The organism is Klebsiella sp. 141162 (genome assembly GCF_050600755.1).
Taxonomy (GTDB): Bacteria; Pseudomonadota; Gammaproteobacteria; order Enterobacterales; family Enterobacteriaceae; genus Klebsiella; species Klebsiella aerogenes.
The window spans coordinates 1036905-1093996 of the sequence record NZ_JAQIRI010000001.1 but is presented as its reverse complement, the minus strand read 5'-3'; the positions used below and the strand labels follow the sequence as shown (position 1 = coordinate 1093996).

Below are 57092 nucleotides of genomic sequence, written 5' to 3'. Positions count from 1 at the left end.
CGCGCTCCCCGCTTTATTACTCCCTCTCGTCGCCAACGTGCACGCCAGCACCAACGACGAACAAACCATGGTCGTCACGGCAACGCCTACCGCGGTTTCCGAACTGGATACCCCTGCCGCCGTCAGCGTTGTGAATGGCGATGATATGCGTCAGGCCGCCCCGCGAATTAACCTCTCGGAATCGCTCGGCGCGGTACCCGGTTTGCAGGTACAAAACCGGCAAAACTATGCTCAGGATTTGCAGTTGTCGATTCGTGGTTTCGGTTCCCGCTCCACCTACGGCGTCCGTGGCCTGCGGCTATATGTTGACGGTATCCCTGCCACCATGCCCGATGGCCAGGGGCAGACATCGAATATCGATATCGGCAGCATCGATAGCCTGGAAGTGTTACGCGGACCTTTTTCCGCGCTCTATGGCAACTCTTCCGGCGGCGTAATTAACGTCAATACCCAAACCGGCAGCCAGCCGCCGACCATCGAGGCCAGCAGCTACTACGGCAGCTTCGGTACCTGGCATTACGGAGTGAAAGCTACCGGCGCCGTCGGCGACGGTAGCCAGGCAGGCGATGTCGACTACACGGTGTCGACCAACCGTTTCACCACTCATGGTTCTCGCGATCACAGCGGCGCGCGTAAAAATCTCGCCAACGCCAAATTAGGCGTGCGGATTAACGACGTCAGTAAATTAACATTGCTATTCAATAGTGTGGATATCAAAGCTAATGACCCGGGCGGATTGAGCTACGAGGAGTGGCAGAATAATCCGCGCCAATCGCCGCGCGGCGATCAATACAACACGCGTAAAACGGTGAAACAGACCCAGGCCGGGTTACGCTACGAACGCCAGCTTAGCCAGCAGGACGATCTGAGCGTGATGATGTACGCCGGCGAGCGCGAAACCACTCAGTACCAATCAATCCCGATGGCGCCACAGCTGAAGCCCTCGCATTCCGGGGGCGTCATCGATTTAACTCGCCATTATCAGGGGATCGACACCCGCTGGACCCACCGCGGTGAATTACTGGTGCCGGTGACCTTTACCACCGGTCTTGATTACGAAAACATGAGCGAACGACGTAAGGGCTATGAAAACTACGTTCTGGTGAACGGCGCGCCGCAATACGGCGAACAGGGCGACCTGCGCCGTAATGAACGCAATCTGATGTGGAACCTGGATCCGTACCTGCAAACCCAGTGGCAGTTGACGCAGAAGCTTACCCTAGATGCTGGCGTCCGCTACAGTTCGGTGTGGTTTGACTCTAACGACTATTACGTCACTCCGGGTAACGGCGACGATAGCGGCGATGCCAGCTATCACAAATGGCTGCCAGCCGGTTCATTGAAATATGCCGTCACGGATGCCTGGAATATCTATCTTTCCGCCGGGCGCGGTTTTGAAACGCCGACAATCAATGAACTCTCGTATCGTTCCGGCAATCAGAGCGGATTAAACTTCGATCTCAAACCCTCCACAAATGAGACCGTGGAAATTGGCAGCAAAACGCGGATAGGCAACGGACTGTTCACCGCCGCGCTGTTCCAGACCGATACCGACAATGAGATTGTGGTCGACTCCAGCAGCGGCGGCCGCACAAGCTATAAAAACGCCGGTAAAACCCGTCGTCAGGGAATGGAACTTGGCCTCGACCAGCAGTTTGGCGACAGCTGGAAATTAAAAGCGGCATGGACCTGGCTCGATGCCACCTATCGCACGAACGTTTGCGGTTCGTCAGACTGCAACGGAAATCGCATTCCGGGCATCGCCCGCAATATGGGCTATGCCTCTTTCGGCTACCAGCCGGAACAGGGTTGGTACGCGGGGAGCGATATCCGTTATATGGGCGACATTATGGCCAACGACGCCAACACCGCCAAAGCGCCATCGTGGACCGTGGTTGGCCTGACCACCGGCTATAAGTGGAGCTACGGGAAAATGGATATGGATCTGTTCGGCCGGGTCGATAACCTGTTTGACCGTAATTACGCGGGCTCAGTGATTGTCAACGAATCCAATGGTCGTTATTACGAACCAGCGCCGGGCCGTAACTTCGGCATCGGTATGAATCTCGCCTGGCGTTTCGAGTAACTACGCCCGCCGATGGGTGATGATAAAAAAGGGATCCCAATTGGGATCCCTTTTTGATTCCGCCGCAGTCTGTTAGAACGCGCTTCTCAAGGACAATTCGAAAATAATTTTTTCCGCCTGGCAGGAGAAATTCACCGCCGCGTCCAGTTTCGCCTCATTACCCACCGGCTCAATCGTGTAATCTACGGACGGCGTTTCGCTGGCGGCGGCAACGGCGCGTTCGCGAATGGCCGCTACCGCGGACTCCGCCTCTTCACGGGTAGGGAAAAGTTTCTCGACCCGGTAAACGCAGTCTTCGTTATCGATAATGGTGCCAACATCAATGGCGCAGCCTTTGGTACTGCATTTATCAACTACATCTTTCATCGCATTAACCTCTTAAGTTTCCTTAAGGATAAAAAGCCGCTCACGGAAAAGCAAACCATTAATAAAAGTATGGATTAGTCATTTTGTTGGTTAAAGGCGGCGAAAGCGCCCCCGCACGCGTCTTCGGGGGCGTTAGAGAAGGCGGTGACGTTACTCGTCCGCTGCGACGTTAATCACCACTTTGCCGAAGTTTTCTCCCTTCAGCAGACCAATCAGCGCCTGCGGCGCCTGCGCCAGGCCATCAATCTGCTGCTCGCGATATTTGATTTTACCTTCCTGTACCCAGCGCCCCATTTGCTGCTGGAACTCGGCAATGCGATGGCCGTAATCCTGGCCGATGATAAAGCCCTGCATACGAATACGTTTTTTAAGGATTGTCGCCATCAGCAGCGGCAGCCGATCCGGTCCATCCGGCAGCGAGGTGGCGTTGTAGCCGCTAACCAATCCGCACACGGGAACCCGCGCCGCGGTATTCAGCAACGGCAGAACCGCATCAAAGACTTTACCGCCGACGTTCTCATAATAGACATCGATTCCCTGCGGACACGCCTGCGCCAGCTGCTGGCTGAAATCCGCAGCGCGGTGATCAAGACAAACATCGAAGCCTAAAGTCTCTACCGCATAACGACATTTCTCGGCGCCGCCGGCAATGCCGACGGTGCGGCAGCCTTTAAGTTTGCCAATCTGCCCGACGGTGGCCCCCACCGGGCCGGTTGCCGCCGCTACCACCAGCGTTTCGCCCGCTTTCGGCTGGCCGATGTCCAGCAGCCCCATATAAGCGGTAAATCCCGGCATACCTAACACCCCCAGCGCCCAGGAAGGGTGTTCAGGATTGTCGCCGAGCTTAACTAAATCGCTACCATCGGAAAGCGCATAATCCTGCCAGCCACTATAGCCAAGCACCCACTCACCGGGTTTAAAATCAGGGTGATTAGAGCTCACCACACGGCTTACCGTCCCCCCGACCATCACCGCGCCAATGTCCACCGGTGGCGAATAAGAAGGCGCATCGCTCATCCGTCCGCGCATATAAGGGTCGAGTGACAAATAAATAGTCCGCAGCAGGAGCTGGTTCGCCCCCGGCGTCGGCAGATCGCCCTCTTCCAGTCTGAAATTTTCGGCGGTAGGTTCACCGTGCGGGCGTGAAGCCAATATCCAGCGGTGATGGCGTTGTGGACTAGCGGTCATAGCAAACTCCTCTTATTAACGGCCTGTACTGAGGCTAGCCGTTTTATGCTTAACGCGCTTTAACATTATGAGCCGGATTGATTCAGGCGTACCACCAGATAGACGCACGTCTCGCTGGACTCATTGATAAACCGGCAATCGTTGGGCGGCCCCAGTTCCAGACAATCCCCCGCCTGCATCTGATGGCGAGTATTCCCTTCAACAAAAACTAACTCACCCTGCTGTAGCCAGATGAGCTGTCGCGCCAGCGCGTACGAAGAAGCGGGCATCGGTACATCGCTGCCGGCCGGCAACTCTATTTGCACCAGGTCGATCGGCAGATCGCTACGCGGCGAGACGTGCCGGCGCAAATAGTGGCTTTGCGGATCGCGCCACACCGGCTGGTTGGCAAAGCGCAAAAGCTTGCCCTCCTGCATCTCTGCACGCGCAATTAACGTCGACATACTGATGCCAAACGCGCCAGAGAGACGGCCCAGCATCGCCGCGGTGGGGCTACTCTCGCCACGTTCAATTTTATGCACCATTGCCCGCGAGGCCCCGGCGCGTTCAGCCAAATCGCTCAACGACCAGCCGCGGGACTCGCGTTCGATACGAATGCGTGCGCTAATGCGCTGGTTGAGGTTGTCTTCTATAGTATTCATGGCGTAACAATATAGTGCGCACTACCGTATTACACAACTGTCCGCTATCCCCGACACTGCGCGTTCTGTGTAAAATTTATTGCTAAAACTGATGACAGCCTGCCGTTCATTATTGTAATAATAACGTACTACTATAGTGTACAGACTTTGAGGCTTGCTATGTCCATCCGCCATGCCAGTAAAGACGATTGCGCGGCGATCGCCGAAATCTATAATCACGCCGTACTGCATACCGCTGCCATCTGGAATGACAAAACCGTCGATACCGATAACCGTATTGCCTGGTTTGAAGCCCGGCAGATTGCCGGTTATCCGGTGCTGGTGAGTGAAGAAAACGGCGTCATTACCGGGTATTCCTCGTTCGGCGACTGGCGCGCATTTGACGGTTTCCGCCATACCGTTGAACATTCGGTGTATGTCCATCCCGATCATCAGGGTAAGGGGATCGGCCGCAAGTTGTTAGTCGCGCTTATCGCTGAAGCGCGACGCCTGCGTAAACATGTGATGGTAGCCGGAATTGAATCCCGCAATAACGCTTCGTTGCATCTGCATGAAACCCTGGGATTTATCACCAGTGGGCAGATGCCGCAGGTGGGGACTAAATTCGGCCGCTGGCTGGATCTGACCTTTATGCAGCTACAGCTCGACGATCGCCTGGATCCGGACGGCGAGGCATGAATCAGTCGCTCACCCTTGCCTGCCTGATAGCGGCGGGTGTCGGTCTGGTGTTGCAAAACACCCTGATGGTCCGCATTACCCAATCCGCCTCGACGATTCTTATCGCCATGTTGCTCAATTCGCTGGTGGGAATTGTTATTTTTGTGACTATTTTGCTATTGCGCCACGGCGCGGCAGGTTTTCAGGAACTGGCGCTGAATATCAAATGGTGGACCCTCATCCCCGGCCTGCTGGGTTCGTTTTTCGTCTTCGCCAGCATCAGCGGCTATCAAAACGTAGGGGCGGCGACGACCATTGCGGTACTGGTGGCCAGTCAGCTGGTAGGCGGATTGATTATTGATTTGATTCGCGCCCACGGCGTGCCGATTAGGGCGTTAATCGGGCCAGTATGCGGGGCGGCGATGCTGGTGGTTGGCGCCTGGCTGGTCGCCAGACGCCAGTTTTGACGTCACCCTTAAAGGATCTCGCCGCCTTTGGTTAACTGTTCGCGGCGTGCTTCCTGATCTTCATGATGTTGACGCCCGTGATGGGCTATCGCCGTGCGCAGGCGCTGCTGCTGGGTATAGCGTTCTTCACGGCCCAGTTCAGCATCATCGCTTAACGCAATCAGTAGCTCGTTCATATGGCTAATCACGCCCCCGGCAATGGTCTCATCGACCCTGGCAATGACATCGTCCAGATGGGCCATCCTGCTCTCCTTTTTGATCAATTCAGCTTCGCTTTGGAAAAATCGCTTCCCATCAGACTCACGCTATAGCCGCTGACGTTGCTGCGGGTGGCGTAGAAAGTTTTACCCGTCGCCAGCGTGATCCACGGCGCCTGCTGATAGAAGATTTCCTGAGCCTGTTGGTAAAGTTTAGCGCGCGCCTGCGGATCGCTTAGCAGAAGCGCTTTTTTCACCAGCGCATCATAGGACTTATCGCACCAGCGCGCCACGTTAGAGCCAGTTTTGATATTATCACAGCTCAGCAGCGTGCCGGCGAAGTTGTCCGGGTCGCCGTTATCGGACATCCAGCCAAACAGCGCGCTATCATGCTCGCCCTTGCGCATCCCGGAAAGGTATTCGCCCCACTCATAGCTAACGATTTTCGCTTTAATGCCGACTTTGCTCCAGTCGTTCTGAATCATTTCAGCGACCCGCTTCGAGTTCGGGTTATACGGACGCTGTACCGGCATCGACCATAGGGTCACTTCTGCGCCCTGCTCCAATCCCGCCTGCTTAAGCAGCTCTTTCGCCTTCTGCGGATTGTAGTCGTAATCCGGTAAATCCTTCTTGTAACCGAGCATATTGGCCGGGATCGGCGATTTCGCCACGTTGCCGGAATCAAGGAAGACCGCTTTCACAATCGCCTGCTTATCGGTGGCGTAGTTCAGCGCCTGACGTACCAGCACGTTATCAAACGGTTTCTTTTCAGTATTAAATGCCAGATACCCCACGTTCAACGCTTCCACCGCGTGTAGCGCCAGATCTTTATTCCCTTTAATCACCGGGAACTGTACCGGCGATGGTGCGGGAATAATCTGGCATTCATTGGTCTGCAGCTTAGCCAGACGAGTCTCAACGTTCGGCGTAATCGAGAAGATCAGATGTTTAGTCGGCACCTCGCCTTCCCAATAGTGCGGGTTGGCAATATAGCGGATTTGTGAATCCACTTTATACTGCTGGAGCGCGTACGGGCCGGTGCCAATCGGCCAGCTATCGACGTATTCCGGCGTTCCTTTTTTCAACATCGCATCGGCATATTCCGCAGAAAGAATCGAAGCGAAATCCATCCCCCAGTCGGCGAGAAACGCCGCGTTGGGCTCGCTCAGCACAAACTGAACGTGATAATCATCAATCTTCTTCACTTCTTTAATCAGCTTATCAAGACCGACGTCGTGGAAATATTCATAATTTCCCTGCGACACGTTGTGATAAGGATGCTGCGGATCCTGCTGGCGCAGCACCGAGAACAGCACATCATCCGCATTGAAATCGCGGGTCGGCTTAAAGTATTTATTGCTGTTGAACTGCACGCCTTTACGCAGCGTAAAGGTCCAGGTTTTACCATCCGGAGACACTTTCCATTCGGTCGCCAGCGACGGAATCGGCGTGTTTTTAAGCGGGTCGAAGGTAATCAGGCGGTTATAGAGCACCTGTGAGCTGGCAACGAATGAAGGACCAGAGCTGGCGATTTGCGGGTTAAAGGATTCCGGCGAGGCTTCCGAGCAGTAGACAAGCGTGTCGTTGGATGCCGCCCACGCGGCGCCGGCCGGTAACAGCGCGCTTAGGGCCAGCGCAAGTAGTGATTTCCCTGTAGACATGGTTATAAACCTTATAAATTTGTTATATGCCTACTAATAACAGCACAGCGGAATACAACCAGCAAATAATGAATCGCTATTAGATTCACACTTTAACTCATAAGGTTAGCGCTGTTTGCTTTGCTTAACGTCACTATCATCAGCGACTCCCGCACCGGTACGACAAAATGATTATTTACGACTAAGATCCAATCGCGTGCCGCATTGTCCCATTTCAGTCAAAGGAGCGTTACATGACGAATTCGATTTATCAGCCTATCACCCTCAACGATCCGCGGTTGTTGCAATTTGCCGAAGAGTTGAATCCTGGCGCCAGTCCAATCTATCTCCCGGTTATTGATAAACCGGGGCCCGAGGGAAACGCCTACTGGAACGTCAGCGCGGCGATCGAACAGGTCGGTGGAAAAATGCTGCTGGGCTGGGAGATAAACTACTGGCCGGGCTGTTTTCTGGTCGCAACGCATCACGCCGCCTTACAGGCCGACGATGGAGGGATTTATGATGTAACCCGACGTTCGCCAGCGGCGGCAGTACCCACCGTTAATATATTCGTTCCCGACGACTCAATTGCTATTGATCTTGATAAAACGCCGGCCGTGAAATCACGATTTTATATATTACATTCCGCCGCGCAAATTACGGACTATCTCAGGGCTTATGACAATCTCAACGCTTTTGAGAAAAAGCTAAGCGATAGTCTTTATGAGATCGGCTATCGCTGTGAAACAAATAAAGCGTTGGCGAGCGGCGTCGTCGGCACAACGCCTGCCTTCGTGGAAGGCAGTTCGGTCGATATTGACGAAATAAAAATGAATATTTCCGAGTTAAGCTGGATTTTAAAAGATAAAATTAAAAGACTAAAACAATATTCTGACGCGCTACAGGAACAGCCATTACATTAACTATCCTCTGTGGGCTGTGGCGAATAGATTGTGTTTGCTGCGGCCCATGTTCGCCGTTCTCATTATTGTACTAAGTTGTGACCCGCTGAGAAATCTGCAAAAAAATTGTGCGATAACCGCCCTTTCGCCGCTGCGCAATGAGGTAAGGCGGTAGACTCGACGCTCCGCAGACCAATGAGGTTACGCTAATGACAATAACCTGCAGCTTATATAGCGGCGGCCGCTGGCACGATGCCGAAGGTCACGCCACTTTCACTCGCCGTTATCCGCAACATAGCGAGATAGCCTCTACCGCCGCAGCGGCGAGCATCAACGACGCTCGTCGCTGTGCAGAAGCAGCCGCCGCCGCATTCCCCTCATGGCGCGACACCATCCCCTCCGAACGTCGCCGGCTGTTGTTGGAAGCCGCCGAGCAAATGCAGCGTAGAGAGGCGAAATTTATCGCTACTATGGCGGCGGAGACCGGCGCGACAGCGCACTGGGCCGGATTCAACGTACACCTGGCGGCAGATATTTTGCGTGAAGCCGCGGCCTTAACCACGCAAATCGAAGGTCAAATTATTCCCTCCAACGTGGCCGGCAATCTGGCGATGGGCGTACGTCAGGGGGCCGGCGTGGTGCTGGCTATGGCGCCGTGGAATGCGCCGCTCATTCTGGCGACCCGTGCCATCGCCACGCCGCTGGCCTGTGGCAATACGGTTATCCTTAAGGGCTCGGAACTCTCACCGGCGACGCAAAGCTTAATCGTCGATGCCCTCGCGGCGGCGGGATTTCCCGATGGAGTAGTGAATTATCTTACCTGCTCGCCAGCCGATGCGCCTGCGCTGGTGGAGACGCTGATTGCTCACCCAGCCATACGACGGGTCAATTTTACTGGTTCAACGCCAGTGGGGCGCATTATTGCCCGCACCTGCGGAGAGCATCTGAAACCTGCGATACTTGAACTGGGTGGCAAAGCGCCGCTGTTAGTCCTGGATGACGCAGATTTACAACAAGCCGCGGCGGGCGCGATTTTCGGCGCTTTTGCCAACGCCGGACAGATTTGTATGTCGACCGAACGCATTATTGTCGATGAGAGCATCGCGGATGAGTTCGTCGCATTAATCAGCCAACGCGCTTCCGCACTACCTTCTACGCTTCTCGGCCCGGTGGTCGATTTGAAAACGGTACAACGCTGCAACGCGTTGATTGATGATGCGCTAAGTAAAGGCGCACATTTACTCTGCGGCGGAAAGGCCGAGTCGACGCAGATGCGCGCCACCCTGCTGGATGGCGTGACGCGTGAAATGCGCATATGGCATGAGGAATCTTTTGGCCCGGTCAAATCGGTGATTCGGGTTAACGGCGAGGAAGAGGCTCTGGCCGTCGCGAACGATAGCGAATACGGCCTGGCGGCAGCGGTTTATAGCCGCGATAGCGCCCGCGCCTGGAATGTGGCGCAAAACCTGCAAACCGGTATTTGCCATATTAACGGCCCTACCGTACATGATGAAGCCCAGATGCCGTTCGGCGGCTGTAAATCGTCCGGCTATGGCCGCTTTGGCGGGCGCGCCGGGATCGCTGAATTCACCGAGCTTCGCTGGATAACCATGCAAACTCGCCCGCGCGAATTACCGTTCTGATTTACCGCGATGCTTTCAGACCAGCCCGGCAATCGCGCGCGCCAGCGCGGCCGGGTTTTCCCATGCCATCGAATGCCCCGCCTGTGGTATGACAGCCAATGCGATACCCGCAGTTTCGACGTCTTCCGCTTCCTGTGAGGGTAGCGATAAACTACCGTAGATAAGCGTCTTACGGCATTGCAGGTGAATAAAACGCTCAAACCACGAGGGAGAAGCGCCTACTACCAGGCTGGTAGCTCCCCGCCATAACGCCCACGGTGCGCTATTTTGTAGGCAACCTTTCCATGGGGACGTTTCTGCCGCCAGCATCGACTGATAGCCGTTGGCGATAAAATCATCTTCCGTCTGCCCGGCGATTTTACAGCTATAGAATCCCCCACCGGCATAGAGATTGGGCTCGGCGACAATTAAAGCCTCAACGCGTTTGCCCAGCCGCTGCGCTGCCTCAATAGCCACACTGCCCCCCATACTATGGCCGTAGAGAATGCAGCGGCTGACCTGCAATTTGTTCAGCCACTCCACAACGACCGCAGCCTGGTCAGCAATTCGGTAGCCAAACTGAAGCGGTTTATCGCTGTAACCATAGCCTGGAAGATCAATTAGTAAGGCCCGGCGCCCATTCAATATAGGGTTAGAAACCACTGGCGGGTAATCGTATGAAGAGGCGCAACCTAACCCATGAATGAACACAATAGGGTCCCCCTGGCCTTGGAAATCAAACCAACGGACCGTTGCGCCGGCTAAATGCGAATAGAAGCTGTTCATCAGATGGCATCCTTATTATTTTTAACTGTATTTATATACAGCCATCAAGATAATTAGGCCAGCCATTTCTGTTGTTCAGAAAAGTGAAACCAGCAGTGCCATAGGGAAGCTGAACGGCCATGTCGCACCAATCAACAGCGCTGCCAGCAGCCGAATGCAGCGGCTTTCCTTAGTTAAAAACCAGCTTATCAACGCACAAATACAGCCCATTACGGCATAAAAAACCAGCATCTTCTGGTATAAAGTCATTTTTTCCTTCCCTGTCAGACATCGCGCAACACGCGTTATCCTGTCCCGCACCACTTAGTACGTCAGAGATCAATACTTCACAAAACAAGCAACTGCAAAGACCATGGAAAAACGGTTGATTCAGTGTTGTCCGATAGCGCAACTCTACGCCACCGACTATAAATGTAGGGGCTTACTCATAAAGGTGGCGTTATGGATGTTTCCAGCAAAACCGTAATTCTGATTAATGTCGGCGCAGCGCTTGCGCTTATTAGCCTGTTATCCGTTCGTTTTGGTTGGTTTTAGTAATTTTTCAGCAACTAAACCTAAAAAAGCAGCCTCAGCGGCTGCTTTTTTTATGATTTAATTGTCGCGCGTTTCCCGTCGGCTTTCTGTTGAAGCACTACAATAGTCTTAAGACTTTCCGGGTTATATGACGGCAAGAAATTAAGCTTTTCGGTATCCCACTCGACCGCTGCACAAACCCCCTCTGTTGCCCCCAGGCTTTCACAGCCGCGAATTCGCTGGGCAGGGAGATTGTCGTAAAGCATTGCGCTTACGCCGATGAGTAACAGGATAAATGCTAGCTTTTTCAAAACCAATTCAACGTCAGAATAACAAATTATGTAAAATTTTCTCATGAGCGAGGCGAAAAAGTCAAATCGCCTACACGCTAACAACTGTCCCGTGGCGATCTCATCCAGAATTTAACATTATGGCTACAATCATTCCCTTCCTGGAGAGCATTTCTGAGGAGTGCGATCCGTTATGTCCCCCTTCTGCTAGCGAGAGGATATTTATTTCATTGGAAATAACAAAATGATCTGGCAATCCGCATACCGGATTATGGATAGCTAACTATACTTGGCTTTTATAAGGTGAGAATTTTCTTAAATTAGCGACTACTGATAATCAGCAATCGACTGCTCAGCCTTATGGTTAATGCGGACTGTAGATTTCCAGGTGTTATTTTGTGCTCTATATTCCGGTAATTGAAAGAAATTATTATTTGCAAACTCACGAACTTCCGCATAGGTTCATTACTATTAGTTATAACGTTTTTGCTTTTCCTGTTACTTATTTTTGAGGTCGCTTATGTCAGGAATACTTGCCCTGCTAATGGCTTTAGTCTTATTGGTGATCGCAATCTACAGTCTTATCTCTTATATTCGTGAGCGCCGCCACTCGGGCCTGCCATCAAAAAAAGACAAACATTGATTATTAAATCGGCATAAAAAGTCGATACGCAAAAAAAATCCCCGCATCATCCTGCAGGGATCAACAATTAATAGCATGCTTAGTTGTTTACTCCCCATCCGGCGCTTATCTCCGGCACTCACAATGGCTTAGCTCTTGAAGGGGTATAAGAATACTCTCATATTACCCCTTATCTTTTTTAACATTTATTGCTATTGCAACTATTAGCGTGGTAATGCTGCCGGCACGTTAATATTCAATGTTTCACCATTACATGACGAACCACCGTGTAGTCCTCCAGGCCATACATCGACATGTCCTTGCCGTAACCAGATAGCTTCTGTCCGCCGTGCGGCATTTCGCTAACCAGCATGAAATGGGTATTCACCCAGGTGCAACCGTACTGCAAACGCGCGCTCAGGCGATGGGCGCGGCCCACGTCCTGCGTCCACACCGAGGAGGCAAGCCCATATTGCGAATCATTAGCCCAGGTTAATACTTGTTCCTCATCGCTAAACGGCGTCACGCTAACTACCGGGCCAAAAACTTCGCGTTGTACGATAGCGTCATCCTGCTGTGCGCCAGCCAACAACGTGGGCTGGAAATAGTAACCACTCCCCGCCGCGCGGCTGCCGCCGGTTACCACTTTAATATGCGGTAAGGCGCGCGCGGCGTTGACAGCCGCCGTCACCCGTTCAAGATGCGCAAGCGAACTGACCGGCCCCAGTTCCGTGGATGGATCGTCCGGTTGCCCCATTTTCAGGCTGGCCACGGCCGCGCCTAGTTTTTCAACCAGCCGATCGTAGACGCCTTGTTGCGCGTAAATACGGCAAGCGGCAGTACAGTCCTGACCGGCGTTATAAAAACCGAAAGTACGAATGCCCTCGACGACGGCATCGATATCGGCATCATCGAAAACAATGACCGGCGCTTTACCGCCCAGCTCCATATGGGTGCGTTTAATCGAATTCGCCGTGTGACCAATAATATGGGCGCCGGTGGCAATCGAACCAGTCAACGAAACCATACGCACTTTACTATGGCCGGTGAGCGGGTCGCCAACAGTTGGGCCCCGGCCGAAAAGCACGTTGATAACGCCGGCCGGGAAAATGTCTTTTGCAAGTTCCGCCAGCTTCAAGGCCGTCAGTGGGGTGATTTCCGAAGGTTTAATCACCACGCAGTTACCGGCCGCCAGCGCGGGCGCCAGCTTCCACGCCGCCATCATTAGCGGATAGTTCCACGGCGCAATCGAGGCCACTACGCCGACCGGGTCGCGGCGGATCATTGAGGTGTGCCCCTCAAGGTACTCCCCAGCAGCCATTCCCGGCAGGCAACGCGCGGCGCCGGCGAAGAAGCGAAATACATCGGCAATCGCCGGCATTTCATCATTGATAACGCAATGTAGCGGTTTACCGCAGTTTAAAGACTCCAGTTTGGCGAGCGTTTCTGCATGTTCAGTAATCACATCCGCCATTTTCAGCAAACATTCGGCGCGGGTTTTCGGCGTTGTCTGGCTCCAGCTGACAAACGCACGATCTGCAGCATTGACGGCGGCATCAACCTGCGCCTCGGTCGCCTCCGCAATCTCAATAATCGTTTCGCCATTGGCAGGATTGAATACCGGCAGCACCTCGCCTTCTCCCGCCACTAATTGACCGTTTATCAAAAGGTTATGTTGCATAGCATGATCCTGTAAAGTGTATTATTTTCCGCTTTCGGCGTTATTCTCACCGTCACGGGTTAGCCACCAGGCCCCCAGGATGGGTACAGTCGTCACTAACATCACCAACAGCGCGACCACGTTGGTGACCGGTACATCGCGCGGGCGCCCCAGTTGATTTAACAACCACAACGGTAACGTCCGCTCATGTCCGGCGGTAAAGGTAGTGACGATAATTTCATCAAAGGACAGAGCGAATGCCAGCATCCCGCCCGCCAGCAGTGCCGAACCCAAATTGGGCAGCACCACGTAACGGAAGGTTTGCCAGCCTGTAGCGCCAAGATCCATCGATGCTTCCACCAGACTCCATGATGTCCGGCGAAATCGGGCAATGACGTTGTTAAACACCACCACCACGCAGAAGGTCGCGTGACCCACCACGATGGTTAGCAAGCCAGGCTCAAGATTGACGGCTTTAAATGCCGTCAGCAGCGCCAGGCCGGTAATGATGCCGGGAAGTGCAATAGGTAATAGCAACAGCAGCGACACGGCATTCTTACCAAAAAACGAACTCCGCCACAGCGCGCCGGCAGCGAGAGTGCCCAACACCAGCGCAATCCCCGTGGATAAAGCGGCGATTTTAAGTGACAACGTCACTGATTCAATGATATCTGCGCGAGCGGCAGCCTCGCTGAACCAGCGGAGCGTCAGCCCTTTCGGCGGGAAGCTGAAAGCGGCATCCTCTGTATTAAAGGCGTACAAGGCGATAATCAGCAGTGGAAAATGGAGAAATACCACTCCGCCCCAGGTGGCGATTTTGAGAAACAACGGTGCGCGTTCAGAGTGCATCAAACGCTCCCAGGCGCTTAACAAACGCCAGATACAGTGCAATAAGAACAATCGGCACCAACGTGAACGCCGCCGCCATCGGCATATTGCCAATCGCGCCTTGCTGCGAATAAACCATGTTGCCGATAAAGAAACCGGGCGGTCCCACCAGTTGCGGCACAATAAAATCGCCAAGAGTGAGGGAAAAGGTAAAGATAGAACCTGCCGCGATACCCGGTATGGCTAAAGGCAGTACCACGTAGCGGAAGGTTTGTTGCGGTCGAGCGCCTAAATCGGCGGAGGCCTGCAGCAGCGACGGCGGCAGGCGTTCCAGCGCCGCCTGTACCGGCAGGATCATGAACGGCAGCCAGATATAGACGAACACCATGAATCGCCCGAGCCCGGAGGTCGATAAGGTATTGCCGCCGACCGCCGGGATGGTCAACACCATATTTAACACGCTCTCCAGACCAAGGTGGCCGAGAAACCATTGCGCCACGCCATCTTTCGCCAGCAATAGCGTCCAGGCGTACGCCTTAACGATATAGCTGGCCCACATCGGCAACATCACCGCGATATAAAAGAAGGCTTTCATCTTGCCGCGGGTATAACGCGCCATATACCACGCCATCGGCAACGCCAGGATTGCGCTGGCAATAGTCACGCAGATGGCCATCACCAGGGTACGGACAATGATGTCGTAGTTGGCGGGATTAAACAGCGCCTTCAGGTTAGCGAGCGTCAAATCCGTGGTGACCGACATCGTAAAGTCATCAAAGGTATAGAAGCTTTGCCACAACAGCGTCAGGAGCGATCCCAGATAGACAATCCCAAACCACATCAACGGGCCCAGCAGCAGTAAAAACAGGCCCAATGACGGTTTTCGCCAGAACAGCCCTGACATCCTCCCGGTCGTTGGTTGTACAAGCGCCATCGTCATCTCAGCCTCCGCTTTCCAGGGAGACCATCGCCGAACGCGACCAGCCGGCCAATACCTGTTGCCCCAACCGCGGCGCGCTCAACGCCGCCCCGCCATCAACGTTGGCCTGGCTGACTAGCAGCTTTTCGCCCGCTGCAAGTTTCAGTTCAATACGCGTTGATGCCCCCTGAAACTGCACCGCCTGCACGGTCCCCTGAACCTGAATATCACCGCCGCCATTCAGTCGAATATGTTCAGGACGGAGTGACCATGCGCCAGCCACCCCGCATAGGCGCTGCGAAACTTCTGGGGTAAAAACGTTAGCGGTGCCGACAAATCCGGCGACAAAGGCGGTTTTAGGCTGTAAATAGAGCGAGTGCGGCGAATCGACCTGCTCAATACGGCCATTGTTAAACACCGCCACGCGATCGGACATCGACAGCGCCTCACCCTGATCGTGAGTAACAAAAATGAAAGTAATACCCAGCGACTGCTGAAGTTTTTTTAGCTCTACCTGCATCTGTTCGCGCAGTTTTAAATCCAGCGCGCCAAGCGGTTCATCTAATAACAGCACACGAGGTTGGTTGACCAGCGCGCGGGCAATGGCGACCCGTTGCCGTTGACCGCCGGATAGCTGCGAAGGCTTGCGAGCGTGCACAAACCCAAGCGCCACTTTTTCTAAGGCTTCCTGGGCGCGAAGCTGACGTTCTTTTTTGCCCACGCCTTTCACCATCAGCCCATAGGCGACGTTGTCGATGATCGACATATGCGGAAATAGCGCGTAATCCTGAAAAACCGTATTGACGTCACGCTGCCAGGGCGGTAATTCGCTGGCCTGCTGACCAAAAATACGAATCGAACCGCCGGATAGCTGTTCGAAGCCCGCGATTAAGCGCAGGCAGGTGGTTTTGCCGGAGCCTGACGGCCCCAGCATGGAAAAAAACTCGCCATCGCGAATGGCGATACTCACGCCATCCACCGCGCGTACGTCACCATACAAACGCGAAACGTCATCAAACTCTACCGCGTACGTCATGTTCAGTCTCCAGGCGCTTAGCGGCCACCCATAATCGCGATATAGTCCTGGGTCCAACGGCTATAAGGAACATACTTTCCGCCTTCGGCAATCGGCGTTTTCCAGAACGCAATCTTGTCGAATTGGTTGTAACCGTTGGTTTCACAGCCTTTGTCTCCCAATAGCGTACTGGCTTTACAGCCCTGCGGCACCACGGGCAGCGACCCAAACCAGGCGGCGACATCGCCCTGTACTTTCGGCGTCAGCGACCAGTTCATCCACTTATAAGCGCATACCGGATGCTTTGCCTCACTATGCAACATCGTCGTATCGGACCACCCGGTCACGCCTTCTTTTGGGAAGACGGTAGCGATGGGCTGACCTTCACCTTTCAGACCATTGGCCTGATACGGCCAGGAGCCCGAGGCAACCACACCTTCATTTTTAAAGTCGCTCATCTGAACGGTTGCATCGTGCCAGTAACGGTGAACCAGCGGATGCTGATCCTGCAGAACCTTCAACACCGCCTGATACTGCGCTTCGGTGAGTTCATAGGGATCGTTAATTCCTAACTGCGGCTGTGTTGCTTTGACAAATAGCGCTGCATCAGCGATATAAATCGGACCATCATAGGCCTGAACTCGTCCCTGGTTGCTTTTTCCGTCCGGTAGATCTTGTTTGACGAAAACCACTTTCCAGCTATCAGGCGGCGTCGGGAAGGTTTTAGTGTTGTACATCAGCAGGTTCGGCCCCCATTGATAGGGCGTGCCGTACACTTTATCGCCGACGTTAAACCACGCGCCTTTGGCAACTCGCGGGTCAAGCGTTTTCCAGTTTGGGATCAGCGCGGTATTAATCGCCTGTACACGCTTGCCCATGATAAGGCGCAACGAGGCGTCGCCGGAGGCGGTCACCAGGTCGTAACCGCCCTTCGCCATCAGGCTGACCATTTCGTCTGAAGTGGCGGCAGTCTTCACATTAACCTGGCAGCCGCTCTCTTTTTCGAATTGGCTTACCCAGTCATAATTCTTATCCGTCTGACCGCGTTCGATATAACCCGGCCAGGCAATAATATCGAGCCGCCCTTCTCCTTTATCCAGCGAAGACGGCGGTTCAGCGGCTTGCGCTGTCAGCACAACCATACTCAGCGCGCACAGGCTGCCACGGGCAAATTTTTTGCTCATTTGAACTTACTCCTGTCAGAATAAAAGTAGCGGCAGCCGTGCCGTAAAAATATCTCCCTTAATAAGGGTAGACGGCGGCCTGCGGGGCTCTGGGGAAATTTCCTCAGGTTGTGACCAGGTGCGCATTCCGCAAAAATCGCCACCACGATTCGATAATATGGATTATAGACAAGGAGTTATGGCAGGAGGATGAGTATGCATATTCCCTATGACGACCCGGTGCTGGTGGATATTTTAAACTGATTAATGAATACAAGAATGAAGTGGATAAATTGCCGGAAAAATAAAAACCGGCAATTAAAAAAAGCGATGAATAAGCTAAGACAAAAGTTGACGTATAAGTTCGCCGAGCCGTTTGACTCCCTGCTCTTCTTTTTCTCCCCAGCCCCAGGCGGTATTAAAACGGAAAAATGAGGTCCAATTAGCGGTGGTAGAAAACATTTTACCCGGCGCAATACTGATGTTATCCCGTAACGCCAGAGCGCTGAGTTCGCCAGCATCGACGCCAGCGGGCAGCTCCAGCCACAGGAAATAACCGCTGTCGCTATGATGAATTTTGACCTCGGCGGGTAAAAAACGCAGTAGCGCTTGCCAGGCCAGCTGTTTCCGCTCGGCAAGCTGTCGCCGCAACCGGCGTAAATGCGCGTCGTAACGTTTGGTCGAGAGATAATCGACCAGCGCCAACTGCATCGGCGAACTGGTAGATAGCGTACTCATAAGCTGTAACTGCTGAATACGGCGGGCATGCCTGCCAGCGGCAACCCAGCCGATACGAAACCCCGGGACAAGGCATTTTGAAAATGAGCTACAGTGCAGCGTCATCTCATCACGATCCCAGTACTTTGCGGGTAGCGGTTTTTCCCGACCAAAGTACAACTCACTGTAAACGTCATCTTCAATCAACATGACGTTGTAGCGTGTCAATAGCGCCACCAGTTGCGCTTTTTTGTCTGCCGTCAGCGTAAATCCGAGCGGGTTCTGGCTATTGGTCATCAGCCAGCAGGCTTTGACCGGGTAGCTCTGCAATGCCTGTTCCAGCGCCGCTAAATCGATCCCCTCTTTCACATCGCTGGCCACCGATAGCGCCTTAAGTCGCAACCGTTCGAGCGCCTGCAGCGCGCCGTAAAAACAAGGATTTTCGACGACGACCCAATCGCCGGGCTCAGTCACCGCCTGCAGGCTGAGGTTCAACGCCTCCAGCGCACCGGCGGTAATGACTATCTCATCCGGCGATACGTTCATTCCCTGCAACGCATAACGCCGGGCAATCGCATGACGAAGCTCATCGTTGCCCGGCGGCAGGTTCTCGATCACGCTCATGGCGGTGGCGGTTTTACTCACTTGAGCCAGCGAACGATTTAGCTGCTGCAAGGGAAACAGACGCGGGTCGGGAAAAGCGGAAGCAAAAGGCAGCATCGACGCCTGGCGGCTCGCCTGCAGGACGTCGAAAATATAGGTGTTGATATCAACCGACTCATTGCGCGTCACTTGCGCGGGAGGCTCAGGCTGGCGCTGCTTCACCGGCTGCGGCGCCACATAATAACCGGATTGTGGACGAGCGATAATCCGTCCCTGGCTTTCCAGTAACTGGTAGGCATGGCTGACGGTCATAAAACTCATTCCGCTGCTGACAACCTGTTCGCGTAAGGAGGGTAGCCGATCGCCGGGTTGCCAAACGCCAAGCGCGATCTGTTCAGTTAACTGTCGCGCAAGCTGCTGATACTTTTTCATTACCGCATCCATTTCATCAACGGGATGCCGTATCTTATAACAGATGGTCAAAAATGGCAGGTTTTAAAAACTGATATACCTGACAGATGCCACTGAGCGAGTATCTCATAGCACGGCAAGTGGTGATCTTGCCGCTGAAAGAACATGAAATTGTATTATCAATGATGAATTATTCGCATTTGAGGATAGCAATAAAGTATCAGGCAAGTCCGCAAGTTAGAAAAAATATGAATGATGCGCACGACGTATCGATGCCAACTCTAATCGTTTGAACATAGATACGCTTTATTTCTCATGTTGTGAATCAGCGATTAAATCAGCCCGACCGATAAATTCATCACGCATCTAAAAATGAAGTAATTTCATGCCGGGATACTAGTAGCTCAAATAAGCAGATAGACTCCGCCGCCCACGGCAAGCCAAAAAATGCTCATGAAAAACAATGAGATAAGTAAACTTCGCAGGCCTTTCTTTGACAAACCCTCTCCCTTTCTTTATCAATTAATATATTAAAAAATAATGGATATCAAATTCACATAATGAATACGGATATTTAAGAGGTAAACTTGACGGCAAAACATAACGCCATCACAGGCTAGCAGAATAATTAACAAAAAACAGCGCAAGTCATAAGGAAAATCGTAAATAAAAGTGTGAAGTATAACTGATATAAATTCACAATACGAAATTGATTATTTATGATGACATGAAAATTAACTTCACAAATATGAAACATCAAGAGAAAGAATAACAATCCGCAACTGTTATCATAAAAAAGCGCTTTTCTGCGTCTGCTATCACGCCTCTCCCCCCTCTAAAATTGCGCAGAATCAATTTTGTTGTGGAGCCTTGCATGTTCGGTCTTGATGCATTTCATCTGGCGCGGATCCAATTCGCCTTTACCGTCTCATTTCATATCATCTTTCCAGCAATCACCATCGGTCTTGCCAGTTACCTGGCGGTACTTGAGGGATTGTGGTTAAAAACAAAAAATCCTGTCTGGCGCTCGCTGTATCATTTCTGGTCGAAAATCTTTGCCGTCAACTTTGGTATGGGAGTGGTCTCAGGGCTGGTTATGGCCTACCAGTTCGGCACAAACTGGAGCGGTTTTTCTCAGTTCGCCGGCAGCATTACCGGCCCATTGCTAACGTATGAAGTCCTTACCGCGTTCTTCCTGGAGGCCGGTTTCCTTGGCGTGATGTTATTTGGCTGGAACCGTGTCGGCCCCGGCCTGCATTTTTTCGCCACCTGTATGGTGGCGCTGGGCACCATCATTTCCACGTTCTGGATCCTGGCCTCAAACAGCTGGATGCAAACGCCGCAAGGTTTTGAAATCGTTAACGGCCAGGTCGTACCCGTAGACTGGTTCGCCGTTATCTTTAACCCTTCTTTCCCTTACCGCTTATTCCATATGTCCGTTGCTGCGTTTCTTAGCAGCGCGTTATTCGTGGGCGCATCCGCCGCATGGCATTTGCTGCGCGGCAACCAAACCCATGCCATCCGCGCCATGTTCTCAATGGCGCTATGGATGACGCTGATTGTCGCCCCCATCCAGGCATTAATCGGCGATATGCATGGGCTTAATACCCTGAAACACCAACCGGCGAAGATTGCCGCCATCGAAGGCCACTGGGAAAATCCGCCCGGCGAACCGACGCCGCTGCTGCTGTTCGGCTGGCCGGACATGCAACAAGAGCGCACCCGCTACGGGTTGGAGATCCCCGCCCTCGGCAGTCTGATTCTTACCCATAGCCTCGATAAGCAGGTACCGGCGCTGAAGGAATTCGCCCCGCAAGATCGCCCTAACTCAACCATTGTCTTCTGGTCATTTCGTCTGATGGCCGGTCTGGGAATGCTGATGATATTGCTTGGCGCCATTGCGCTGTGGCTGCGCTATCGCCAGCGTCTGTATACCTCAAAACCTTTCCTGCGCTTCGCGTTATGGATGGGGCCTTCCGGACTGATTGCGATTCTTGCTGGGTGGGTGACCACCGAAGTTGGCCGCCAGCCATGGGTCGTCTACGGCGTACAGCGCACCTCCGAGGCCGTATCAGCTCACGGCGATCTGCATATGACCATTAGCCTGCTGGCCTTTATTGCCGTCTACAGTTCGGTGTTCGGCGTCGGTTATAGCTACATGCTGCGCCTGATCCGCAAAGGACCGCAGGAGCAGACACCGGCGCCAACAGGTACGCCCGCGCGTCCGCTTTCTGCCGTTATGGATGGTTTTCAGCATAAGGAGTCCCGCTAATGGGTATTGATTTATCGGTTATTTGGTTTGTTATCATCGTGTTCGCCACGCTGATGTACATCGTCATGGACGGTTTCGACTTAGGGATTGGGATTCTGTTTGTTACCGTACGCGGCGATGAAGAGCGCGACGTGATGGTCAACAGCGTCGCCCCGGTATGGGATGGCAATGAAACCTGGCTGGTGCTTGGCGGCGCAGGTCTTTTCGGTGCCTTCCCGTTGGCCTATGCGGTGATTATCGACGCGCTGTCGGTACCCTTAACCCTGATGCTGATCGGCCTTATTTTTCGCGGCGTGGCCTTCGAGTTTCGCTTCAAAGCTACCCCTACGCACCGCCCTTTCTGGGATAAAGCTTTTCTTGGCGGATCGCTACTGGCGACATTCACCCAGGGCATGGTCGTTGGCGCGGTCATTCATGGTTTTCCGGTTAGCGGTCGCAGCTTTAGCGGCGGTATGTGGGATTGGTTCACGCCATTTACCCTTTTCTGCGGCCTCGGCCTCACCGTTGCTTACGCGTTGTTGGGCGCCAGTTGGTTGGTGATGAAAAGCGAGAATCCGTTGCAGAATAGCATGCGCAGAATTTCACGCTTTCTTCTGCTGGCCTTACTGGTGGCGATAGCCGCGATTAGTCTGTGGACGCCGCTCTCTCTGCCGGCTATCGCCGAGCGCTGGTTTAGCCTGCCGAATCTGTTTTACCTGCTGCCGGTGCCGCTACTGGTTATCGCCATCAGCGCCTGGTTATGGCGCACGCTTGGGAAACGCGACGCTCACGTCCTGCCGTTTATATTGACGCTGGGATTAGTCTTTCTTGGCTTTAGCGGGCTTGGGATCAGCATTTGGCCGAATATTATCCCGCCGGGGATTACGTTGTGGCAGGCCGCGGCGCCGCCGCAAAGCCAGGGCTTTATGCTGGTTGGCGCGCTACTGATTATTCCCGTCATTCTTGGTTATACCTTCTGGAGCTACTACGTATTCCGCGGCAAAGTTCAACCTGGCGAGGGATATCACTGATGGAGAGATCATGGATAAAACGTTTGCTATGGCTGGTGGCCATATGGGGGGCTAGCGTGCTGGCGCTGGGCGCCGTCAGCATGATTTTCCGCCTGCTGATGAACGCCGCCGGGCTTCGCGCCTGATAAAAGAAACTGTTTCTTAGCCTGGCGCTTGACGCGTCAGGCTTTTTTTTCATCATTCTTCAGCCGCGCCTGACAAAGCCTTGCGCTTCTTTGATAACCAGGCAAAAAAGCCGATATTAAATCAACCATATTACTCATGCGTTATCTATTGATATGGAAAATGATATGTGGCGAAAATTTTTGACAGCGGTTGTGTTGATGTGCGGGTTATTGTCCGGCCATGTGTTAGCCCAGCGTCAGGGGCATGAATATTTCCCGGTGCAAAGCCTCGAACAGCAGTTACTGCACGAGGCTGATTGCGATGAGCTACGCAGCCAGGCTGAGGAGACCGCCAGCTCGCTGCGCGAGCATCATCACCGGCAGTATGCGCGCAAAGCAAAGGCGCATAACGGCCCGCTGTGAGAACGGCCCTTACGCGCCTTTACGCTTGGGCAACGTTTTCATCAGCTCGTCCGGGCTAACGGAGGCGACGATGCTGCCCGGATGCGGCATCTTGAGGATATGATTTTTGATTTTACCCACCACGTGCATTTCGCACGGGCGACAATCAAATTTCAGCGTCAGGACTTCATCACCGTGGATCAGCTGCATCGGCGTCGCCTTCCAGCTTTTAATCGAGCCTTTAGCCTGCTTCGGACATAGGTTGAAGGCAAAACGCAGGCAGTGCTTGGTGATCATCACCGGTACGTCGCCCTTCTCTTCATGAGCTTCATACGCCGCATCAATCAGCTGTACGCCGTAACGCTGATAAAAAGCGCGCGCTTTGTGGTTATAAACGTTCGCCAGGAACGACAAATGCGTTTCCGGATACACAGGCGGAGGTACGGAGACCGGTTTACGCGTACCGCGCTGCCAGGCATCGAGGCGCGCCTGATCGAGCATCTCTGCCGTTTCGCGACGAAGTTGGTTGAGCATACTGTTCGGTACAAACAGAGCCGGCAGATTAATCTGCACATCACGCGGGTAGTAAATAGTCTGCCCGAGCTTCGCCACGCCATCACGCAGATTAGCCAGCGCTTTTTCCGCCTGGGTCGCTTCGGCAAATTCGCCATCCAGCGTATGCGTGACGCTGATGCCGTCTTCACAGGTCATGGTCAGCACCAATTGTTCCTGCCAACCGCTCAGCGCGATATCAACCGCAATGCGACGCTCGCTGGAAGTTTTCAGTAGCGCCTGCTGCCAGTTATGGTCGAGATTACGATTAAGCGCCTCATGCGGACGTACTTTATGCAGGTCTGCCGGCATCTCGTTTGGCCAGACGCGATAACGGTTTTCCCCCGTTTTCTCCACCGTATTGGCACGGAAGCCGACAACTTCACGTTTGATCATGACATTCAGACCATCGCCGTTAGTCAACGCGTCAGTCACTTCGACATCGAGATAATCTTTTCCGACTTTTAATACTTCGCCTACCGGCAGACCGATAAATTTCGGCGAATCAAACGCGCCGATATCGCCCTTACGCGCGTTAACAAAATAGTCGGTGCTGCCGCGATGGAACGTTTTATCGGTAGACGGTACGAAAAAGTGCTCGGTGCGCCCGGCGGAAGAACGCGCGAGATCGCCGCGGTCTTCAATAATACGATCCAGCATCTGACGATAGTGAGCGGTGATATTTTTCACATAACTCATATCTTTATAGCGCCCTTCAATCTTAAAGGAGCGCACGCCGGCGTCGATCAATGCCGCCAGGTTGGCAGTTTGATCGTTATCTTTCATCGACAATAAATGTTTTTCATAAGCCACGACGCGCCCCTGATCGTCTTTCAGGGTGTAAGGCAGGCGGCAAGCCTGAGAGCAGTCGCCGCGGTTGGCGCTACGTCCGGTTTGCGCGTGAGAAATATAGCACTGGCCGGAATAGGCAACGCACAGGGCGCCGTGAATAAAGAACTCGATAGTCGCGTCGGTATTGTCGTAGATCGCTTTAATTTGATCGAGGTTGAGTTCGCGAGCCAGAACAATCTGGCTGAAGCCTGCATCAGAGAGAAACTTCGCCTTCTCGACGCTGCGAATATCGCACTGGGTGCTCGCATGCAGCTCGATTGGCGGCAGATCCAGCTCCATTATCCCCATATCCTGCACGATCAGCGCATCGACGCCGGTCTCGTACAGATCGGTAATCAGACGTTGCGCGGGTTCCAGTTCATCATCATGAAGAATGGTATTCAGCGTCACAAACACCTTAGCGCCAAAGCGATGCGCAAACGGCACCAGGTTGGCGATATCGCTCAGGCTATTACTGGCATTATGCCGCGCGCCGAAGCCCGGCCCGCCGATATAGACCGCATCGGCGCCGTGTAAAATCGCTTCACGGGCGATCCCGGCATCGCGGGCGGGACTAAGAAGTTCAAGATGATGGTTTTGCAGGCGCATACGCTCGTCGTTATCCGTTATAGGGGGTCGAAATGGCGGCTATTGTAGTCAGAACTGAGCGCAGACGAAAACATTTTCCGCCGCGCCCGCACAGCGAATTTGCAGAAATCGGCAAAGCATTGAAGAAAAAGCTATTTCTCATGAAAACCCGGCAAGGTTACAGTGGCTGCGTATTCCGGATTTTCCTCGTCACGTTGTGAATTTTAGTCTCAGTCATCTTGATTGGCCGCGGATTAGTCCGCGGCTTTTTCTTTTGGATAATGAATCAGCGAATGAAAGTGCGCCGTCTGCGCGCCGCTATTGCGGTAAGCGTGCGTCAGGTCACCGGCAAAGCGCCGCCCTTCTCCCGCCTGCAATGAATGCCACTGCCCCTGCAGACATAAATCCAGCGTACCGCTAATGACCACCACATGTTCAATGACGCCGGTCTCATGCGGCGTCGATTCGCTCAGCGCGCCGGGGGCGAGGGTAATCGAAAAATGGTCAAAACGCAGTTCGGGATCCCATGGGAAGATGGGCGTCACCACCATCGCCTGCTGCTGCGGGTCGAAGGCGGCGGGCGCTGCGGACTCATCAGCGACAATAAAAGTCGAAAACGCCACATTGAGGCCGGTGGCTATCTTCCACAATGTCGCAACCGTTGGGCTCGATTCATTACGTTCGATTTGCCCGAGCATCGCCTTTGATACTCCGGTTTCTTCCGCCAGCCGCGACAAACTCCAGCCGCGCTGCTGACGCAGGCTTTTCAGCGTCAATGCCAGATGTTGGGCAATATTCATTGGTGCTCCTCGTCATTTTCTTGATATTACCAGTTGTACGCTATAACGCACAATGCTACCTTCGTCGTATGTTATAACGCACAAGAGGTGTTCATGCGCTCCTTTACCCTTCCCATCCCCACGCTGCTCGCGGGATTTGTCGCCGTGCTGGTAGGCTACGCCAGCTCCGCCGCCATCATTTGGCAAGCGGCCGCCGCCGCTGGCGCCGACGCCGGGCAAATAGCCGGTTGGATGACCGCCCTTGGCCTGGCGATGGGCGTCAGCACGCTGGTATTAACGTTATGGCGGAAAGTCCCCATCCTCACCGCATGGTCAACCCCAGGCGCGGCTTTACTGGTCAGTGGATTACAGGGAGCGACGCTGGCACAGGCGGTGGGAATATTTGTTTTCGCCAACGCGCTGATCCTGCTATGTGGCGTGACGGGACTGTTTGCCCGCCTCATGAAAATCATTCCGCATTCGCTGGCGGCGGCAATGCTGGCGGGGATCCTGCTACGCTTTGGTCTGCAGGCATTTGGCAGTTTGCAGGATAATCTCCTGCTATGCGGCGGGATGTTCGCCGCCTGGCTGTTATGCAAAGCGCTTTATCCACGTTTTGCGGTGGTCGCGGCATTAGCGGCAGGTGGGGTCATCGCCCTGCTAACCGGCGCGCTGTCACCAGTGGCAAACGATATGGTTTTTGTTGCTCCGCAGTGGATTACCCCGCAGTTCACTCCTTCGCTGTTACTCAGCGTCGGTGTACCGTTTTTTCTTGTCACCATGGCTTCGCAGAATGCGCCGGGGCTGGCGACTATTCAGGCATCAGGCTATCGGGTTCCGGTCTCGCCGCTTATCGTATTTACCGGCGCGCTGGCGCTGCTATTTTCACCATTTGGCGTCTATTCCGTATGCATCGCCGCCATTACCGCCGCGATCTGTCAAAGTCCGGATGCGCATCCGGATGCGGATAAGCGCTGGCTCGCCGCAGCGGCGGCCGGTTTTTTTTATCTGTTAGCGGGTCTATTTGGCGGTTCGATAACCGCGCTAATGGCGGCGCTGCCGCCGGTGTGGATCCAGATGCTGGCGGGGCTGGCATTGTTGGGAACCATTAGCGGCAGTCTCTATCAGGCGCTGGGGCATGAGAGCGAACGCGATGCCGCAGTCGTAACATTTTTGGTCACCGCCAGCGGCGTTACCCTTGCAGGAGTCGGCTCGGCCTTTTGGGGGCTGGTCCTCGGCGGTATCAGCTATGCGCTATTAACCGCGCTGCGCCACGCGTAGCTGGCTTGGCGTAAGACCCGTGGCGCTTTTTACCCGATGACTAAAATGGCTGGCGGAGCTAAAGCCACAGGCTAACGCTATCTCGGTCAACGGCTGCTGAGTATGGCAAATCAGATGTTGCGCCTTGAGCATCCGCCGCTGCATCACATACTGGTGCGGCGCCATATTCATTGACTGGCGGAACATCCGTGCAAAATGGTATTCGCTAAGCGACGCCTGGGCGGCCAGATCGGCGAGCGTTAGCGGCTGCTCGAGGTGCTCCTCAATCCACGCCAACAGATTACGCAACAGATGCGGCGCCAGGCCGCCGGTAACGGTCGGCAACCGCCACTGGACGTTCGAATAGTTTTGGATCAGATGCGTCAACAGCAGCGTACTGGCCGAGCTTAACAGCAGTTGATTAGCCTGCTGGCGCCAGTCGTTGTCGAGCAGAAACTGACGATAGACCGCCGTAATTTTGTCATCGCTGGCAAAGGTCTTTTCCTGCAAGGTGAAAGAAGCAGGACTGCGATCCCAAATTTGCTCGCCGACGCGGCGCAGGTGTTCATCGGTGCAATAGAGATGAACGAACGAAAGATCGCCGCGAATATCCCAGGTGCTTTCATCGCCCTTCGGCATCAGACAAAAACGATCCGGCCCGCCGCCGTTCTTCCAGCCGTAGGGCGTTTTTTGGTAGCTTTCGTAACCATCGGCGACATACAGGCTCAACGTGTGGTGGTCGCTGCGCACCGTGATTCGATCGAGGTCGTTGTACCACGCGGCAAGCTGGATCCCGGAATTGAGTTCTACGGTCCCCCGCAGCACCGCATTTTGTTGTTGTAATGTTTCGAACGTCCCGTATGCCATAGCCTTCACATCGTTTTTAATCCGCAGACCTCTAGTCTATAAATTGTCCTCTCCGCTTACCAGCATTGACCATGAGCTTGTGAAAAATAAGCGCAAGATTTTGCAAGTCGGCAACAAAAAGGTGACAGCGCTTTGCCCGGAAAAACCGCACACTCACGCCAGGCATATTAACAGGAGAGACATTTTGAACGCATTACTCTACGGGCTGGTGGTGGTTATCTGGGGTACCACATGGATTGCTATCTTTTTACAACAGGGGCCCGTTGCCGCGCCGGTGTCAATTTTCTGGCGTTTTGCCGTCGCCAGCGTCACCATGCTGACAATTTTGCTGATTACCCGCCGTCTGCGCCCGCTGGCAATGCGCGATCATCTGTTTTGCATGCTGCAAGGCTGCTGCGTCTTTTGCTTTAACTTCTGGTGTTTTTATACCGCCGCGGCGCATATCAATACCGGCCTTGAGTCGGTGATCTTTTCGATGGCGGTATTATTTAACGCGATCAACAGTTTTATTTTCTTCCGCCAGCAGCCGCCGGGGCGCTTTTGGCTGGCGGCGGCGCTGGGGCTCGCCGGAATCGTCACCCTCTTCTGGGACGATCTCCTCGCCAATGGTCTGAACGCGTCGCTACTGTGGGGAATCGGCCTGAGCGCCCTGGGAACGTACGGTTTTTCATTGGGCAATATGCTGAGTATTCGCCACCAGCGCCGCGGGCTTGAGACATTGACCACCAATAGCTGGGCCATGTTTTACGGCACGCTGGTGATGGGCGCGATCGCGCTGCTGCGCGGCGATAACTTTATGCCACAGTGGACCTGGAGTTATATGGGCGCCCTGCTGTATCTGGCGTTGTTCGGTTCGGTGATCGCGTTCGGCGCTTATTTCACCCTGGTAGGACGTATCGGCGCCAGTAAAGCGGCCTATAGCACGCTGCTTTTCCCGCTGGTGGCATTAACTATCTCCACCTTCTATGAAGGTTACATCTGGCATAGCAACGCGGTGATAGGTCTGGCGTTAATACTGGTAGGAAATCTGGTGATGTTCGCCCGCCCCGAGCAGCTATTTATGCGCCGCCGGCTGGCCTGATAATAAGCCCGTCAGGCATCGCGCCAGACGGGCTTAACGCATCAATTACTTCTGTGACGGGTCGAATTTCACCGCGTCGATCGCCATGTCATCAATCACCTGCTTCAACGTATCAGCGGTTAGCGGCGTGCTCTCATTAGACAGCGTTTTACCTTCGCCCTTACGCACAACCTTAATAACCGGCTTATTAGTCTTCGCGTCGATCAGTTCGCCTTCGAAGTAGAGATTCGTGTCCATCGTGCGATGGCCGGTTGCCGCCTGGGTACCCGCGACAATCATCGCTACCGGGATCACTTCATAGAACTGCAGCCCTTCTTTACTGGTATCAACACCGGTGATGGCGCCGCGGAAAATCAGGCTGCGAGGGCCAGCCGTGGTCGCCAACGGTTTACGTTCGCTGATGGCCTGTTTCATCTGCTTGTTGGTGTAATTGAGGATGTCCTGCAGCGCTTTCTCCCCTACCTGAGTCGTTGGTTTCGGCACCGGGTAGTAGGTGATTGGACGATAAACAACATTGTCATAGTTGTTCGGATTGTAGTCCGGGGAGATCCAGCGCAGCTCTGGTTTGCCGGAGGCCGAGGTAGTCTCTTTTAACTTAGAGTAATCTTTTAAGAACCCGGAATACTGATCCGGTTGCGCCAGTTTAGATGCACAACCGGTTAATGCCAGTAGCCCGGCCAGAGCGGCAACTTTAAATAACATTTTTGTACGCATGGATGATCCCTGTAAATGCAGTTTGTCGGCAAGATTTATAACAAATTCCCACGCTAAGTTTTGTGACAAAAAAGGTGGTCCGTCAACTCCTTGCAAAAAATAAATCCGCCAATGCGGCGGATTTATTTACGATGTTTATTTTACGTCCACTTGATAAAAAATATGTTTACCAAACGGGTCGATTTCATACCCGGTCACCGATTTACTTACCGGCTCAAAAATAGTTGAGTGCGCAATCATCACGGCCGGCATTTGATCGTGCATCATCTGCTGCGCCTGTTTATACAAGGCTTCTCGCTGCGGCCTGTCGGTGATGGTTTTGGCTTCGGCGATAATTTTATCAAACGGCGCGTAGCACCATTTCGCCGAATTAGAACCGCCGTTGGCCGACTGGCAGGTAAATAATGGGCCAAAGAAGTTATCCGGGTCGCCGGTCGCGGTAGTCCAGCCCATTAACGCCGCCTGATGCTCGCCGTCTTTCACCCGCTTAAGGTATTCGCCCCATTCATAGGTGGTGATTTTGGTCTGCACGCCGATTTTAGCCCAATCGGCCTGGATCATTTCCGCCATTCGTTTCGCATTTGGGTTATAAGGACGCTGAACCGGCATCGCCCACAGGTCGATGGTAATGGGGCTCTTCACGCCGGATTCACGCAGCAGCGCTTTGGCTTTTTCCAGGTCCCAGCTGTAATCTTGCAGATCGGCATCGGCACTCCAGACGCCAGGCGGCAGCAGGTTTTTCGCTACTGTCCCGGTACCGTGGAACACCGCGTCGATAATTGCCGGTTTATTGATCGCCATGGCCAACGCCTGGCGCACCTTAACGTTATCCAGCGGCGCTTTCTGGGTGTTGAAGGCGAGGAAACCGGTATTAAGCCCGGCTTTGCTCATCAGATTGATCTGCGGGTTCTTTTTCATCCGCGGTAAATCGGCGGGATTGGGGAATGGCATGACCTGACACTCATTTTTCTCAAGCTTAGCGTAACGCACCGAGGCATCAGGCGTAATACTAAATACTAAACGATCGATTTTCGCTTTTCCCTGCCAGTAATCAGGAAATGCGGTAAACAAGATCCGCGAATCTTTTTGGTATTGCGCCAGCTTGAAAGGCCCGGTGCCGATGGGATCCATATCGACGCGCTGCGGGGTTCCGGCTTTCAGCATCGCATCGGCATATTCCGCAGAGAGGATTGAAGCAAAATACCAACCGAGGTCAGCGACAAAAGGCGCCTCGGGGTGCGCGAGGGTAAAACGCACCGTATATTCATCCGGTTTATCAATTGCGGTAATTAACGAACCAAACTCCAGGCTTTCAAAATTGGAGTAGTTGCCATTAGAGACATTATGATAAGGGTTATTCGGATCTTTTTGCCGCATAAAGGAAAAAATAACGTCATCGGCATTAAAATCACGGGTCGGTTTAAAATACTTATTACTTTGGAATTTAACGCCCTTGCGTAAGTGGAATGTATAAACTTTACCATCTTCGCTCACCTCCCAACTTTCTGCCAGGCTGGGCTGCAATTCCGTGGTGCCAACTTTAAAGTCCACCAGCCGGTTATATATCGGTACCGCGCTGGCATCGACGCTGGTCCCGGAAGTATAAAGCTGCGGATTAAAGTTTTCCGGCGAGCCTTCAGAGCAATAAACCAGTGTTTTCGCATTCACAGCGGAACTCACCGCTAATGCCGCTATCGTCAGAGCTATTGAAGTAGATGTGCGTTGCATGCGTTTCCCTTTTCATTTTTTGACTAATGAATAGCTTTTTGTTTTATTGCCCATAGATAACACTAAAGCCAGATTGCAAACACCCGAAATAATAAATTAAGAAGGAATCACTATGGCCTCGCCCTTAACCAGACAATTAACCCAGCGCTTCTTTCGCTATCTGGCTATCACCAGCCAAAGCGATCCACGAGCAACCACGTTACCCACGACGCCCGGACAACATCAGATGGCGCAGGCGTTAGCCGACGAGCTACGTCAGTTTGGCCTTGACGATATCGTTGTCGACGAGCATGCAACCGTGACGGCGGTAAAAAAAGGCACCGTCCCCGGGGCGCCGCGGATCGGCTTTATCACGCACATTGATACCGTTGATGTCGGGCTGTCGCCGGATATTCATCCGCAAATTCTGCGATTTACTGGTGAAGATCTCTGTCTTAATTCGGAACAGCAAATCTGGCTGCGGGTTGACGAGCATCCGGAAATCCTGGCCTATCGTGATGAAGAGATTATTTTCAGCGACGGCACCAGCGTACTGGGCGCCGATAACAAAGCGGCGGTGACCGTTGTCATGACGCTGCTGGAAAACCTGACCGCCGAACATAAGCATGGCGATATCGTCGTGGCGTTCGTCCCGGACGAAGAAGTGGGTCTTCGCGGGGCAAAAGCGCTGGATCTCTCGCGTTTCGCCGTCGATTTTGCCTGGACCATCGACTGCTGCGAACTCGGCGAGATCGTTTATGAAAACTTTAACGCCGCCTCTGCGGAGATACGGTTTACCGGCGTAACCGCACACCCGATGTCCGCCAAAGGCGTATTGGTCAACCCGCTGTTAATGGCTACCGACTTCATGAGCTATTTCGACCGCCAGCAGACGCCGGAGCACACCGCCGGGCGCGAAGGCTACGTATGGTTTAACGGTATTCATGGCGATCAGAACAGCACAAGGTTGCAGGCCAACATTCGCGATTTCGATCTGGACAGCTTTAACCGCCGTAAACAACAGATTGGCGAAGCGGCAGAGAAAATCGCCGCCCAGTACCCTACTGCCAGGGTTGAATTCACTATCAGCGATACTTACAGCAATATCAGTAACGCCATTGGCGAAGACCGCCGGGCTATTGACCTGATGTTCACCGCGATGGAAAGCCTCGGTATAACGCCAAAACCCACGCCGATGCGCGGCGGTACCGACGGCGCAGCGCTATCGGCAAAGGGTCTGCTGACGCCGAACTTCTTCACCGGCGCGCATAATTTCCATTCGAAATTCGAATTTTTGCCGCTGCGCGCCTTTGAGGCCTCCTATCTAACCGCCCTGCAGCTGTGCCTGCTGGCGGCGGATTAAGCCGGTTTACGCGCCAGCATCGTGGCGAAGCGTAGCTTGATGCGCTTGCCGCTGGCGTCGGTGCGGTGCAGTTCGCCGACGTCTTCGTTGTACTTGAGGAACTGCCAGCCAGCATAATAGTCACGCAGTTCTTCAGGTTTGAAGGCGAACGGGAAGCCCACGGTACAGGGGTAATCTTCGGTATCCATGGCGGCAACAATCAGGTTATAGCCGCCAGGCTTAGTGCAGCGCTGCATGTTGGAGATAAGACCAGGGATGGTTTTGGCTTCCAGGAACATCATCACCACGGTAGAAAGAATAAAATCATACTCGCCATCAAAGCTCAGCGTATTCAGGTTCTTAATCGCCGTCTGCAGGTTCTCCAGCCCTTCAGCCTGACGAATGTTCTCCAGATTATCGATACTCATGGGATTTTTATCCCACGCCGTGACGTTGTAACCTTTCGCTGCCAGATACAGGCTGTTTCGTCCATTGCCGCAACCAAGGTCGAGCGTCTGTCCCGGCTGCATCAGCGAGGCGGCATACACTACTTCTGAGTGGGTGCGCGTCAGGCCATATTTTTCAGTAAAGTAGTTTTCGTCACGAGTCGTCATGATTAATCCTTGTTTGGCAATAAAGTGGCACGGTCTACGCGAATGAACAGTTTACCTCGCACCAGCAGCAGAAAGGTACGCAGCAGCAGCAGGCCGATAATCAGGTTGCTAAAAATAAATAAGGGGATCGCCAGCGTATGGAAAAAACCGTGCGGCTGACCGTGCCCCAAATGCAGGCCGGTGGTCGCCAATGCGGAAATCCCGAACGAGAAGCTCCAGAATGAAGCATTAAACGGCTGCTGCAGATACCACGGCATCAGGCGCAGCATAAACAGCAATTGCAGCAGACCGTAACCAAACAGCATTTTGGCAAACGTATCGGCTTCACCGCCGTTGACGCTGAGCCACGCGCTACAGGCCACCAGCGCCGGCGCAAGTTGGATGCCCAGCGAAGTCCGCAAAGCCGCCGGTAGCTCGCCGTTGCTGCGCAGCCGCTGCAGGATAACCGGCTCCAGGCTGAGCCAGGAAAAGACGCCAGCGCCGAGAAACGCCAGTCCGGCATCATTAAACCCCAGCGCGCCGCAGGCCATGGCGCTGATAAAATTGTTGGCGACGGTCGGCAGATATAAACCGGGCGTCGTTGCCTCTTGCGGATGTTTTCCCCGCCACAGCCCCGCGTTCTGCCAGGCCGCATAGCAAAGCTGCAGCGTAACGCCCGCAGCAAATAACGCCAGCGATAACGGTCGGTACCAGGGGACAAAGCCGATTGCCACCAACAGCGTTGTCGCCGGGAGCAAACTGACAAAACTGCTGGCCACCGGATGACGCATCTCCTGCAGCACGCTCCACGGGAAACGAATCGCCCGTGCAATAAACGCTAACATCAATAGCGCCCAGATCCCCGTCGCCAGCACCACCAGCGCATCGCCAATAATCCTGCTCACCGGCCAGAGGGTGCTGGCATAGCGCCAGGCGAACCCCATACCGATAATTCCCAGCACCATACCAAAATAGCCAGCCGGTAGATTCAGCACCTGGCCGCTCGCTGCGTTTTTATTCATTTTAATTAAACTTTCAATTTAATTTGAAGTTGCATTTTAAAGGAACCTTATAAAACGCGCTACGGAGATTTTTGCTATGTTTGTGTTAACCAACGGTAAAGAGAAATACTGATGAAGAAATATCGTCTGAGCGACCACGTCCGCCTGTATCAGTTTGAAGAAGACGGGATTAAACATAGCGTAACTCTGCGGCAAATCGTGGCGCTGATTGATTTCTCAGACGTTAAGGCGGGTAGCGAAGGCGGCTGGCTCGATGATGAAGCCGCGTTAAGCCAGGGCGGCGACTGCTGGATTTATGATGCCAACAGCGTTGTCTTCGCTGGCGCGCGCGTTGACGACAACGCCCGCCTGACCGGCACCTGCGTAATAAGCCACGGGGCGACAATTAGCGATAACGCCTGGCTTGATAACGTTCAGGCAAGTCACGGCGCCAGAATAAGTGACAACGTCACAATAAAGCATTCACAAATTCGCGGCGTCTGTCGAATCGCCGACCAGGCGCGTATTCTCCCCCACTGTCTGGTGATTGCCGCTCAGGGACTCACCTCTGATACCGATAAAGTGCTGCAAATTTATCAGCGCGCTACGGTTAGCGCCTCACGGATTGTTCACCAGGCGCAAATTTACGGCGATGCCGTGGTTGAGCACGCTTTTGTTGAACACCGTGCCGAAGTGTTCGATAACGCGCGTATTGAAGGTAATGAAGATAACGACGTATGGATATGTGACAACGCCCGGGTCTACGATTGCGCGCGGCTGGTCGCCGGGCGCGGCGAGGATCAGATCCCAACCCTGCGCTACAGTTCCCAGGTGGGCGAAAACGCCGTGGTCGAAGGCAACTGCTTGTTAAAACATCGTGTCATGGTCGGCGGGCACGCCCATCTTCTCGGCGGCCCCATTCTGCTGGATGACGAGGTCCTTATCGAAGGGCACGCGACGATTCGAGGCGATGTGATTATCGAACATCAGGTAGAAATCTGCGGTAACGCCTGTATCGAAGCACTGGAGGGTGACAGAATTCATCTTCGCGGGCGCAAAATCGTCAGCAGCGACGAGCATATCACCCGCACACCGCTGCTGGGTTCGCTATAGCCGATTATTGCGGGTCGATAATCCGCGCGTAGATATTCTGATCGTCATACGCGCCATTTAAAAACTCGGCCTGCTTCAGACAACCTTCCAGTTCGAAACCATTACGCAGCGCCACCTGATTACTGCGCTGGTTGGCGACCCGGCATTTAATCACGAAACGGCGCACGACGCCCGTTTGCGCATAATGATGGATAAATGCCTGTAACGCCTGCGACAACAGTCCCTGCCCCTGATGGCTTTGATCGATCCAGTAACCGATATAGGCCGTCTTATTCAATGGTTCAATCTGGTTAAATGACAGAACGCCGATCATCTGCCCCTGTAAAAACAGCAGGAACATTTTTGCATAACCGCGCTGGTGAAGCATCACGTTTCCCTGCACGTGGCGCCGGGTTTCATCTTCACTCAGCACCTCCGCAGGCCAGCTTAACGTATGCTGCAGCCAATTACGGTTTTTGAGCACCAGTTGATGTAGCTCACTGACGTAACGTTCGTCAACCGCACGCAGCTCCAGCTGTTCGTTGACCGGGATAGTTTCGATGGTGGGGCTGTTTTCGCCAGTCATGACAATATCTCACTGATAAACAACAACGCCCGCAGTAGCGCACCGCGGGCGGGTAGCGACGGCCTGGGTTATTTCATAATCCGGTCATCAACGTAGTTACGCCGATCCGCCGCTGGCGGGAAGTACTGATACAGCCAGGTTTCGCTGATAGCGTCGCCGCGACAGCGCAGGAACATGCGCATCTCCACCGGATCGGTGGAATCTGAAGTCGGATACCAGTCAAAGAGAATACGATAGCCGTCAAACGGCTCGACGTAGAGGATCTCTACCTGCTTAGCCTCGCCGCTGGAGAGCGTAATCACCGGCTCAATACCTTTCGGCGCCGCAGCTTTCAGGTCGCCGCCGACAAAGTCGATGGCGAAACGACGCGCCCATTTGTCCGGATAGTGTTCACCCGGCGCCCATCCTTCCGGGAAGCCGCCCATTCCGGTGCGTGTCGCCAGCACTCGCGCCAGCGGCGAGCGCACCGGCGGCTGCGCGCTCCAGTACAAGCGGTAGCTAAAGTCCAGTTCATCACCCGCTTTTACCGGTTTTTCCGGCTGCCAGAAGCAGACGATATTGTCCAACGTTTCGCCGGTGGTCGGGATTTCCATCAGGCTAACGGCGCCTTTACCCCACTGATTACGTGGCTCCACCCACAGGCTCGGGCGCTTGTTATACCAGCCCATCACGTCCTGATAATGACTGAAATCGCGATCCAGCTGCAGCAGGCCAAAACCTTTCGGGTTTTTATCCTGGAACGCGTTGAACTGCAGCTTTTGCGGATTATTCAGCGGACGGCAAATCCACTCGCCGTTGCCGCGCCACATCGACAGGCGGTCAGAATCGTGGATTTGCGGGTGGATGGTATCGCACATCCGGCGCTCGTTATTACCGCAGCTGAACATGCTGGTCATTGGCGCAATACCCAACTGCTTAATGTCCTTGCGCGCATAGAGATGATTTTCGACATCCATGATCACCTGCGTTTCCTGGCAATTCACGGTGAACTTATAGGCACCGGTGACGCTCGGACTATCGAGCAGCGCGTAGACGGTGAACACCGTCGCGCCAGGTTTGACGGTTTCAAACCAGAATGACGTGAAATCCGGGAACTCTTCCGGCGTATCGGTAAAGGTGTCGACGGCAAGACCGCGCGCCGACAGGCCGTACTGATAAGTGCTGTCGACCGCGCGGAAGTAGCTGGCGCCCAGGAAAGCGACGATATCGCGGCGCGCCAGTTCGGGCGCCTTAAACACGCGAAAACCGGCGAAACCGAGATCGGTCTGCCCTTCCAGCTGTTTGGTATCAACGCCGGCGTCGTTGTACTGGAACAGCTCCGGACGGAAGTGTATCTCCCGCGCCTGCTGAGACTGGGAGTCCAGCGAGAACATACGCACCCGGCGGCGGAAACCCATACCAACATGGAAAAACTGGATATCCAGCTTGCGCTCTTCAACGTTATTCCACAGCGAATGCGCCGCATCATACTGGATGCTGTTATAGGCCTGAGGGGTCAGATTCGCCAGCGTCGGCGGCAGGTCGCGCGGCGCTCCGCCCCACGGCTGGCGGGCTAAGTCATGAGCCATCGCCTGCAGCACGGAAAAGTCAAAGCGGCGCGTCTGACCATCGGCGATAGCGGAATCCGCGGCGAAAGCCGCTTTAGTGAATAACGAGGCGACTCCTGACGTTCCGCATACGGCGGCAACAGCCATGGATGATTTAAGAAAACGTCTGCGGTTCATGCCTGGAAAAGCGTCCTTTTTAAGAGTTCGACGGATACGCAACGTTGCAAACATCTGCGTCGTGAATTCCGCTCACTCTAGACAAAAATGATTGATAATCCAATTGTTGGCAGGCGAAAAGCATGAAAAAAAAGATGTCCACCGGAACAGACTGAATAACCGCCATACGATCGCTATCGCTGACCTGTTTTGGCGAACACACACTGATCCGATACCTACCCATTTTTACCCGCGTTTTGTTTATTTTCAGCACGAACAGGATAAATTTTCATCACACCAGGTGTAATCTCTATTCTCCAGGGAAAAATGTCAGGAGTATCTAATGAAAGTAAAAGCCGCCGTGACGTTGGGTTATCAACAGCCATTCAGCATTAAAAATATTCAGGTTAGCGCCCCTAAAAAAGACGAAGTGATGGTAAAAATTGTCGCTACCGGCGTCTGTCATACCGACGCGGTGATCCGCGATAACGCCGGGATCCTGCCGATGCCGGCCATTCTGGGCCACGAAGGCGCAGGTATCGTGGTTAACGTCGGTGATGCCGTTCGTGGGGTCGAAATTGGCGATCATGTAGTACTGAGCTACGCCGCCTGCCATCGCTGCGAAAACTGCCTCACCAACCATCCTTCCGCGTGCGAAAGTTTCAATGACTTAAACTTTGGTGGACGCTTAGACGATGGCTCCACCCCATATCGTCTTGATGATCAAGAATTATCCGTTTTCTTTGGCCAATCTTCGTTTAGTCAGTATGTGGTCACCAAAGCGACGAATGCTATTGTTGTCGACCGTGAAGTCGAACTTTCGCTTCTTGGTCCGCTGGGTTGCGGAATTCAAACCGGCAGCGGGACGGTGTTGAATCGACTTAAACCGGTTGCCGGGGAGTCGCTGGTGGTATTCGGCTGCGGCGCGGTTGGTTTAAGCGCCATTATGGCCGCAAAGCTTACCGGCTGTAGCCAAATCATCGCCGTCGATATTCATGCCAATCGCCTTGAGCTGACACGTGAACTCGGCGCAACCCACGTGATCGATGGCAAACAGGAAGATAGCGTTGCGGTCATTCGCCAACTGACCGGCAAAGGGGCGCACTACGCCATCGAAACGACCGGCGTCGCCGCCATCGTCCTGCAGGCGATCCACGCGATTAAGCCGTTAGGCACGGTGGCGGTCGTCGGCTTTACCGGCGATATCACCTTTAATGTGCAAAACGATCTGATGGCGGAAGGTAAATCATTGATTGGAGTCATTGAAGGCGACGCCGTACCGCAGCTATTTATTCCGCAGCTGGTACAGTTTTATAAACAAGGGAAATTCCCCATTGATAAGCTTATCGAGTTCTATCCGCTCGAAGAGATTAATCAGGCTTTCGCAGATTCAGCTTCCGGTAAAGTCATCAAACCGGTGGTACTGATGTAATGCGGGCGGCTCTTTGCGCAGCAAAGAGCCGCAAATAAAGATTATTTCACACTAACGTCGATACCGGGGAAGTACTTTGCCGCCAGACGGGTGATAGTGCCGTCGGCGCGCACTTTATCAATTGCGGCGTCGAGCTGTTTTTTAGTTGCCTCATCGCCCTTGCGCAAGCCGTAGCCAATACCGCTACCCAGAATCGTATCATCAGCCACCGGCTTACCGATAAAGCCGAATCCTTTACCCTGCGGCTTACTGAGGAATCCGGCCTGGCCGGCGGCAGACATCACCAGCGAGGCGTCGATACGGCCGTTAAGCAGATCGGCCCACGCCATGTTCTGGTCTTTGTAGGAAACCACCGTGACGCCGTGTTTTTCCCAGTGCTCCTTGGCAAAGGTCTCCTGAATCGAGCCCTGTAGCACGCCGATGGTTTTGCCCTTCAGCCCTTCCGGCGTCGCCTGCATACCGCTGTCGGCCTTGCCCACCAGCTGTGAAGGAATACGGTAGATCGGCTGGGTGAAATCAATACTCTTGCGCCGCTGTTCGGTAATGTTCATCGCCGAATTAATCGCGTCGAATTTCTTCGCTACCAGCCCCGGAATTAGCGCATCAAAGGAAGTTTCTACCCAACTGCACTTCAACTGCGCGGCCTGACAAATCGCGTTGCCGAGGTCAATATCAAAACCCTGCAACTCCCCTGCCGGATTGCGGCTTTCGAACGGCGGATATTCCGCCTCCACGCCGTAGCGTAACTCGCTGGCGGCAAAGCTTGAAACGGTACACAGCATTCCCAAAGCAAGAGTTAGGGCTTTTATTTTCATCATCTGGCTCCTTAACGCGGCTTAACGCGGCACAGCGCCTGGGCGCCGGCCCGCAATGTGGCTTCATCTTTGGCAAAAGAGAGCCGAATCAGTTTGTTATCAGTGCCATCGGTATAAAATGCCGATAGCGGAATCGTGGCGACGCCGTATTCGGTAATCAGCCGCTTAACCATCTCACTGTCATGCTCATCGCTGAAATGGCGATAGTCCGCCAGCATGAAGAAAGAGCCGGCGCTCGGCAATAAACGGAACGGCGAGTCTTGCAGCAGTTGCTGGAGCAAATCACGCTTTTGCTGATAAAAAGCGGCCAGCGACAGCCATGAAGCCGGATTCTGCATATGCTCTGCGAAAGCGTACTGCATCGGTGTATCGGCAGAAAACATCAGAAACTGATGTACCTTGCAGATCTCATCCATCAGCGCCGCCGGCGCCACGCAGTAGCCAACGCGCCAGCCGGTCACGTGGTAAGTCTTACCGAAGGAAGAGATAATCACGCTGCGTTCCGCCAGCTGCGGATGGGTCGCCATGCCGTGATGCTTTTCGCCGTCGAAGACTACGTGCTCGTAGACTTCGTCGGACAAAACCACGATATCGGTATTGCGGATCAGCATCGCCAGTTGATTAAGGTCGTTGGCGGATAATACCTGGCCGCTTGGATTATGCGGCGTATTAATGATGATCATCCGCGTCCGCGGGGTAATCGCGGCACGCACCTCGTCCCAGTTAATCGAAAAATCCGGCACGGTGAGCTTAATCGCCACCGGCGTCGCGCCTTGCAGACGCACTATCGGGGCATAGCTATCAAACGAAGGCTCAAAGTAAATCACCTCGTCGCCAGCATGTACCAGCCCGCCAATGGCGGAATAGATCCCCTGGCTGGCGCTGGCGGTAACCAACACTTCGTTATCGACATCATATTGCGTGCCATATAACGTAGCGATTTTGTCAGCGATACGCTCTTTTAAAGCCCGCAGACCGGTCATTGGCGCGTATTGGTTATGTCCGGCGTTCATCGCCTGCGTCACGCCGGCCACCAGCTGTGGGTCGCAGGCAAAATTAGGCGCGCCCTGAGAGAGATTAATCGCATTATGCTGCGCTGAAAGCTGGCCGATAACGGTAAAAATCGTGGTGCCGACATCCGGCAATTTCGAGCGAGTGGTGACCGAAGCACTAAGAGCCATGATTAATCCTTTCTCGTTTTATTTGCATATCCATTCAAACCAAAGCGCCTTCAGGCGACAAGCGAATTGTTATCATAAGAGCTATGCATTCCGATCATGGCTCTCAGGACGCTTTAAAACATGACAGGGCTAACACTCAGGCTATAAACCACAATTTTAGTATGCCTTATGCTATTCAATTCTTTATAATCCCCAGCGGTTCTAAGGCTACTGACCGCCTTAGAGAAATTTAGAATATATCTCTTTCCGGCATTTCAGGTGCTGAATGGGGCAAGAGGCAAATCATATGTTTATTACGTCAGCGTATATCGCGTTATTTTTAATCGCATCATGGGGACTTTTTAAACTCGACCAAAAAAGCAACTCGTTATCAAAAAGCGTTTTTATCGCAATCTTTCTCGGCGCCCTTCTCGGATTATCACTCCATTTCATTGCCAACGAACAACGTAAAACGGTCATTGACTGGTACAGTATCGTCGGCAACGGCTATGTTAATTTGCTGAAACTTGTCGCCGTACCGCTGATTTTTATTTCAATTTTGTCAGCGATTAACAAACTCGAAAATAGCGCCGGTATTGGCCGAATGTCCCTAACCATTGTTGCCTGCATGCTGTGCCTGGTAATGATTGCGGGTTGGGTCGGCCTGTTTACCGCTAACCTGATCGGTCTCGACGCCAGCGCATTCAGCCATATGCAATCGACGCTGACCGCCGAAGACGTCAGCAAAACCGCAGCCGTTTCGCTACCCCAACTGGTCACTTCGCTGATCCCGACAAATATTTTTCTCGACCTGACCGGCGCGCGCAGCGTATCGGTTATCGGCATCGTCATCTTTACCTTGCTGGCCGGCGTGGCGTTATTAAAGGTGAAAAAAGAGGCGCCGGAGGAAGGTCAAAAATTAAGTAGCGGGATTAACGCGATTCAAATTTGGGTGATGAAGATGGTGCGTATCGTCATAGCGCTGACGCCATACGGTGTCCTCGCACTGATGGCAAAAGTCTTTTCAACCTATCAGCTAGCGCAATTCACCAGCCTGCTAGGCTTTATCGCCGCCTGTTATCTGGCAGTCGCCATGATGTTTATCGTGCATGCGATTCTGCTGACTATTAGCGGTCAAAATCCTCTGCGCTACTTTAAAACGGTGTGGCCGGTGCTTACCTTCGCCTTTGTTTCCCGCAGCAGCGCGGCTTCGATTCCATTAGCGATTACCGCACAGGAAAAATTCGGCGTGCCGAATACCATCGCCAACATTGCCGCCTCCTTTGGTTCCAGTATGGGGCAAAACGGCTGCGCCGGGATCTATCCGGCCATCATGGTGGCCATGATCGCGCCAACGCTGGGTATCGACCCACTGTCGTTCTCGTTTTTAGCAAGCTTACTTCCGGCTATCGCTCTGGGCTCAATTGGCGTCGCAGGCGTCGGCGGCGGCGGGACATTTGCGGCGTTGATTGTCCTGTCTACGCTCAACTTCCCGGTGGCGCTGGTCGGCATTTTTATCGCCATTGAGCCAATTGTCGATATGGCGCGTACCGCGCTGAATGTGAATGGGTCGATGATGTCGGGCGTACTGGCGACGCGGCTATTGAAAAATCAACGTGCAAAGTCGCGCCCTGTCGCCTCGATGAGTGAATAATCCCGTCTGATTGAAGCGGCGGCCAGGCCTGAAAACTGGCCGCCAGCTGCTTATTTCTTGCTCAGCAGGTTAAAGCTGGTCATCAGGTTACGGTAATCCGGAATGTGGTTGGAGAACAGGGTTCCCAATCCTTCGATATCATTGCGCCAGTCGCGGTGCAACTCACAGGCCACGCCAAACCACGACATTAACTGCACGCCCGCCTGCGACATACGATCCCACGCGGCATCACGGGTGATCGGGTTAAAAGTACCGGACGCATCGGTCACCACAAAGACGTCGAATCCCTCTTCAATCGCCGACAGCGCCGGGAAGGCCACGCAGACTTCAGTGACGACACCGGCAATAATCAGCTGTTTCTTACCGGTGGCTTTTACCGCGTTAACGAAATCTTCGTTATCCCAGGCGTTAATATTGCCGGGACGAGCGATATAAGGGGCGTCAGGGAACTGTTCTTTCAGTTCCGGCACCAGCGGACCATTAGGGCCATTCTCAAAACTGGTGGTCAGAATAGTCGGTAGTTTAAAGTATTTAGCCAGATCGCTGAGGGCCAGGACATTGTTCTTGAATTTATCCGGCTCGATATCACGAACCAGTGACAGCAGCCCGGTCTGGTGGTCAACCAGTAATACTGCCGCATCATTTTTATCCAGACGAACGTAAGGTTTAGACATGATGGCTCCTTTTATACACATCAACTAATCGGTGAGAGACGTTGTATCAACGAGACTAATAATAGTGTAAGCACAGGATGACGATTAGATGGCAAAAACGGAACGCATCGTCCCAATTTCGCAACGATGCGTGGCATACTGCCTATGATCAAAATGCATAGCTGGAGCCAACATGTCGCGTAGCGCCCTGCCTTTTCATACCGTAGAAACGTTTCTGATAACCGCGAGGCATCTCAACTTAACCCATGCCGCGCAGGAGCTGTGCCTGACGCAGGGGGCGGTCAGCCGGCAGATTGCCGCGCTGGAGAGCTGGTTTGGCTTCCCGCTATTTGAACGCCACGCCCGCGGGCTGCGGCTATCTCCGCAGGGCAGCGCGCTTTATCCGGAGCTGCAGTCGGCATTTGGCCGCCTGTTAACGGTAGCCGAGCAGGCGCGCCAGCAGCAAACTGTCGTGCGCCTGAAAGCGCCTACCTGCGCGATCCGCTGGCTGGTGCCGAAACTGCTGGAGATAGAACGACGTTATCCGGAACTGCAGGTGGCGTTGACCACCACCACCGAGCATAACGTTAACTTTAAGACTGAACCCTACGATGCGGCGATTATCTTTGGCACCCATCAGAGCGCCGGCGATCTGCTGTTTGAAGAAGCCCTCACGCCGGTGGCCAGTCCCGATACGCCGTGCGATACGCAGCTCTCCGCCATCACATTTTTACATCCGACGCGCGATAAAACCGACTGGCTGCTGTGGCTGGCGCACTATCCGCATGAACCAACGTTAAAAATGCATAAAAACCAATATTTCGACACCATGGACCTCGCCATCACCGCCGCGATGCAGGGGCTCGGCGTAGCCATGGCGGACGAGACGCTAATCGCCGAGGATCTTCGTACCGGGCGACTATGTCGCCCCTTCTCGCTCAGCGTCAAAACCGGCGCCAGCTACCGGCTGGTCGTTCGCCGCTCGCAAAGCAAAGCCGACGGCCTGGCGCGCTTTCGCGCCGCGCTGGTTAATCCAGCGTCACATGATGCTTCATCACCCGGCGAAACAGCGCCAGCCGCGCGCGCATAAAGCGGTTCTCGACTTTAAAGCCCGCGCGCTTGTTGAGGCCGATACGCAATAAACGGTCCCGTCCGCGCAGGCAGGCGGGCCAGCGCACCGGGCCGGTTAACTCACTACACTGATTGCCTGCCAGCCTGGCAAAATTGGCCCAGTAGTCGGCGACCTGCGCGGCGAAGGCTCGGTCCGCCTCACTGGCGTACTGACACACCGGTTCGGCGCGGGTCAGATTGTCGAAAACGTAAACCACTTCGTTGCCATGCCACGCGCCGTGGAGATAAGTTTCATGTTCCGCTTGCGCAACATAATCAAACCAGTAGCGCCAGCACGGTTGCCCAACACGCTGCTGCGCCTGCATCACCACGTAACCCAGGGTGGTGAACGCCATATCGCGGCACACTTCTCTGCCTAACGCTTCATCCCCTTTGACGCCAGGATACAGCAGTTTGATAAGCCCAAGGCCAAAACGGCGTTCGCGACGCAGTTTTTGAATTTGGCCGGCAATATCGACGCCAAATACCGCCATCACGCTGGCCTCATCGCTATTGGAGCCAATCATCACCGGCATCGCATGCTGACGGCCCTTAAAGAACGTGTCGAGCATAGGCTCCGGCAGCACCGCATCGCCGACAATCGGCGCCGGGCCGATATTCAGCGGCGCCGTCAGCGCCCAAAAGGCATCGGCGGGGATTGCCCGCAGCTGTTCCGCGCTGGCATCGGCAAGAGAAAAATGTTCCGCCAGCAGCTTTCCCTTCGCCAGCGCCTTTTCCCGTGGTAAATCCGGTAAGGTATAACCGCTTTGCACGATGGCTTTATGGAACAATCCTTTCGCTTTCGGCGACGCCATTAACGACAGGACGCTGCGCGCCCCCGCGGATTCGCCGAACAAGGTGATATTGGCGGCGTCGCCGCCGAAGGCGTGGATATTATCCTGCACCCAGCGCAGCGCGGCTATCTGATCGAGCAGCGCAAAATTATACAACCGCTCGCCCTCTTCGCCTTCCAGGGCCGGATGAGCGAAAAAGCCGAGATGCCCAAGACGATAATTGACGGTGACCACCACCACCTCGCGGCTGGCCAACGCGCTACCGTCGTAGGGAGGCAGGCTGCCGGCGCCGATGGTGTAGCCGCCGCCGTGCAGCCAGACCATCACCGGGAGCGGCTGCGAGCGGGCAGCGGGCGCCCACACGTTGAGATACAGACAGTCTTCGGAAAAACGGCCAGGATCGCCGCCGCCCAGTTCACGACAATATTCGATATCCTGCCAGCTGGCGGCGGCAAAGGTATCGGCCTGACGCACGCCCTGCCAGCGCTCTGGAGGCTGCGGCGAACGCCAACGCAGCTCGCCTACCGGCGGCTGCGCGTAGGGAATACCGCGCCAGATATGGATCCCCTGTTCATTAGTGCCGGATAGCGTGCCCTGCCGCGTTTTTACTAGCGGTATAGATGAATTCTGCATAACAACGTCCTTTTGCAAGTTATGCCATGCAGAGTACCGATTTTAGAGCAGACCGCAACGGCGTTTACTCCGTTCCTCCGCCTGTTGATATAGTTCGAACTCATCGAGGACCTCACAGCCTAACGCCGCTTCAAAAGCGTCACGGCTGGCGTTACCGTGGCTGCGGGCCTGCGTTTCGTTGCCAAGATTTGATTGGAAAATCCCCGCGGCGCTCACCGGTAAAAAATCTTCATAAACAATCGGCTGCGCGACTACCCAACCGCGCTCGATCAGCGGTTGCGGATCGTCGCCGGGGCCAAAAGCATGGCGATGCGCTTCACCCGCAGGCGTCAGGCGATAGCGGAACCACGCCAGCCCCTGCTGACGCAGCAAAAATTCGCTGTCAGGAAACTGGCTAAAGACCTCCTGCAAATGGCGCTGGTGGTTAAGATTGTCTTTACCGACCCCGGCCTCATTCAGTAAGCGGTCATACAGCGCTCGTCCTTTCGGCGTCAACGCGACGCCGCGTTGTTCAATTTCGCCAAAGCGCGCGCTGTGCGTACCTTTATGTTCGCCGGCGAACATCACCGGCTCTTCCAGCGCTTTAAAACTGGTTTGCCGCAGTAAAATCGGCACCTCGCGGCGCGGCGGTCCCTCAATGAGCGCTTTCGGTTCGATACCGCACTGCGGCATCAACGCCTGAACCCGATCGATATCGAGAGTGCGCGGCGTCAGATGGTTAATGTGGCAACCGGGGAAACAGACCACATCGGCAATCAACCGGTGCTCATTATGCAGCGCGTGATAGGTTTGCTCGTCGACGGTGGCATGACGGTGCCAACGGAAAGTCTCCAACGCTTCGTTGACGAATTCGCGCGCTTCTGCAGCCGTGAATTCACCCCTATCTTCGTGTAACGCAATCAGCTCACGGCAGCGCGGCGTAAAGATATCGCGACGGGCGAGAATATCCGCCGCTCGCTGGCGCAGCGCCTCGTTGCCGATCAGTTCAAGGCGCAGCAACGAGGTGAAAATACGAAACGGGTTACGCGCCAGCGCCGCGTCATCGACCGGGCGAAAGGCGGTAGAATGCACGGGTACCCCAGCCTGCGACAGATCGTAATAGCTAACGGGATACATCCCCATAATGGCAAACATGCGACGCAGGGTCGCCAGTTCTTCCGCCGTTCCCACGCGGATCGCGCCGTGGCGCTCAACGTTCAGCCGTGCCAGTTCGTCGGCATTAGCCAATTGTTCATGTAATTTCGGGTTGTGTTCCAGGACCGCCAGATTCACATCCGCCACCAACTCCAGGAGGGTTCCATACTGCGGAACTTCCTGCTGGTACATTGCCGACATAGCCTGTGAAAAGTTTTCCCGAATCTCATCAGCCGTGATGGTGTTCGCCATGATGTCTTACCTCCAGTGAATACTTCCTGGAGTGTAGGAAAGCGCGTTAAGAGTGGCGGGAAGAATTTACAAACTGTGATGCGGATAACCTGCTACCGCGTTTCGCCTGTACAAATCATAACCGTGGGTTATGAAAAATTAGATTTAATTTCACTTTAAATTAACAAAACATTTACAGAGACTGTTTCTGGCGAAATTACAACAACATGCCTCTCTTCCGTTTGATGGAGTACCCTATGAATAATAAATGGTCACCGCGCGAGGTCGTACATCGCGATTACAATAGCCATCCGCCGGCGCTGGCGCCGGGATACAAAACCAGCGTGCTACGCTCGCCGCGCAATGCGCTCATCTCCCTGCAAAATTCACTTTCTGAGATTACCGGCCCGGTGTTCAGCAGCGACGACCTTGGCCCGCTGGATAACGATCTCATTCTCAACTACGCCAAAGACGGCCTGCCGATTGGCGAACGAATTATCGTCCACGGTTACGTGCGCGACGGCTTTGGCCGGCCAATGAAAAATACGCTGGTCGAAGTGTGGCAGGCCAATGCCGGCGGCCGTTACCGTCATAAGAAAGACCAGTATCTGGCGCCGATTGACCCCAACTTCGGCGGCTGCGGACGGGTTCTGACCGATGAAAATGGTTATTACTGCTTTCGCACGATCAAACCCGGCCCCTACCCGTGGCGTAATCAGGTTAGCGACTGGCGACCGGCGCATATTCACTTTTCGCTCTCAGGCGATGCCTGGGCGCAACGGCTGATTACGCAAATGTACTTTGAAGGCGATCCGCTTATCAAACAGTGTCCGATTGTCAGAACCATCAATAACGATGATGCCGTGCGTACCCTGATTGCCGAGCTGGATACCCATGCCGCCGTGCCGCTCGACAGTCTGGCCTATCGTTTTGACCTTGTGCTGCGCGGCCACCGCGCCACGCTGTTCGAAAATCGTACCCAGGGGGCCGCCCAATGAAAGACTATTTAGCTGAAACCGCCTCGCAGACTGCCGGGCCCTATGTGCATATTGGTCTGGCGCCGGACGCTGCAGGATTTCATATTTTTGAAAAAAACTTTGGCCCCAACTTAGTGAGCGCGGAAACCAAAGGCCAACGCATTACGATTGAAGGGCGGGTTTTCGATGGTTCCGGAACCCCGGTACGCGACGTGCTGCTGGAACTCTGGCAGGCTAACGCCGACGGGCGTTATAACCATCCCGACGACCGCCAGCAGAACAAGGCTCTGGACCCGAACTTCCGCGGCTGGGGCCGTACTTGTTCTGACTTTGCATCCGGCGTCTGGCGTTTTCAAACCATCAAACCCGGCGCGGTCGTCGGCCGTGACGGACGCCTTATGGCGCCGCACCTCAATCTGTGGGTAGTGGCGCGGGGTATTAACATCGGCCTGAATACGCGGATGTATTTCGCTGATGAACAGGCGGCAAATGAACAGGATCCGGTACTGAATCTGATTGAATGGGAAGTTCGCCGCCAGACGCTTATCGCGCAACGTGAAGTGCGTGGAGATGAAGTCGTGTACCGCTTTGATATTTATTTACAGGGCGATAAAGAGACCGTGTTCTTCGATATTTAATTTCCCCCCAAATTACTCCCTTTTCCCTGCCCCGCCGAGTGCGGGGCTTTTTATCACCTCTGGTAGAAATGACTTGTAAGACAATAAGATCAAATGTTAATAATATTTTGCTAACTAGTTATCAAAATTAAACAACTTCGCTTGCTACCGAGACAGCTCTGTTTTTAACATCGATTATGGAAAAAAATGGTCTCTTCAGTCAGCGCATTCGCTTGCGCCATTTACATACTTTCGTCGCCGTCGCACAACAGGGAACCCTGGGGCGGGCGGCAGAAACCCTGAATCTTAGCCAACCTGCGCTATCAAAAACCCTCAACGAACTTGAGCAGTTGACCGGTACCCGGCTTTTTGAGCGCGGGCGGCTTGGCGCGCAGTTGACGCTGGTTGGCGAACAGTTTCTAACCCATGCGGTCAAGGTGCTGGATGCTCTCAATACCGCAGGCCAGGCTCTCAATCGTAAAGAAGGCATGAATAGCGATGTGGTTAGGATTGGCGCCCTGCCAACCGCAGCGCTCGGTATTTTGCCTACGGTGATTGGTCAATTTCACAAACAGCAAAAAGACATCACCTTACAGGTCGCCACCATGAATAACACCATGCTGCTGGCGGGGCTGAAATCCGGCGATGTCGATATTGGTATTGGGCGCATGTCCGATCCGGAACTGATGAGCGGCCTCAACTATGAACTGCTGTTTCTTGAATCGCTAAAACTGGTCGTCCGCCCCGGCCACCCGCTGCTGCAGGAGACGGTAACACTCAGCCGGGTGATGGAATGGCCGGTGGTGGTCTCACCAAAAGGGACCATTCCGCGGCAGAATGCGGAAACGCTGCTGCAAAGCCAGGGCTGTAAAATTCCCCCCGGCTGTATTGAAACGCTGTCGGCCTCGCTTTCACGCCAGCTCACCGTCGATTATGACTATGTCTGGTTCGTCCCTTCCGGCGCGGTGAAAGACGACCTGCGTCGCGGTTTGTTAACCTCATTACCTATCGCCACCGAAGGCGCCGGCGAGCCGATCGGTATTCTTACCCGGGTGGACGCCAGCCTTTCGCAGGGGGCGCAAACTCTACTGAGCGCGATACGCAAATCCATGCCTGGCTGACTCTCAGTGGCCGTTACCCCGAATCAGCACATTGAGGTAACGGCACCGCTACGTTCATTCTTCTGCCACTTAATATATACATCGCGCTAATCAATTAGTGCGAAATCATTCATTAACATTTGCGCTCATTTCATTAACAGATTTATCATAGCCATGATTTCACCATTTGGTTCATGTGAAATGAATTCATCTTTTGAAATCACCTTTATGAAGCTTTGTGGAGCTTCACTCAAAAGCAATTTCCATTTGCACTTGATTCATTTGGTACACGCCTGGCAAGGGGTGGTATAAGGAGACAACATGGCTACGGGCAACGTGCCGCGCGGATTCCCCCGGATCCTGCAGTGGCTACTCGCCGGACTGATGTTAATCATCGGTCTGGCAATCGGCATTTTAGGCGCCAAACTGGCAAGCGTCGGCGGCACCTGGTATTTCGCCATTATGGGACTGGTGATGGTTATCGCCTCCCTGCTTATTTTCCGCAATCGTCGCGGCGGCATCATTCTTTATGCCATCGCCTTCGCAGCTTCCATTGTTTGGGCTATCAGCGACGCCGGCTGGACCTACTGGCCGCTGTTCTCACGCCTGTTCGCGCTTGGCGTTCTGGCTTTTCTGTGCGCCATTGTTTGGCCTTTCCTTTCCAGCGCACCGGTCAAAAAAGGCGCGGCCTTCACCCTCGCGGGCGTGCTGGCCGTGGTACTGCTGGTCAGCTTTGGCTGGATGTTCAAATCCCAGCCGCTGGTCAGCGCCAGCGAGCCCGTGCCGGTAAAACCGGTACAACCGGGTGAAGAACAAAAAAACTGGGAGCACTGGGGTAATACCACTCACGGCGACCGCTTCGCCGCGTTGGATCAGATCAATAAAAACAATATCAACCAGCTACAGGTTGCCTGGATTGCCCATACCGGCGATATTCCGCAGAGTAACGGTTCCGGCGCGGAAGACCAGAATACGCCGCTGCAGATTGGCGATACTCTCTATGTTTGTACGCCATATAGCAAAGTCCTGGCGCTGGATGTCGATAGCGGCAAAGAGAAATGGCGCTACGACTCAAAAGCGACGGCGCCGAACTGGCAACGTTGCCGCGGTTTAGGCTACTACGAAGATAGCCAGGCACAGGCTAATGCCGTTGCCGGGACCCAGCCTGCCGCCTGCGCCCGCCGCCTGTTCCTGCCAACTACCGATGCGCGTCTGATCGCAATCGATGCCGATACCGGTAAAGCCTGTGAAGCATTTGGTGAACACGGTACCGTCGATCTCAGCGTCGGCATGGGGGAAATCAAACCCGGTTATTATCAGCAGACCTCTACCCCGCTGGTTGCCGGTAACCTTGTTGTCGTTGGTGGTCGTATAGCGGATAACTACTCCACCGGTGAACCGCCGGGCGTGGTTCGCGCTTTTGACGTGCATACCGGTAAACTGGCCTGGGCCTGGGATCCGGGCAATCCACAACTGACCGGCGTGCCGCCGGAAGGACAGACCTACACGCGCGGGACGCCGAATGTCTGGTCCGCGATGTCCTATGATGCCAAACTGAATCTTATTTATCTGCCAACCGGAAACGCCACGCCAGACTTCTTCGGCGGCGAACGTACGGCGCTGGATGATAAATACAGTTCCTCTATCGTTGCGGTCGATGCGACCACCGGTAAAGTACGCTGGCATTTCCAGACTACCCATCACGATCTGTGGGATTTCGATCTGCCTTCGCAACCGCTGCTGTACGATCTGCCGGACGGTAAAGGCGGTACGACGCCGGTACTGGTGCAAACCAGCAAGCAGGGCATGATCTTTATGCTTAACCGCGCGACGGGCGAACCGGTCGCTAAAGTGGAAGAGCGTCCGGTCCCGGCTGGTAACGTTAAAGGTGAACGCTACTCGCCGACGCAACCGTACTCCGTCGGCATGCCGATGATCGGCAACGAAACGTTGAAAGAATCGGATATGTGGGGCGCCACCCCGGTTGACCTGCTGCTGTGCCGTATTCAGTTCAAAGAGATGCGCCATCAGGGGGTCTTTACTCCACCGGGTGAGGACCGCTCCTTGCAATATCCGGGCTCGCTTGGCGGGATGAACTGGGGCAGCGTGTCGGTTGATCCGAATAACGGCCTGATGTTCGTCAACGACATGCGTCTTGGACTGGCTAACTACATGGTGCCGCGAGCGAAAGTGGCCAAAGATGCCAGCGGTATCGAAATGGGTATCGTACCGATGGAAGGTACGCCGTATGGCGCAATGCGTGAGCGTTTCCTGTCGCCGTTAGGTATCCCCTGCCAGAAGCCGCCGTTCGGCACCATGTCGGCGGTCGATCTGAAAAGCGGTAAGCTGGTCTGGCAGGTTCCGGTAGGTACGGTAGAAGATACCGGTCCGTTGGGTATCCGCATGCATATGCCGATCCCTATCGGCATGCCAACGCTGGGAGCTTCGCTTTCTACCCAGTCTGGCCTGCTGTTCTTCGCCGGCACCCAGGATTTCTATCTGCGCGCCTTTGATACCGCCAACGGCAAAGAGATTTGGAAATCTCGCCTGCCGGTGGGCAGCCAATCCGGCCCGATGACCTACGTTTCACCGAAAACCGGTAAGCAGTACATCATTATCAACGCCGGCGGCGCGCGTCAGTCTCCCGATCGCGGCGATTACATCATCGCTTACGCTTTACCCGATCAAAAATAAAACCAGGGCCCCGTTCAGGGGCCTTTCTTTATCTCCCACGGTTTCAGATTCCATTTAGGCGCCGATCTTCAGGCTTTTGTTACTATGGAACCTCATTTATCAGGCAGGATAAACAGGGAGGAAGCCATTATGGCTTTGATGAAAGGCTCAAGCGCGCTGCTTTTGGCTGCGTTACTAACGGGATGCGCCAACGAGGAACCACCACAGCTTTATCGCCACGACTTTGTGTTGAAGAATCCGCGTACGGGTATGCCGCTGCCCTATCTCCCTTACCAAATCACCACACCAGACGGTAGAGTCTTTAAGGGCAGAACCGATAAAAACGGTTTAACCGTAGAAGCGATATCAACCATGCCGGGAGAATTTAAGATCAATATGATCCCTGAGTCAGCACTATAAGTTTCTTCGACAGGCTGCGATTTTAGAATGTTTTATTGCGTTATGTTATTATTGCGAACAGTTATCAATAACAACATAACAAGGATAAAAGATGAAAGGAGCCTTCCATCACCTGCCGATCGGCGTACTCTTATTAGCCGCAACCACCTCAGCCCAGGCGCTGAAAGCGCCAGAAGTGGATTTACGCGACCCGACGCTGTGGGAAGAAAAAAAGGTCAATCCGCTAAACGATATCTCTGCCCCCTGCGAAGTGGCAAGCGGCCCGGATTGTCCAGTCTGGGAGGATCAAAAGTCAGATATTCAACGCGAAAGAGAACGGCGAGAGCAACGACGTTGGCAATCGGGCTATGAGCACTGGCGCAAGTATTAACACAGCCAGAAGTCAACCCGGGCGATAAATGGCCCGGGTTTCGCTATCGGTGATACTTAGTTATCACCGAAGTGAATAACCGTACGAATCGATTTACCTTCATGCATCAGATCGAAGGCTTCGTTGATCTGGTCGAGCGGTAACCGGTGGGTGATAAACGGATCGAGGCGAATCTTACCCGCCATCGCGTCTTCAACCATCCCCGGCAGCTGGCTACGCCCTTTCACGCCGCCGAAGGCGGAACCACGCCATACCCGGCCGGTGACCAACTGGAACGGACGAGTTTTAATTTCCTGACCCGCTCCGGCAACGCCAATGATAACGCTCTCACCCCAACCTTTATGACAGCACTCCAGTGCCGCGCGCATGACGTTGACGTTACCGATACATTCAAAACTGAAATCAACGCCGCCATCGGTTAACTCGACAATCACGTCCTGAATCGGTTTATCGTAGTCGTTCGGGTTGATAAAGTCGGTGGCGCCCATCTCTTTGGCGAGGGTAAATTTATCCGGATTAGTGTCGACCGCCAGAATGCGTCCGGCCTTCGCCTGCACCGCTCCCTGAATCACCGCCAGGCCAATACCGCCCAGCCCGAACACCGCGACGCTGTCGCCCTCTTTCACCTTCGCCGTGTTATGTACCGCGCCGATACCGGTGGTGACGCCGCAGCCCAACAGACATACTTTTTCCAGCGGCGCCTGCGGGTTTACTTTTGCCAGAGAAATCTCGGCGCAGACGGTGTATTCGCTGAAGGTGCTGGTGCCCATATAGTGATAAATCGGCTCGCCGTTATAGGAGAATCGCGTGGTGCCATCCGGCATCAGACCTTTCCCCTGGGTGGCGCGGACCGCCTGGCAGAGGTTAGTTTTGCCAGACTTGCAGAATTTACATTCGCCGCACTCGGCGGTATACAGCGGAATAACGTGATCGCCTGGCTTCAGGCTGGTCACGCCCTCGCCGACTTCAACGACGATACCGCCGCCTTCATGGCCCAACACCGCCGGGAACACGCCTTCCGGATCGTCGCCAGAGAGAGTAAAAGCATCGGTGTGGCAAACGCCGGTGTGGGTGATTTTGACCAGGACTTCGCCTTTCTTTGGCGGCGCGACGTCAATCTCCACGATTTTTAACGGCTGGCCGGGGCCAAAGGCAACTGCTGCACGTGATTTCATACTGTCCATTCCTCGTCGTGATTTTATTTTAAATAGGATCGTAGCAGGTGACCAACTTCCGCCATACGAGCGGCGCGTTGGTCCGGGGTGGTATCGCCGCTAACCAGTTCATCCTGCAGATGCATCTCTACCAGCTCCCCCATCAAACCGTTGGCGGCGCCGCGAATGGAGGCAATCTGTTGCAGGATAGTCATGCAGGGTTCGCCGGACTCCAGCGCGCGTTCCAGCGCCTCAACCTGTCCGCGAATACGGCGTACGCGGCTAAGCGCACGCTTCTTGTCTTCTGGTGAATGTGGCACGAGATGCCCTCCATATCATATAGGGGGGTATACTATATTTATTTGACTAAAGTGGCAAATTGAAACGCCGCTAACAACCATAGCATAGCGGCGCAGGATTACCGTTAATCGAGCGTGAGGGTCATAGCTATACAGCGTAACTCGGCGTTGGCCATTTTTGAATAATGGTATTTTTCACCTTGAGAAACAAAGCCATGGCGTAGATAAAAGCCCGCCGCATTGGGGGTCGCCTCAAGCGTAATGGTTTCGAGCCCCCGTCGGCGGGCTTCGGCAATAACCGCCCCCATGATCAAATCCGCGCATCCCTGCCCGCCCCACTCAGGAAGCGTAAAGATCGCTTCCACGCTTAAGGACTCAATATCGAGATAGCCTGTAGCGACGGGTTGGCCCTGCGTATTTTCCACGATATAAAACGGATTATCGGCAACGGCGTGACGATACCCTTCGGGCATCTGTTCCGGCGTCCAGGCGTGAATCACTTCAGCGCCATAGCTTTGACGACAGCCATGGCGAATCGCCTGATTACGGATATTCCACAACGCAGGGGCTTCATCGGGTACCGCGCGTCTCACTCTCATCACTACTCCTGTTTTTTATGGCGTCGCTCGTGGACGGCTGGCCTTCATCGGGATGCGCGATACCACCAGCGCCCCCAAAACCAGGAACCCGGCAACGAGGTAAAATCCGGCGTTGAAGCTACCGGTTAAATCCTTCAGCCAACCGAATAATAACGGACTCATGGCCGATCCCATATTACCCGTCGCGTTAATCACCGCAATGCCGATCGCTCGCGAGCGCAGGCTGATGGATTGATCCGGCGTGGTCCAGAAAATCACCATCGCCGCATAGGCCCCCGCCGAGGCCATAATCACCCCCAACAGTTGCATGATGCTATTTGAACCGTGCGCCGCCAGCATCCAGCCCGCGGCGGCAAACAGGTAGGGCAATAACGTGTGCAGCTTACGTTCCTGTAAGCGATCAGAACGTTTGCTCCACCAGATCATCGCCATAATGGTACAGATATGCGGTACGGCGCTGAGCAGGCCAATGGCGATATTGCTGCTGCCCTGGTTAAAGCTTTTGAGAATGAGAGGCGTCCAGACGCTAAGCGCGCTTAAAGTATTACAGAGAAAGAAATAGGCCAGCGTATACATCAACACCACCGGGGTGAAGACGTCGCGCCAGAGGCTGCCTTTCCCCTGCTGCAGCGCGCTGAGACTGGCGCTACCGTTCGGTTGCACTAGTCGTAGTTTGTCCTTTTCCATCATCTCGTTAAGGCAACATTTGTCTTCATCGCTCAGCCATTTGGCCTTTTTCGGGCTATCATCGAGATAGAACCAGACCACCGCCCCCAACAGCACCGATGGGAATCCTTCCAGCAGGAACAACCACTGCCAGCCTTTAAGCGCCAGCATACCATCCATACTGAGAATATAGCCGGAGACCAGCGAGCCCAGCGCCATCGTCACCGGCATAGCAATCATAAACAACGCATTGGCGCGCGCCCGGTAGTAGGCCGGAAACCAGTAGGTTAAGTAGAGCAGAAGCCCCGGAAGAAAACCGGCTTCGGCAATCCCCACCAGCATGCGCAGCAGATACAGGCTATTCGGCCCGGTCGCAAACATGGTCGCTGTCGATGCAATCCCCCAAACCACCATAATGCTGGCAATCCAGCGACGGGCGCCAACGATCCCCAGCATGATGTTACTGGGAATACCAAAGATGACATACATCGCGTAGAACAACGTCGTCGCGAGGCCGAACATGGTGCTACTCAGCCCCAAATCCTGGCTCATCGTGAGCCCGGCAAAGCCAATATTGATACGGTCAAGAAACGAAAAGATAAAAAGCAGAAACAGAAAAGGGATCAAGCGGCGGAACAATTTATTGATCACCACCTGCTCGTGCGGGCTCAGGCGTTCAGCGCCACCGGCGTCGGCGACAGGCGGAGAAGTGGCCGGTATATTATCGGTCATGTCAGGGTTTCCTTTTGCTCATCGGTATTGAAAATGCAGGCGTTTTAGCCAATGACGCTGCGGATACCGCTGAACGTGCCAGGGTATCGTTT

The 57092-nt window shown here is 54.0% G+C and carries 55 protein-coding genes (1 of these 55 only partly in view); 24 read left to right on the top strand and 31 right to left on the bottom strand.

Translation table 11 applies throughout. From position 1 onward, the window contains the following. Positions 1-2086: the 3' portion of a TonB-dependent receptor PqqU gene (pqqU, locus tag PGR23_RS05105; protein ID WP_396279654.1), read on the top strand. The gene continues 26 nt to the left of window position 1, outside the view; only the last 2086 of its 2112 coding nucleotides appear in the window; its start codon lies beyond the left edge, outside the window; it ends in the stop codon at positions 2084-2086. A gap of 72 nt (positions 2087-2158) precedes the next feature. Here the strand turns inward: pqqU and PGR23_RS05100 are convergent, their stop codons facing one another. The 3 genes from PGR23_RS05100 to PGR23_RS05090 form a co-directional block, all read right to left on the bottom strand. Further along, positions 2159-2452, bottom strand: a complete 294-nt coding sequence (locus tag PGR23_RS05100) for a DUF406 domain-containing protein (protein ID WP_015705548.1) — start codon at positions 2450-2452, stop codon at positions 2159-2161. Between the two features lie 150 nt (positions 2453-2602). Continuing rightward, complete coding sequence (locus PGR23_RS05095; RefSeq protein WP_396279653.1) at positions 2603-3640, bottom strand: NADP-dependent oxidoreductase; 1038 nt, start codon at positions 3638-3640, stop codon at positions 2603-2605. A gap of 65 nt (positions 3641-3705) precedes the next feature. Then, complete coding sequence (locus tag PGR23_RS05090; protein ID WP_015366420.1) at positions 3706-4281, bottom strand: helix-turn-helix domain-containing protein; 576 nt, start codon at positions 4279-4281, stop codon at positions 3706-3708. Positions 4282-4440: 159 nt separating this feature from the next. On the opposite strand from PGR23_RS05090, the gene PGR23_RS05085 reads away from it, so the two are divergent. Continuing rightward, positions 4441-4959, top strand: a complete 519-nt coding sequence (locus tag PGR23_RS05085) for a GNAT family N-acetyltransferase (protein ID WP_047048742.1) — start codon at positions 4441-4443, stop codon at positions 4957-4959. Then, positions 4956-5405: a DMT family transporter gene (locus PGR23_RS05080; protein WP_063416020.1), complete on the top strand. Its 450-nt coding sequence runs from the start codon at positions 4956-4958 to the stop codon at positions 5403-5405. The genes PGR23_RS05085 and PGR23_RS05080 overlap by 4 nt, the downstream gene beginning before the upstream one ends. An 8-nt stretch (positions 5406-5413) precedes the next feature. Here PGR23_RS05080 and PGR23_RS05075 read toward each other — a convergent pair whose 3' ends face one another. Both PGR23_RS05075 and PGR23_RS05070 read right to left on the bottom strand, forming a co-directional pair. Continuing rightward, a complete protein-coding gene (locus PGR23_RS05075; protein ID WP_047048747.1) occupies positions 5414-5647 on the bottom strand; it encodes a YdcY family protein in 234 nt (77 codons plus the stop codon). A 17-nt stretch (positions 5648-5664) separates the two neighbouring features. Then, a complete protein-coding gene (locus tag PGR23_RS05070) occupies positions 5665-7263 on the bottom strand; it encodes an ABC transporter substrate-binding protein (protein WP_045394035.1) in 1599 nt (532 codons plus the stop codon). Between the two features lie 233 nt (positions 7264-7496). Between PGR23_RS05070 and PGR23_RS05065 the strand changes: the two genes are divergently transcribed. Both PGR23_RS05065 and PGR23_RS05060 read left to right on the top strand, forming a co-directional pair. Beyond that, on the top strand, positions 7497-8165 hold the full coding sequence (locus PGR23_RS05065; protein ID WP_396279652.1) for a hypothetical protein: 669 nt from the start codon (positions 7497-7499) through the stop codon (positions 8163-8165). 188 nt (positions 8166-8353) lie between these two features. Further along, positions 8354-9787 carry an aldehyde dehydrogenase gene (locus PGR23_RS05060; RefSeq protein ID WP_047079088.1) on the top strand — a complete coding sequence of 478 codons (1434 nt, stop codon included), beginning with the start codon at positions 8354-8356 and terminating at the stop codon, positions 9785-9787. Positions 9788-9802: 15 nt separating this feature from the next. On the opposite strand, the gene PGR23_RS05055 is transcribed toward PGR23_RS05060, so the two are convergent. Together PGR23_RS05055 and PGR23_RS05050 are read right to left on the bottom strand one after the other, a co-directional pair. Next, positions 9803-10552 carry an alpha/beta fold hydrolase gene (locus PGR23_RS05055; RefSeq protein WP_045394028.1) on the bottom strand — a complete coding sequence of 250 codons (750 nt, stop codon included), beginning with the start codon at positions 10550-10552 and terminating at the stop codon, positions 9803-9805. 75 nt (positions 10553-10627) lie between these two features. Further along, positions 10628-10801: a GhoT/OrtT family toxin gene (locus PGR23_RS05050; protein ID WP_015366412.1), complete on the bottom strand. Its 174-nt coding sequence runs from the start codon at positions 10799-10801 to the stop codon at positions 10628-10630. A 192-nt stretch (positions 10802-10993) separates the two neighbouring features. Between PGR23_RS05050 and yncL the strand changes: the two genes are divergently transcribed. Beyond that, complete coding sequence (gene yncL / locus PGR23_RS05045; protein ID WP_064571558.1) at positions 10994-11086, top strand: stress response membrane protein YncL; 93 nt, start codon at positions 10994-10996, stop codon at positions 11084-11086. Positions 11087-11875: 789 nt separating this feature from the next. Further along, positions 11876-11998 (top strand): small membrane protein, encoded by a 123-nt coding sequence (locus PGR23_RS05040; protein WP_072251384.1) that lies wholly within the window; start codon positions 11876-11878, stop codon positions 11996-11998. 235 nt (positions 11999-12233) lie between these two features. Here the strand turns inward: PGR23_RS05040 and patD are convergent, their stop codons facing one another. The 6 genes from patD to PGR23_RS05010 form a co-directional block, all read right to left on the bottom strand. Beyond that, positions 12234-13658: an aminobutyraldehyde dehydrogenase gene (gene patD, locus PGR23_RS05035; RefSeq protein WP_045394023.1), complete on the bottom strand. Its 1425-nt coding sequence runs from the start codon at positions 13656-13658 to the stop codon at positions 12234-12236. A gap of 21 nt (positions 13659-13679) precedes the next feature. Then, positions 13680-14486: an ABC transporter permease gene (locus tag PGR23_RS05030; protein WP_045394020.1), complete on the bottom strand. Its 807-nt coding sequence runs from the start codon at positions 14484-14486 to the stop codon at positions 13680-13682. After that, complete coding sequence (locus PGR23_RS05025; RefSeq protein WP_045394017.1) at positions 14476-15405, bottom strand: ABC transporter permease; 930 nt, start codon at positions 15403-15405, stop codon at positions 14476-14478. Before PGR23_RS05025 ends, PGR23_RS05030 begins: the two co-directional genes overlap by 11 nt. Before the next feature lies 1 nt (position 15406). Continuing rightward, the gene (locus PGR23_RS05020; RefSeq protein WP_047048760.1) at positions 15407-16420 is read right to left on the bottom strand and encodes an ABC transporter ATP-binding protein; all 1014 of its coding nucleotides are present in this window, start codon (positions 16418-16420) and stop codon (positions 15407-15409) included. A 17-nt stretch (positions 16421-16437) separates the two neighbouring features. Beyond that, on the bottom strand, positions 16438-17583 hold the full coding sequence (gene ydcS / locus PGR23_RS05015; protein WP_045394012.1) for a putative ABC transporter substrate-binding protein YdcS: 1146 nt from the start codon (positions 17581-17583) through the stop codon (positions 16438-16440). 318 nt (positions 17584-17901) lie between these two features. After that, entirely contained in the window at positions 17902-19314 is a 1413-nt protein-coding gene (locus PGR23_RS05010) for a PLP-dependent aminotransferase family protein (RefSeq protein ID WP_045394010.1), read from the bottom strand. An 853-nt stretch (positions 19315-20167) separates the two neighbouring features. Here PGR23_RS05010 and PGR23_RS05005 point away from each other — a divergent pair. The 4 genes from PGR23_RS05005 (at position 20168) to PGR23_RS04990 (ending at position 23102) form a co-directional block, all read left to right on the top strand. Continuing rightward, positions 20168-21565: a cytochrome ubiquinol oxidase subunit I gene (locus PGR23_RS05005; RefSeq protein WP_045394007.1), complete on the top strand. Its 1398-nt coding sequence runs from the start codon at positions 20168-20170 to the stop codon at positions 21563-21565. Further along, positions 21565-22575, top strand: a complete 1011-nt coding sequence (cydB, locus tag PGR23_RS05000) for a cytochrome d ubiquinol oxidase subunit II (protein ID WP_396279651.1) — start codon at positions 21565-21567, stop codon at positions 22573-22575. Before PGR23_RS05005 ends, cydB begins: the two co-directional genes overlap by 1 nt. Continuing rightward, positions 22575-22700 carry a DUF2474 domain-containing protein gene (locus PGR23_RS04995; protein ID WP_064571560.1) on the top strand — a complete coding sequence of 42 codons (126 nt, stop codon included), beginning with the start codon at positions 22575-22577 and terminating at the stop codon, positions 22698-22700. Before cydB ends, PGR23_RS04995 begins: the two co-directional genes overlap by 1 nt. 165 nt (positions 22701-22865) lie before the next feature. Continuing rightward, positions 22866-23102, top strand: a complete 237-nt coding sequence (locus tag PGR23_RS04990; RefSeq protein ID WP_045394002.1) for a DUF2554 family protein — start codon at positions 22866-22868, stop codon at positions 23100-23102. A 9-nt stretch (positions 23103-23111) separates the two neighbouring features. On the opposite strand, the gene PGR23_RS04985 is transcribed toward PGR23_RS04990, so the two are convergent. Together PGR23_RS04985 and PGR23_RS04980 are read right to left on the bottom strand one after the other, a co-directional pair. Next, positions 23112-25073 (bottom strand): U32 family peptidase, encoded by a 1962-nt coding sequence (locus tag PGR23_RS04985; protein WP_396279649.1) that lies wholly within the window; start codon positions 25071-25073, stop codon positions 23112-23114. Positions 25074-25306: 233 nt separating this feature from the next. After that, entirely contained in the window at positions 25307-25852 is a 546-nt protein-coding gene (locus PGR23_RS04980) for a helix-turn-helix domain-containing protein (RefSeq protein WP_047048772.1), read from the bottom strand. A gap of 87 nt (positions 25853-25939) precedes the next feature. On the opposite strand from PGR23_RS04980, the gene PGR23_RS04975 reads away from it, so the two are divergent. Beyond that, positions 25940-27112, top strand: a complete 1173-nt coding sequence (locus PGR23_RS04975; protein WP_396279648.1) for a benzoate/H(+) symporter BenE family transporter — start codon at positions 25940-25942, stop codon at positions 27110-27112. Here PGR23_RS04975 and PGR23_RS04970 read toward each other — a convergent pair. Next, positions 27089-27958 carry a helix-turn-helix domain-containing protein gene (locus tag PGR23_RS04970; RefSeq protein WP_396279647.1) on the bottom strand — a complete coding sequence of 290 codons (870 nt, stop codon included), beginning with the start codon at positions 27956-27958 and terminating at the stop codon, positions 27089-27091. The two genes, PGR23_RS04975 and PGR23_RS04970, sit on opposite strands and share 24 nt — an antisense overlap. Positions 27959-28142: 184 nt before the next feature. Here PGR23_RS04970 and PGR23_RS04965 point away from each other — a divergent pair, with 184 nt between their 5' ends. Next, positions 28143-29039 (top strand): DMT family transporter, encoded by an 897-nt coding sequence (locus tag PGR23_RS04965; RefSeq protein ID WP_047048775.1) that lies wholly within the window; start codon positions 28143-28145, stop codon positions 29037-29039. A 45-nt stretch (positions 29040-29084) separates the two neighbouring features. On the opposite strand, the gene PGR23_RS04960 is transcribed toward PGR23_RS04965, so the two are convergent. Together PGR23_RS04960 and PGR23_RS04955 are read right to left on the bottom strand one after the other, a co-directional pair. Further along, on the bottom strand, positions 29085-29753 hold the full coding sequence (locus tag PGR23_RS04960; protein ID WP_045393989.1) for a DUF3313 domain-containing protein: 669 nt from the start codon (positions 29751-29753) through the stop codon (positions 29085-29087). A 135-nt stretch (positions 29754-29888) separates the two neighbouring features. After that, positions 29889-31481, bottom strand: a complete 1593-nt coding sequence (locus tag PGR23_RS04955) for an ABC transporter substrate-binding protein (RefSeq protein WP_026612294.1) — start codon at positions 31479-31481, stop codon at positions 29889-29891. A gap of 112 nt (positions 31482-31593) precedes the next feature. On the opposite strand from PGR23_RS04955, the gene pepT reads away from it, so the two are divergent. Further along, positions 31594-32823 carry a peptidase T gene (pepT, locus tag PGR23_RS04950; RefSeq protein WP_396279646.1) on the top strand — a complete coding sequence of 410 codons (1230 nt, stop codon included), beginning with the start codon at positions 31594-31596 and terminating at the stop codon, positions 32821-32823. Here the strand turns inward: pepT and tehB are convergent. Next, on the bottom strand, positions 32820-33416 hold the full coding sequence (gene tehB / locus PGR23_RS04945; protein WP_396279645.1) for a tellurite resistance methyltransferase TehB: 597 nt from the start codon (positions 33414-33416) through the stop codon (positions 32820-32822). The two genes, pepT and tehB, sit on opposite strands and share 4 nt — an antisense overlap. A gap of 2 nt (positions 33417-33418) precedes the next feature. Next, the gene (gene tehA / locus PGR23_RS04940) at positions 33419-34417 is read right to left on the bottom strand and encodes a dicarboxylate transporter/tellurite-resistance protein TehA (RefSeq protein WP_396279644.1); all 999 of its coding nucleotides are present in this window, start codon (positions 34415-34417) and stop codon (positions 33419-33421) included. Positions 34418-34528: 111 nt separating this feature from the next. Here tehA and ydcK point away from each other — a divergent pair, with 111 nt between their 5' ends. After that, positions 34529-35509, top strand: a complete 981-nt coding sequence (gene ydcK, locus PGR23_RS04935) for a YdcK family protein (protein ID WP_396279643.1) — start codon at positions 34529-34531, stop codon at positions 35507-35509. Positions 35510-35513: 4 nt separating this feature from the next. On the opposite strand, the gene rimL is transcribed toward ydcK, so the two are convergent. Both rimL and PGR23_RS04925 read right to left on the bottom strand, forming a co-directional pair. Then, the gene (gene rimL, locus PGR23_RS04930; RefSeq protein WP_045393973.1) at positions 35514-36074 is read right to left on the bottom strand and encodes a 50S ribosomal protein L7/L12-serine acetyltransferase; all 561 of its coding nucleotides are present in this window, start codon (positions 36072-36074) and stop codon (positions 35514-35516) included. A gap of 68 nt (positions 36075-36142) precedes the next feature. Beyond that, positions 36143-37798, bottom strand: coding sequence for a glucan biosynthesis protein D (locus PGR23_RS04925; protein WP_045393970.1), 1656 nt, complete (start codon positions 37796-37798; stop codon positions 36143-36145). A gap of 322 nt (positions 37799-38120) precedes the next feature. Here PGR23_RS04925 and PGR23_RS04920 point away from each other — a divergent pair, with 322 nt between their 5' ends. Further along, the gene (locus PGR23_RS04920; protein ID WP_396279642.1) at positions 38121-39209 is read left to right on the top strand and encodes an NAD(P)-dependent alcohol dehydrogenase; all 1089 of its coding nucleotides are present in this window, start codon (positions 38121-38123) and stop codon (positions 39207-39209) included. 41 nt (positions 39210-39250) lie between these two features. Here PGR23_RS04920 and PGR23_RS04915 read toward each other — a convergent pair whose 3' ends face one another. Beyond that, positions 39251-40024 (bottom strand): ABC transporter substrate-binding protein, encoded by a 774-nt coding sequence (locus PGR23_RS04915; protein WP_015366384.1) that lies wholly within the window; start codon positions 40022-40024, stop codon positions 39251-39253. An 11-nt stretch (positions 40025-40035) separates the two neighbouring features. Beyond that, on the bottom strand, positions 40036-41205 hold the full coding sequence (locus PGR23_RS04910; RefSeq protein WP_063416046.1) for a pyridoxal phosphate-dependent aminotransferase: 1170 nt from the start codon (positions 41203-41205) through the stop codon (positions 40036-40038). Positions 41206-41491: 286 nt separating this feature from the next. Here PGR23_RS04910 and PGR23_RS04905 point away from each other — a divergent pair, with 286 nt between their 5' ends. Beyond that, on the top strand, positions 41492-42838 hold the full coding sequence (locus PGR23_RS04905; RefSeq protein WP_045393963.1) for an L-cystine transporter: 1347 nt from the start codon (positions 41492-41494) through the stop codon (positions 42836-42838). 50 nt (positions 42839-42888) lie between these two features. Here the strand turns inward: PGR23_RS04905 and ycaC are convergent, their stop codons facing one another. Then, positions 42889-43512, bottom strand: coding sequence for an isochorismate family cysteine hydrolase YcaC (gene ycaC, locus PGR23_RS04900; protein ID WP_015366381.1), 624 nt, complete (start codon positions 43510-43512; stop codon positions 42889-42891). A 172-nt stretch (positions 43513-43684) separates the two neighbouring features. Between ycaC and PGR23_RS04895 the strand changes: the two genes are divergently transcribed. Then, positions 43685-44581 (top strand): LysR family transcriptional regulator, encoded by an 897-nt coding sequence (locus PGR23_RS04895; RefSeq protein WP_047048805.1) that lies wholly within the window; start codon positions 43685-43687, stop codon positions 44579-44581. Here the strand turns inward: PGR23_RS04895 and PGR23_RS04890 are convergent. Further along, positions 44520-46028 (bottom strand): carboxylesterase/lipase family protein, encoded by a 1509-nt coding sequence (locus PGR23_RS04890; RefSeq protein WP_396279641.1) that lies wholly within the window; start codon positions 46026-46028, stop codon positions 44520-44522. The genes PGR23_RS04895 and PGR23_RS04890 overlap by 62 nt on opposite strands. Positions 46029-46070: 42 nt before the next feature. Continuing rightward, the gene (gene hglS, locus PGR23_RS04885) at positions 46071-47414 is read right to left on the bottom strand and encodes a 2-oxoadipate dioxygenase/decarboxylase HglS (RefSeq protein ID WP_045393952.1); all 1344 of its coding nucleotides are present in this window, start codon (positions 47412-47414) and stop codon (positions 46071-46073) included. Between the two features lie 236 nt (positions 47415-47650). Here hglS and pcaH point away from each other — a divergent pair, with 236 nt between their 5' ends. The 6 genes from pcaH (at position 47651) to PGR23_RS04855 (ending at position 53550) form a co-directional block, all read left to right on the top strand. Continuing rightward, complete coding sequence (pcaH, locus tag PGR23_RS04880) at positions 47651-48391, top strand: protocatechuate 3,4-dioxygenase subunit beta (protein ID WP_020078656.1); 741 nt, start codon at positions 47651-47653, stop codon at positions 48389-48391. Beyond that, positions 48388-49008 carry a protocatechuate 3,4-dioxygenase subunit alpha gene (gene pcaG, locus PGR23_RS04875; protein ID WP_213797146.1) on the top strand — a complete coding sequence of 207 codons (621 nt, stop codon included), beginning with the start codon at positions 48388-48390 and terminating at the stop codon, positions 49006-49008. Before pcaH ends, pcaG begins: the two co-directional genes overlap by 4 nt. 176 nt (positions 49009-49184) lie before the next feature. Beyond that, positions 49185-50108, top strand: a complete 924-nt coding sequence (locus PGR23_RS04870; RefSeq protein WP_015366376.1) for a LysR substrate-binding domain-containing protein — start codon at positions 49185-49187, stop codon at positions 50106-50108. Positions 50109-50408: 300 nt separating this feature from the next. Further along, positions 50409-52781 carry a glucose/quinate/shikimate family membrane-bound PQQ-dependent dehydrogenase gene (locus PGR23_RS04865; protein WP_396279640.1) on the top strand — a complete coding sequence of 791 codons (2373 nt, stop codon included), beginning with the start codon at positions 50409-50411 and terminating at the stop codon, positions 52779-52781. A gap of 129 nt (positions 52782-52910) precedes the next feature. After that, positions 52911-53180 carry a hypothetical protein gene (locus PGR23_RS04860; RefSeq protein ID WP_047048814.1) on the top strand — a complete coding sequence of 90 codons (270 nt, stop codon included), beginning with the start codon at positions 52911-52913 and terminating at the stop codon, positions 53178-53180. 91 nt (positions 53181-53271) lie between these two features. Continuing rightward, positions 53272-53550, top strand: a complete 279-nt coding sequence (locus tag PGR23_RS04855) for a hypothetical protein (protein ID WP_396279639.1) — start codon at positions 53272-53274, stop codon at positions 53548-53550. 56 nt (positions 53551-53606) lie between these two features. On the opposite strand, the gene PGR23_RS04850 is transcribed toward PGR23_RS04855, so the two are convergent. The 4 genes from PGR23_RS04850 to hpaX all read right to left on the bottom strand — a co-directional run bounded on the left by PGR23_RS04850 (position 53607) and on the right by hpaX (position 57000). After that, positions 53607-54725, bottom strand: a complete 1119-nt coding sequence (locus PGR23_RS04850) for an S-(hydroxymethyl)glutathione dehydrogenase/class III alcohol dehydrogenase (RefSeq protein ID WP_045393936.1) — start codon at positions 54723-54725, stop codon at positions 53607-53609. A gap of 23 nt (positions 54726-54748) precedes the next feature. Continuing rightward, entirely contained in the window at positions 54749-55024 is a 276-nt protein-coding gene (locus PGR23_RS04845) for a metal/formaldehyde-sensitive transcriptional repressor (protein WP_015705585.1), read from the bottom strand. A gap of 104 nt (positions 55025-55128) precedes the next feature. Next, positions 55129-55602 carry a GNAT family N-acetyltransferase gene (locus tag PGR23_RS04840; protein ID WP_047048821.1) on the bottom strand — a complete coding sequence of 158 codons (474 nt, stop codon included), beginning with the start codon at positions 55600-55602 and terminating at the stop codon, positions 55129-55131. Between the two features lie 15 nt (positions 55603-55617). After that, complete coding sequence (gene hpaX / locus PGR23_RS04835) at positions 55618-57000, bottom strand: 4-hydroxyphenylacetate permease (protein ID WP_396279638.1); 1383 nt, start codon at positions 56998-57000, stop codon at positions 55618-55620. Positions 57001-57092 lie beyond the last annotated feature (92 nt).

Bases quoted from the DNA above. Each gene is read 5' to 3' on its own strand.
- tehB (WP_396279645.1), bottom strand. From the start codon at position 33,416: ATGACGACTCGTGACGAAAACTACTTTACTGAAAAATATGGCCTGACG.
- pcaG (WP_213797146.1), top strand. From the start codon at position 48,388: ATGAAAGACTATTTAGCTGAAACCGCCTCGCAGACTGCCGGGCCCTAT.
- PGR23_RS05050 (WP_015366412.1), bottom strand. From the start codon at position 10,801: ATGACTTTATACCAGAAGATGCTGGTTTTTTATGCCGTAATGGGCTGT.
- PGR23_RS04905 (WP_045393963.1), top strand. From the start codon at position 41,492: ATGTTTATTACGTCAGCGTATATCGCGTTATTTTTAATCGCATCATGG.
- PGR23_RS05055 (WP_045394028.1), bottom strand. From the start codon at position 10,552: ATGAACAGCTTCTATTCGCATTTAGCCGGCGCAACGGTCCGTTGGTTT.
- cydB (WP_396279651.1), top strand. From the start codon at position 21,565: ATGGGTATTGATTTATCGGTTATTTGGTTTGTTATCATCGTGTTCGCC.
- PGR23_RS05095 (WP_396279653.1), bottom strand. From the start codon at position 3,640: ATGACCGCTAGTCCACAACGCCATCACCGCTGGATATTGGCTTCACGC.
- pcaH (WP_020078656.1), top strand. From the start codon at position 47,651: ATGAATAATAAATGGTCACCGCGCGAGGTCGTACATCGCGATTACAAT.
- PGR23_RS04955 (WP_026612294.1), bottom strand. From the start codon at position 31,481: ATGCAACGCACATCTACTTCAATAGCTCTGACGATAGCGGCATTAGCG.
- PGR23_RS04870 (WP_015366376.1), top strand. From the start codon at position 49,185: ATGGAAAAAAATGGTCTCTTCAGTCAGCGCATTCGCTTGCGCCATTTA.
- rimL (WP_045393973.1), bottom strand. From the start codon at position 36,074: ATGACTGGCGAAAACAGCCCCACCATCGAAACTATCCCGGTCAACGAA.
- PGR23_RS05085 (WP_047048742.1), top strand. From the start codon at position 4,441: ATGTCCATCCGCCATGCCAGTAAAGACGATTGCGCGGCGATCGCCGAA.
- PGR23_RS04995 (WP_064571560.1), top strand. From the start codon at position 22,575: ATGGAGAGATCATGGATAAAACGTTTGCTATGGCTGGTGGCCATATGG.
- PGR23_RS05020 (WP_047048760.1), bottom strand. From the start codon at position 16,420: ATGACGTACGCGGTAGAGTTTGATGACGTTTCGCGTTTGTATGGTGAC.
- PGR23_RS04855 (WP_396279639.1), top strand. From the start codon at position 53,272: ATGAAAGGAGCCTTCCATCACCTGCCGATCGGCGTACTCTTATTAGCC.
- PGR23_RS05030 (WP_045394020.1), bottom strand. From the start codon at position 14,486: ATGCACTCTGAACGCGCACCGTTGTTTCTCAAAATCGCCACCTGGGGC.
- PGR23_RS04840 (WP_047048821.1), bottom strand. From the start codon at position 55,602: ATGAGAGTGAGACGCGCGGTACCCGATGAAGCCCCTGCGTTGTGGAAT.
- PGR23_RS04910 (WP_063416046.1), bottom strand. From the start codon at position 41,205: ATGGCTCTTAGTGCTTCGGTCACCACTCGCTCGAAATTGCCGGATGTC.
- PGR23_RS05060 (WP_047079088.1), top strand. From the start codon at position 8,354: ATGACAATAACCTGCAGCTTATATAGCGGCGGCCGCTGGCACGATGCC.
- PGR23_RS04920 (WP_396279642.1), top strand. From the start codon at position 38,121: ATGAAAGTAAAAGCCGCCGTGACGTTGGGTTATCAACAGCCATTCAGC.
- PGR23_RS05040 (WP_072251384.1), top strand. From the start codon at position 11,876: ATGTCAGGAATACTTGCCCTGCTAATGGCTTTAGTCTTATTGGTGATC.
- PGR23_RS05100 (WP_015705548.1), bottom strand. From the start codon at position 2,452: ATGAAAGATGTAGTTGATAAATGCAGTACCAAAGGCTGCGCCATTGAT.
- PGR23_RS04915 (WP_015366384.1), bottom strand. From the start codon at position 40,024: ATGAAAATAAAAGCCCTAACTCTTGCTTTGGGAATGCTGTGTACCGTT.
- ydcK (WP_396279643.1), top strand. From the start codon at position 34,529: ATGAAGAAATATCGTCTGAGCGACCACGTCCGCCTGTATCAGTTTGAA.
- PGR23_RS04960 (WP_045393989.1), bottom strand. From the start codon at position 29,753: ATGCGTACAAAAATGTTATTTAAAGTTGCCGCTCTGGCCGGGCTACTG.
- PGR23_RS05070 (WP_045394035.1), bottom strand. From the start codon at position 7,263: ATGTCTACAGGGAAATCACTACTTGCGCTGGCCCTAAGCGCGCTGTTA.
- PGR23_RS05010 (WP_045394010.1), bottom strand. From the start codon at position 19,314: ATGAAAAAGTATCAGCAGCTTGCGCGACAGTTAACTGAACAGATCGCG.
- PGR23_RS04985 (WP_396279649.1), bottom strand. From the start codon at position 25,073: ATGCGCCTGCAAAACCATCATCTTGAACTTCTTAGTCCCGCCCGCGAT.
- PGR23_RS04980 (WP_047048772.1), bottom strand. From the start codon at position 25,852: ATGAATATTGCCCAACATCTGGCATTGACGCTGAAAAGCCTGCGTCAG.
- PGR23_RS04865 (WP_396279640.1), top strand. From the start codon at position 50,409: ATGGCTACGGGCAACGTGCCGCGCGGATTCCCCCGGATCCTGCAGTGG.
- PGR23_RS04970 (WP_396279647.1), bottom strand. From the start codon at position 27,958: ATGGCATACGGGACGTTCGAAACATTACAACAACAAAATGCGGTGCTG.
- PGR23_RS05025 (WP_045394017.1), bottom strand. From the start codon at position 15,405: ATGACGATGGCGCTTGTACAACCAACGACCGGGAGGATGTCAGGGCTG.
- PGR23_RS04860 (WP_047048814.1), top strand. From the start codon at position 52,911: ATGGCTTTGATGAAAGGCTCAAGCGCGCTGCTTTTGGCTGCGTTACTA.
- PGR23_RS05075 (WP_047048747.1), bottom strand. From the start codon at position 5,647: ATGGCCCATCTGGACGATGTCATTGCCAGGGTCGATGAGACCATTGCC.
- pepT (WP_396279646.1), top strand. From the start codon at position 31,594: ATGGCCTCGCCCTTAACCAGACAATTAACCCAGCGCTTCTTTCGCTAT.
- patD (WP_045394023.1), bottom strand. From the start codon at position 13,658: ATGCAACATAACCTTTTGATAAACGGTCAATTAGTGGCGGGAGAAGGC.
- PGR23_RS04890 (WP_396279641.1), bottom strand. From the start codon at position 46,028: ATGCAGAATTCATCTATACCGCTAGTAAAAACGCGGCAGGGCACGCTA.
- PGR23_RS05090 (WP_015366420.1), bottom strand. From the start codon at position 4,281: ATGAATACTATAGAAGACAACCTCAACCAGCGCATTAGCGCACGCATT.
- PGR23_RS04925 (WP_045393970.1), bottom strand. From the start codon at position 37,798: ATGAACCGCAGACGTTTTCTTAAATCATCCATGGCTGTTGCCGCCGTA.
- PGR23_RS04850 (WP_045393936.1), bottom strand. From the start codon at position 54,725: ATGAAATCACGTGCAGCAGTTGCCTTTGGCCCCGGCCAGCCGTTAAAA.
- PGR23_RS05080 (WP_063416020.1), top strand. From the start codon at position 4,956: ATGAATCAGTCGCTCACCCTTGCCTGCCTGATAGCGGCGGGTGTCGGT.
- ydcS (WP_045394012.1), bottom strand. From the start codon at position 17,583: ATGAGCAAAAAATTTGCCCGTGGCAGCCTGTGCGCGCTGAGTATGGTT.
- PGR23_RS05005 (WP_045394007.1), top strand. From the start codon at position 20,168: ATGTTCGGTCTTGATGCATTTCATCTGGCGCGGATCCAATTCGCCTTT.
- hglS (WP_045393952.1), bottom strand. From the start codon at position 47,414: ATGGCGAACACCATCACGGCTGATGAGATTCGGGAAAACTTTTCACAG.
- PGR23_RS05065 (WP_396279652.1), top strand. From the start codon at position 7,497: ATGACGAATTCGATTTATCAGCCTATCACCCTCAACGATCCGCGGTTG.
- yncL (WP_064571558.1), top strand. From the start codon at position 10,994: ATGGATGTTTCCAGCAAAACCGTAATTCTGATTAATGTCGGCGCAGCG.
- ycaC (WP_015366381.1), bottom strand. From the start codon at position 43,512: ATGTCTAAACCTTACGTTCGTCTGGATAAAAATGATGCGGCAGTATTA.
- hpaX (WP_396279638.1), bottom strand. From the start codon at position 57,000: ATGACCGATAATATACCGGCCACTTCTCCGCCTGTCGCCGACGCCGGT.
- PGR23_RS04895 (WP_047048805.1), top strand. From the start codon at position 43,685: ATGTCGCGTAGCGCCCTGCCTTTTCATACCGTAGAAACGTTTCTGATA.
- tehA (WP_396279644.1), bottom strand. From the start codon at position 34,417: ATGAATAAAAACGCAGCGAGCGGCCAGGTGCTGAATCTACCGGCTGGC.
- PGR23_RS04990 (WP_045394002.1), top strand. From the start codon at position 22,866: ATGTGGCGAAAATTTTTGACAGCGGTTGTGTTGATGTGCGGGTTATTG.